The following is a 57,671-nucleotide window of genomic DNA, read 5'->3' as shown; positions in this document are numbered from 1 at the left end:
CGTCCGCGCCAAGGACATCTCACCCCCCGGGCACACCCGCCTGCCCGGCTACGTCCGGGGACATGCCGGCATCGTCGAGGTCGTCCAGCCCGCCGCCGTCTTCCCCGACACCCACGCACACTTCCTGGGCGAGCACCCTCAGCACGTCTACTCCGTACGCTTCGCATCGCACGAGCTGTGGGGCCAGGACGCCGAGCGCTTCGCCGTCACCGTGGAACTGTTCGAGGACTACCTGGAGACCAGCCAATGACGACCGCCGACGGGGCAGACCGCGGCGCGTCCGCAGCTCTGCGCACCGCAGCACTCGAACAACTGCTCACCGAACGGGGCCTGGTCGATCCCAGGGTCGTGGACGCGTTCATCGCCGATTACGAGACCAACGTGGGCCCGCGCAACGGTGCCAAGGTCATCGCCAGGGCCTGGACCGACCCCGACTATCGCGCACGGCTCCTGACCGACGGCACCGCGGCCATCAACGAGCTCGGCTTCGGGGGCCCGCAAGGCGAACACATCGTCGTCGTAGAGAACACCCCCGCCATCCACAACGTCGTGGTGTGCACCCTGTGCTCCTGCTATCCGTGGCCCGTACTGGGCCTGCCGCCGAGTTGGTACAAGGACCCCGCATACCGCGCCCGTATGGTCAAAGAACCCCGCGCCGTGCTCGCCGAGATGGGTCTCGAACTCGACGACGACGTTCAGATCACCGTCCGTGACTCCACGAGCGAGGTGCGCTGGCTGGTCCTTCCCGAGCGGCCCGCCGGCACCGAGCACCTGACAGAGCAGGAACTCGTCCCGCTGATCACCCGCGACACCATGGTCGGCGTCGCGAAGGTGGCAGCGCCGTGACCGCACCACTCGACCTCGACGGGATCGCCGCCCCGCCCCGCGCCAACGGAGAACTCCTGTTCGCCGAACCCTGGCAGAGTCGCGCTTTCGGCATGGCCGTGACCCTCCACGACGCAGGCGTCTTCACCTGGAACCGGTTCCAGGCCGCGCTCATCGCCCGCATCGGCGCATGGGAGAACGCGGCCGAACAGGACCAGCCGTGGAGCTACTACGACCACTGGCTCGCCGCGCTCGAAGACGTGCTGGACGAGCAGGGAAGCGTGTCCCGCGACGAAGTCGCCACCCGTGCCCACGCCCTGGCCCGCCTCCCGGTCGACCACGGCCGTCGTCAGCACTGAGCCTTCGCATACCCAGGCGTTTCGGCTGGGTGTGCAAGGCTCAGCCCGGGAGGTCCGCTGGGCGCCTTGCGGCCAGTGGTCGGGTGGCAGCATGAGCGGTCAGCCAGGCCGTGAGATCGGTGATGCCCAGGCGCCACGGCCGGGCGGGCACGAGCGTCGTGTCGTCGACCGAGGCGCCGTGGAAGTACGCCGCCGGCGCGGTCACGACGTCGCGGTCGTCGTGGTGCGCAGCCAGCAGCGTGCGGACCAGGTCGTCCTGGCGCAGCCGGTCCGGCCCGGCGATGTCGACGCGGCCGCCGAAGGGTTCGGTCTCGGCGACGTCGGCGAGCACGGTGGCCGCGTCCTCGGCGGCCATCGGTTGCATGAGCACCGGTGACAGGCACAGTGGACGGTGATCGTCGCAGGTGGCGGTGTTGGCGTCGATGAACTCGAAGGTCTGGGTGGCGCGCACGACGGTGTAGGGCACCAGGCCGTACCCGACGATCTTCTCCTGGGCGGCCTTGGCGCGCATGTAGCCGCTGGCGGGCATGCGGTCGGCGCCGACGACAGACAGCACCACGTGGTGGCGCACCCGCGCCGCCACGGCCGCGGACAGGATGTTGCGGGTGGAGGTGAGGAAGAAGTCCATCGCCGAGTGGGCGGCGAACGACGGCGTGTCGGTGACGTCGACGACGACGTCGGCTCGGGTGACCGTGTCGGCCAGGCCGTTGCCGGCGACGGTGTCGACGCCGGTGCTGGGCGAGGCCGGCACCACGTGGTGGCCGCGGAGTCGCAGCACCCGGGCCAGGCGGGTTCCGATCCGGCCCGTACCTCCGAAGATGACGATCTTCATTGCTTTCCTTCCCTGGTCGCGAGGGTCCGTTGAGACACGCCGCGTCAGCTCACGGCCGATGGGGCCACGGTTGCCAGCCTGTCGTCGATCGCCTGGGGCGACTGCGGCTTTCCGTAGAGGAATCCCTGGATGAGGTCGCAGCCCAGTCGCCGCACGGTGTCGGCCTGCTCTGGTGTCTCCACGCCTTCGGCGATCACGCCTAGGCCGAGCCCGCGCGCCAAACGCACGATGGCGTCGACCATCGCAGCGTCGACCGATCCGCCGTCCCCGGCGAACGCCGTGACGAACTGCCGTGCGAGTTTCAGGGTGTGCACCGGCAGCGACCGCAGGTTGGCCAGGTTCGCGTAGCCGGTGCCGAAGTCGTCGATCGCGACCCGCACCCCGAGACCTGCCAGGGTTCGGATGGTCTCGGTGACCTGCCCGGACGTCGACAGCATGCTGCTTTCGGTGATCTCCAGCTGGAGCAGGTCCGGGTCGATGCCGCAGTGCGACAGCAGCTCGGCCACGTATCCGGCGAACTCCGGATCGTCGGCCTGCGGCGGCGCGACGTTGACGCTCATCACCAGCCGGCGGCCCGGATGTCGGGCCAGCCACTGCCTGGCCTGCGCGCAGGCGGTACGCAGCACGAACCGTCCGACGTCGTTGATCAGCCCGGTCTGTTCGGCGACCGGGATGAACTCCGCCGGGCCGAGCACGCCGCGCTGCGGGTGCCGCCAGCGGACCAGAGCTTCGACGCCGTAGAGGTCTCTGCTGCCGGCCTCGACGATCGGCTGGTACTCCAGGAACAGCTCGCCGCGCTGCAGGGCCAGCCGCAGCTGGTGGGCGGTCTCGTGGCAGGCCAGGCGGTGGGCGTGCTGGTCGGCGTCGAACAGGCGGCGCTGGTCGTGGCCCGCGGCCCGGGCCAGCGCGAGCGCGGACTCGGCGGCGCTGAGCAGGGAACCGACGGCGGAACCGGCTGGCGGCGGGGTTGCCATGCCGATGCAGGCCGTGACGCTGATCTGCCGTCCGTCCAACTCCAGCGGCCGGCGTACCGCCTGCTGGATGGCCTCGGCGACCCGGGTGATGTCGGTGACGTGCGCCGACGCCGACACCAGGACGGTGAACTGGTCGCTGCCGGTGCGGGCCACCAGGCAGCCCTCGCACAGCACGGCCGACAGCCGCTGCGCGATCGTCTGCAGCAGCAGGTCCCCGGCGTCGTAGCCGTGCGTCTGGTTGATGGTGGTGAAACCGTCGAGGTCCAGGTGGCACAACCCGATCGGGCGCTGCGCCGCCGTCGCGGACATGGCGGCGTACATGGCGTGCTTGAACATGACGCGGTTGGGCAACCCGGTGAGTTGGTCGTACATGGTGTGCCGGCGTGACGGGTGCGCGGCCGTATGTCGGCCGGAGAGCCCCGGTGTGACGAGGCCGCCGCCCTCGTCCACGCCGAGGGCGGACTCAACCGTGTGGTCGATCCGCGTCGTGTAGCGAAGGGCGCGGTCGATTCCGATCTTGGGCAAGCTCATGTCAGTCACGCTCCGTTGCAGGGCCCGGCGGGCTCATCGGTGCCGTCGGCGGTCGACCGGCCTGTCCACGGTCGCCGTATCCGGGACCGGTCGCCCCGGGCAACCCCCGGGGTTTCGCCCCCGGGCCGCCGGCAGCGGTCGCGCCTTGTGCCTGCTACTGCTCGGATGGGCGTGATGTCCGGCCCAGGTGGGGCCCGGTGTGCTGTGACGTCGGCCTCAGCTCGGTACGATGGCCATAATCGCCAATTTTCAGGTGATAAAGGTCGGAAAGGGTCGTCGCATGGGCGTGTCCACGACCACCCAGGTCGAATTGAAAGGCCGCCGTCACGAGACGGCCACCATCAAGCGCGCGCTCGCCGACGCCCGCACCGGCACCAGCGCGGTGCTCGTCATCCGCGGCGAGGCAGGCATCGGCAAGACCGCCCTGCTCGACCACGCCGCGAGCCAGGCCCGCGGATTCCAGCTCGCCACCGTCTGCGGTGTCGAATCCGAGATGGAACTGCCCTACGCGGCGCTGCACCACCTGTGCGTACCACTGCTGCAGCACCTGTCCCACCTGCCCGTCCCGCAACGAGAGGCGCTGTCGGTCGCCTTCGGGTTGCAGGCCGGCGACACGCCCGACCGGTTCATGGTCGGCCTGGCCGCCCTCGGCCTGCTGGCCGGGGCCGCCGACGAGCCGCTGGCCTGGCTGATCGATGACGCCCAGTGGGTCGACGACGCGTCGCTGCAGGTGCTGGCCTTCGTGGCCCGGCGACTGAAGGCCGAAAGAGTAGCGATGCTCTTCGCGGTACGCGAGCCTGCGAACCCGCGCCCACTACCCGGCCTCGCCGACCTGCGCGTGCCGGGACTCAGTGACGCCGACGCGCGCAGCCTGCTGGCCGCCACTCTGCGCATGCCGCTGGACCCGCAGGTCCGCGACCGGGTCGTGGCCGAAGCCCACGGCAACCCGCTGGCGCTGCTGCAGATGCCCCACGCCCTGTCCGCCGCCGACCTGGCAGGCGGATTCTGGCTGCCCGAGGGCCGCTCCACCGAATCCGACCTGGAACGCTGCTTCGCCCGCGAAGTCCACACGCTGCCCGCCGACACCCAGCGGCTCCTGCTCACCGCGGCAGCCGACCCGACCGGAGACACCCAGCTGGTCTGGCGAGCCGCGCACCTGCAGGCCATCCCCGCCGCCGCGGCGGCGCCCGCCGAAGCGGTCGGACTGATCGAATTCGGTCAGCGAGCACAGTTCCGCCACCCGATCGTCCGCTCCGCGATCTACCGCAGCGCGTCGATCGCCGACCGGCGCGCCGCGCACCAGGCCCTGGCCGAGGCCACCGACCCCGATCTCGCCCCCGACCGCCGTGCCTTCCACCGCGCCCGCGCCGCCGTCCAACCCGACGAACGCATCGCCGAAGCCCTCGAACAGTCGGCCGACCGGGCCCTGCGCCGTGGCGGAGCCGCCGCGACCGCCGCCTTCCTGCGCTGGGCCACCGAGCTGACCCCCGACCCCGCCCGCCGCACCGTCCGTGCCCTGGCCGCCGCCAAGGCCGCTTTCGACCTCGGCGCCCTCGACCAGGCTCACCACCTGCTCGCCGAAGCCGAGGCCGGCCCGCTCGACGACCTGCAGCGCGCCAAACTCGAGCGGCTGCGGGCGCGGCTGGTGCACACGCAGATCCGCAGCGCTGACACCGCCCGGCGGCTGCTGAGCGCCGCGACCCGCCTGAAGCCGCTGGACACCGCCCTGGCCCGCGACACGCTGCTGGAGGCCGCCGGAGCGGCGATCTTCGCCGGACGCCTCGGCCGCGGCGCACCCGAGGTCGCCCGTGCCGCGCGTGCCTGCCCGGCCGCACCCCAGCCGAACCGGGTCACCGACATGCTGCTCGAGGCCGTCACCGGCTGGATCCTCGACGGCCACAGTGCCAGTGCCGACGCCATCCGGCACGCCCTGCAGGCCGCGCGCCGCGAGCAGTCCTCCGAACACGGCGGTGACCCGGCGGGCTGGCTGCTGCTGTCGTCGCCGCTGACCCCCGAACCACTCGCCCCCGAGGTGTGGGACGACGACGCCTGGCACGATCTGGCCACCGGGGCCACCGACCTGGCGCGGCGGGCAGGCGCGCTGTCGGTCCTGCCGCTGGCGCTGACCCACCAGGCGTGCTACCGCGTCCACGCCGGCGAACTCGACACCGCCGCCATGCTGATCGACGAAGCCGCCGCCGTCTCGCATGCGACCGGCAGCACCCCGCTGCTCTACACCTCCCTGCTCCTGCACGCCTGGCAGGCGGCCGAGCAGCAGGTTCTCGACACGATCGACCACGGCATCCAGGACGTCCTCGCCCGCGGTGAAGGACGTGCCCTGGCCATCGCCGATTACGCGAGCGCCGTCCTCTACAACGGGCTCGGCCGCTACGAAACCGCGCTGGCCGCCGCCTTGCGCGCCTGTGAGCACGAGGACATGGGCATCTTCGGTTGGGCGTTGAGCGAACTCGTCGAGGTGGCCGCCCGCGCCGGGCAGCGCGACACCGCCCAGCAGGCGCTGGAAAGGCTGACGCCTCGCACCCGCACCAGCGCGACCGCATGGGCCGCGGGCATCGAGGCCCGCTGCCGGGCCGTGCTCGCCGACGGCACGGCTGCCGACGCGCTGTTCCGGGAGTCGATCGAGCAACTCGGACACACCCGGATCAGCATCCAGTTGGCGCGTGCGCACCTGCTCTACGGCGAATGGCTGCGCCGACACCAGCGCCGGCAGGAGAGCCGGATGCAGCTGCGCACCGCTTACGAGGCGTTCACGCGGGCCGGCGCCGCCGGGTTCGCCGACCGGGCTCGCCGGGAGCTGACCGCGACCGGGGAGACCGTACGCAAGCGCAGCGTCAGCCCGCTCGCGGCGCTGACCGGCCAGGAGGCGGAGATCGCCCGGCTCGCGCGCGACGGGCACACCAACCCCGAGATCGCCGCCCAGCTGTTCATCAGCCCTCGCACCGTCGAGTGGCATCTGGGCAACGTGTTCACCAAACTCGGCGTCAGCTCCCGCCGCCACCTGCACGATGTGCTGCCGGCCGCCGAGTCGCCGGCAACCGTCTGATCCTGCGGCAGCGCGGTCGGCGATGCTCGACCTCGGCCGGTGCTACACGCCGCTGGGGACGGCGTCGGATCGTTCCTGCGCCACGACGGCGAGACCGGCTTGAGCACGAGCGCGAAGGCGTACATCATCGCTGCGCGCGGCGAGGGTGAACCAGTGGACTGCCTCGTCGGCGTCGCCTTCGGCCGAGGCGATCTCACCGAGGAGCGTGCTCAGCGTGAGTGACAGCGGTGGCAGGGCGGGCCCGGTCTGCCGCGGACCGGCTTCGAGTTGCCGAGGTGTCGTGGCTTCGCCGATGGTGCCGAGGATGTCCAGCGCCCGGACGCGGCTCGTTCCGGCACCGGCGGCGAGTTCGGAGAGTATCCGCAGCCCTTCGGCAGGTTTTCCGGCGCGGACGTACATCTCGCCCAGCAGAAGGCCGGCGTTGGCGTACACGTCGGGGTCACCGCCGCGTGAGGCGTCACGCGCCTGCGTGAGCCAGGCTTCGGCCTCGGTGTCGTGTTTCTCGGCACGGGCGAGTCGTCCCAGCAGCAACGCGGCTTCGGCTTTGGAGCTGGAGTCGCCGACGGCGACCTCGGTCAGGATCGGCCGGGCCTGCTCGGGCAGGTCGAGCCGCAGCAACACGCTGCCGAAGTAGCGGCCGCTGAGCGCTTTGGCCGCTTCGTCTGCATGCCGGTAGGCGTATTCGAGCTCGACGCGAGCGTCGTCGAGTTCACCCACGGCGAGCAGGGCGATACCGAGGTGGGTGCGGACCGTGGCGAGCAGGGCGATGTCGGCGTCGGCCGCGTCGGCGGCCGCCCGCAGGAACGGCAGGGCGTCCAGGGCGCGGTCCGCGGCGGTGAGTTCGACGCCTCGGTCGAGCAGGAGGTCGACGAGGTATTCCGAATGCGTCGCGTCGAAGCAGAGTTGGAGCGTTTCGATGGCCTTGTCGGTGTCGCCTTGAGCCAGTTGCAGCGTGGCGAGGTCTATGCCCGCGGCCCGGTCGAGGCCCGTGTCGGCAGCTCGGGGGTCTTCGACGAGGCGGACGAGATGGCGTTCGGCCTCGTCCAGGTCGTCGCGCCACATGGCCAGGGCGGCCTGGACGAAGATGGCCAGGAGGGCCACCTCGTGGTCGCCGTCGGCCGTCAGCCGGGCGAAGATCGTCTGCGCCTGCTCCTCGCGATCGTCCTCGGCGTACAGCAGCGCGAGCATGAGCTCGGCCATCGCCGCGACCTGCCGGTCCGCCGTCTGCGTGGCCTCGGTCAGCAGTGTCTCGGTCAGGCCGGCATCGTCTTCGATCTGCAGGATCGCCAGCGCGATGCGGGCCAGCCCGGAGTATTCCGGATGCGGTGAATCGATGACCTCTTGGTAGGCCGCCTTCGCGGCGTCGAGTTGGCCGTCGTTGGCGAGCAGTTCGCCGAGGATGTAGACGGCTCGGGGGGACAGTTGCTCGTGTCTGAGTTCGCCTACCTGGCGAAGCAGGTCGACGGCGTGAGCGGTGTCGCCGTGGCGGGCGTTGAGAGCGGCCAGGTCGATCATCGCGATCGGTGCCCAGTCTCGGTGGCCCGACCGGATCGCGTGTTCGTAGGCGGCACGAGCGTTGGGCAGGTCGCCGTTGGCTGCCAGCAGGTCGCCCAGGAGGTCGGCTGCGCGGGGCGACTGCTCCGGGTGTTCCGCTTCGGCGGCTTCGGACAGCAGTTCGGAGGCCCGATCGGTGTCGCCGGCCTGCCCGAGGAACCAGGCGAGGTTGACTCTGGCCAGAGCGACGGCTTCGGCGTCGTCGCTGTGGTAGGCGAGTTCCAGCAGCCGGCGGCCTTCGGCTGTCTCGTCGGCGTAGCACATCAGGGTGCCGAGGTTGGCCTGGGCGAGGGGCACGATCTCGGAGACGCCCGAGGCGAGTGACTGCTCCAGCAGGCGTCGGGCATCGTCCAGTTCACCCTTTTTGAGCAGGATCCCGCCGAGCATCGCCTGGGCCATGGGCCGCATCAGGTCGTGCTGGCGTCGTTCCACGGTGCCGCGGACGAGTTCATGGGGACGGTCGTCGGACAGGGGCTGTTCGCCGCGGTCGTGCGACAGCATGGCGCGCTGCGTCTGCGGGCTGGAGATCTTGAGGTGTGCCAGGTGCGCCCCGGCGACGGAGGCGACCGACGCGTCGTCGGTCAGCAGCGCGTCACGCAGCAACGACTCGGCGCGGGCCTCATCGCCGAGTCGGAGCAGGGTCAGCCCGAAGTCCAGGCGCGCGAGTTCGGCGACGTCGGCGACCGGCGAGGTCAGGGCCTGCTCGAACAGTGCGCTGGCCGACGGCAGATCGTCGTCGGCGAAGTCCAGCTCGGCCAGGAACAGGGTGGCCCAGGCCGCTGCGGCGGGGTCGGCCGGCCCCTGGGCGCGTACCTTCGCTGCCGCCCGGCGGGCGATCGGGCCTTCGTCTCGTGATGCTGCGGCGTAGGCGACGCCGAGCAGGTCCGACGACGTGGCCACGTCCAGGGCGTGCTGCCAGGCCTGCGGTGGGATGGGCGCGGCCTGTGCGCCGTCACCGCCGTCGACCATCGCCCGCACGTGACTGTGGACCTGGTATGCGTGCGGCCCCACGTCCTGCAGCAGCGCGGCTCCGGAGCCGGTCTGGCACGCCTCGGCCACCGCGGCAGCCCACACCGCTTCGCGGCGTTCGGATGCGGGAAGGTACGCCTCGAACAGGGTTCGCAGCGCGTGGTCGGGGACGGGCCCGCGTAGGCCGACGCGGTTCCAGTCGGCGGCGGCCCGCACCAGGGCCCACGTCGGACCGCCTTGCCGCTGCAGGGAAGCGAAGCGCCGGGCCAGTTCGTCGGCAGCGCGTTCCTGCTGCTCCAGGCGCTCGGTGAGCACGATCGGGTGAACCTGGCTGAGGACACCGCGGGCGTAGCTGCGGATGGTGCCGGCCTTGGCCTGGATGTCGCCGTAGACGTCGGCGTCCATGGTGGCCACGACCGTGACAGGCGGATCATGCGCGGCGAGTTTGCCCAGGGTCTTCACGTTGAGCCCGCCCCGCCCCAGATACTGGTTCAGTTCGTCGAGCCAGACCACGGCGGGCCCGCTGCCGTGGCCGAGCGCGAGCCGAACGACTTCGGCGAGGCTGTCGGACTCCGACAAGGGCACGATCAGGCGCGCATCACCCATGGACGCACGCAGCATCTCGATCATCGTTCGGGACTTGCCGACTCCGCTGCCGCCGACCAGCAGCACGAACTGCTGCTCTTCCAGCGCGGCCAGGATGCGGCTGTCGACTTCGGGCCGTGGCACGTACGCGGCATCAGGCCCGTGTCGTTGGACGCCGATGTCGTACATCCTGACGTCGGCCACTCGGGGCAGCCAGCCGTCAGGGCGCAGCGAGATCTGCAGCAGGCTCTCCAGCCGGTCGCGATCGTGGCCGGTCAGCGTCGGCACCACATGTCGCCGCAGCGGCGGCCAGTACCGGGCGAGCACGTCGGTGGGAATCGCGAACGCGGTCCTCCGGTCCACCCTCGCCTCGTCCTTGGTGACCGTCATGCCGATCACGCCTTCGAGGTCTTCGTCCCACACGGGACTGCCGGAGAAGCCCTCGTCGATACCCTGCCCGACGACGCTGCGGGACTGCAGGGCCAGCCACTCCGCCTCACCGGCCCCGGCGATGGTGAGCAGCGCCGGGACCGGGTCGGTCGGATGGTCCTGTGGATATCCGATCGCGACCGCGCGATGACCGGCGACCGAGTCGGCCGGACGCAGCGGAGCCGCCGCGGCACCTTCCGGCAGCTCGCCGTCCAGTGACAGGATCGCCACGTCGCCCAGCGCCGGATACGTCGGATCCTCCGGATGCCACCCGCCATCGGTGATCCGCGCCGCGATCGGGGCATGCGCGCTCGTGTACTGGAATTCGACCCAGACCGGCTCGGGTGGTTCCGCGCCGCGGATGTCGGTCACCACGTGCGCGCACGTCGCGATGTGCCGATCGGTGACGAGGAAACCCGCACCGACCACCGGCCCGTCCTCGGTGCGCCGGATGCGCACCAGCCAGCCGGGGCGCATGGGTGTCGCGGAGCCGAGCGCGGCCGGGGTCATTGCCGCGGCCGCGCGTCGCCGTTCCAGTGCAGGCGCACGACGAAGTGGCACTCCGCGGTCGACTTGGCGACCACGGCGCCGACCTCGCCGGACAGCTTGAGACCGAACTCGATCTCGTGCGACGTCGGCGCCATTCCGGCGATGGTGTCCACGAGCGTTTCCAGCGAAGGCCGCAGCGAGTCGATCGCCTGCTCGAGTCGCTGGCCGGCCTCGACGATGCCGTTGGCGTCTCGGGCCGAGACGCGCTTCATACCGGTCGGCAGGTCACCGACCTCGACGATCAGCGACGAGCCTGCGGCGGACCGGAACCGGACGAGATCTGCCACGCAGTCACCTACTGTCGAGAGTGGAGGATTCCTGAAGACTAGCGAAGACGCAGCCTTCGCGGCTGGCTGAAAGCCGACAACGTTCGACCGAGACGAAGTGCGCGGCCGCGCGCTTTCCTCGATACGCTCGGCGTCTGCCGCAACGCAATCACGAGGACGGTGGCCGTGCACGTCGGGGTGGACCTCGGTTCGCAGCCGGTGCGGACCGCGACACGCGACGCGACCGGCGCGGTCAGCACGACCAGCGGCCCGGCCCGCGCCGACACCGAGCTGTCTGTCATGGTCGCCGCCGTGCCCGACGCGTGGCTGGCCGGTGACCTGGCCGGTGCCCGGCGCGGAGAGGCCGCTCGCCGCGCGCTCGAGCATGAGTGGGCCGCACTGGTGCAGCGGACCGTCGGGCGGGCACAAGCCGCCGTCGCCGGCGCCACGACCACGCCCGATGGCCAGTACGCGGTCTGCGACATCGCTTCCACCACCGTCAGCGTCGTGATCTGCAGGCGCGAAGCCGACACCGTCACCGTGCTGGGAGCCGAGGTCGTCGACGCCACGGTCGAGGATCTGGCGGCCGTCCTCGGCCAGGCCACACCGGCCGAGCAGCGGCGGGCAGCGGTTGTGATCCCCGCCGCCGCACAGCTGTCGCGCTACCGGACGACTGTGCTGTACGGCCGTGTCGTGGCCGGTGACCTGCTGGACGGGTTCGCGCCGGTGTGCGCGGCCATCGCCGGGCTCCGCGCGACAGGTCCGGCACTCATCCTCGGCCCTCCCATCGACGGCCACGCTCTCGACGCGGTGGCCGCGCTGCTCGGCGTCCCCGCCGCGCTGGCGCTGCCTGATGACGTGGTGTGCGAAGGCGCACTGGCGATCGCCGAGGGCCGCGTCCGCGTGGCCGACACCTCACCGGCGACGCTGGCCCTGCCTGCCCACCGCGTGCTGGCCGGGCAGCTGGTCGACGAGACGATCTCGTTGGCGCAGCAGGGCCGACCGCTGGCCGGGTGGGTGCTGTCGCAGCAGGGCCCACTCACGGTGGAGGTCCGCCCCGGCGACGAACTGCCGTTGCTCTGGCGCGGGCAGCCCTTGCCGCTGTCAACCGTGCCCGCGGGCCTGTACCAGTTCGGTTTCTGGCCCTCACACCACGGACCGGGACTGCTGATACTGCGCCCGTCTCCACGCGGCGAGCCGGTGCTGGTATCCCTCGACATCACGTCCGGAGGCGCTCGATGACGGAGAAGCTGCGCGCTGAGATGACGGTGGCGCTCGCCGACGACGCGCCCGACGCGGCGCTGCGGATACTCCGGCTCGCATTCGAGTTGGCGCAGCACACCGTGGAGCGCACCGCGCGAGGAGAAGGGCCGCTGTCGGCGATCGAGGCGGTCATCGGACTCGACGCGGCCCTCAGCGGCGCAGTCCTCGCGCTTGCCCGCGTCCCGGACGTGCTCACCGAGGCGTCCGCGGGGCGCGCCGTCGACGAGTATGTCGACCAGCGTGCGGCGTCGGTCAGGGACCTCGCCGACAAGGTCGCCGCAGCGCGTGTCACCTTCGATGAGCTGCGCGAGTCCGAACAGGAACTGCGGGTCCGCGCGGGGGAGCACGCCGAGCTGCTGGAGCGCATACGCCGGCTGCGGCGGCTGGAACGGCTCGTCGGCGCCTTGGACGAGGTGAGCGGGCAGCGCGCCGTGGTCGATGAGCGACTGGCGGTGTTGGAGCAGGTGGCCGGTGCCGTCGATGAGGGCCTGACGACGGCGACGGCCGACCTGCTGCGGCTGTCGACGCAGCGCCTCGCGGTGCTGACCGAACCCGCGCGCGCGACACTGGCGCAGGCGGCTGACGCGCAGGCCCGTCTGGCCGTCCTCGAAAACGAAGTGGGAAACGCTCGCGTCGACCTCGACGCGGCCACGGCCAGACATGCCGCCCTGGCCGCCGAGCGAGACCAGACCCTGGCCGCACTACGCCTGCACGCGGAGGCCGATCGGGCGGTCGCCGCCGCACTCCTGCCGCATGCCCCGGGTGCGGAGGGCGAGTCCTTGACCCGCCTGCTGGCGATCCTGAACGAGGTGCGCGACCGGCTGGCCGAGGTGGACGCCGCGCTCGGCGGGCACCTCGGCCAGGCCGCGGCCCGGCAGCATCAGCAGGCCCAGGCCCGGGCGTGGACGCCGTGACCGGCTGCCGCGCACAGGCCCGGGGCCGTCAGCTGATCAGGAGTTCCGCCTCACGGGCCTGCGCTTCCAGGCGGGTGGCGAGGCTCGTCGCGATCTGACCCGCCAGCCGCGGCCCCTCAGCCTCGAGGAACTCGTTGGCCAGGCGCACCGCCAGCCTCTTCTCCTCGGTCGGCGCGGCCGCCCTCAGCTTCTGCACCAGCGTGGCCTCGCTGCCCAGCTGGCGCAGCGTCATCGGCAGGTTCGCCGTCTGCGCCTTCTCCAGCGCCGTCTCGCGGCCCACGACCAGGGCGATCAGTGCGGCGATGAACGCGACGGCCGCCCCGACCGGGCCCATCGCGAGCACGATCGCGCTGGTGCTGCCGATCAGCCACGCCCCGAGGATGCCGAGCACGACGGTGTTGATCGCGGTGGCCATCGTGCCGAGCGCAGCCGTGCCGGGGGTGATGTCCGGGGTGAGGTCGACGCTGGCTCCGGCGCTGGCGGCGTGCCGGGGCAGGGCCATCGCCGCCGGCGGGATTCGCCAGCGGTTGCAGATGGGCCGGGTGAGCGCCTCCAGGTCCGGCTGCAGCTCGTCCTGCCACGCGGCGATGATCGAGGCGATCTTCGGGTTGTTCGGTTTGGTGATCTCGGCCCGCATCTGGTCGGCGACCTCGGCGGCCATGTCGCGCAATGTGGTGATCCCTCCGGCGCGCCACCGTTTGAACGCCGGGATGACGTAGTTCTCTGTCATCCCCTCGGTGAGTCCGGCGCCCAGCCGCTGGGCGAGGTCGGGCAGCCGGTCGGCGACCAGGGCGCTGATCGCCTGGCCCGTCGTGAGGCTGGTGATGTCCGACCGGAATCCGCCGGCGCGGACACCGATGCGGCCCGCCAGGGCCAGCCCACGCGCGATGGCCACCTCCGGCTCCGACCCCAGCAGCACGGCGTCCGCGCCGAATACGGTCCTGGTGATGTCCTGGACGAACGTCATCCGGGAGGCGCCGCCGGTGAGCAGCACCGAGTCCGGCGGGCGGGACAGTCCGGCGGCGACGGACTCGAGGTCCTGCCGGAAGGCCTGCGGCCAGGTGCGCCCCCCGAGCTGTGCCAGCGGCGTGGACAGGATGGCGGTCATCTCCTCGACGTCGACTTCGACCTGGAAGTAGATCGGACCCGTCCGGGTCACCAGCTTGTACGTCTTGATGATCACCGAGCTGGGGTTGGCCAGGTCGGCGGGATCGATGAGGAAGAACTCCTCCTTGATCCGGCGGCAGAACACCTCCAGCCGAAGCCGCTGGAACGGGCTTTCCTGTAAAGCGTCCTCGATCTGCTCGCGCTGAGGGCTGGTGGCGATGGCGCGGGTGAGCATCGTCTGCTCGATCAATGCTGCGCCGAGCGCGGTGCCGAGGTCGCTGGGCGCCATGCGGCGGCCGACGACGCTGGTGAAGTCGGTGGTCGACGACCCGACGTCGACGATGAGCACCGACCCGGACAGCTGCCCCGCTCGGACGGGCACCTCCCCGGAGTCGCGGGCGTAGAGCAACGCGGCCCGGGATTCGGGCACGACTTCGATCATGGTGGACGGGTCGTCGAGCCCCGGTACGGCCAGCAGCCTGGCGTACTCCTTGAGCGCGTCCTTGGTCCAGCCCGACGGCGCGCCGAACACCCAGCGGCGGGCGCCGTCCTTGCGGACCGAGCCCTTCGTGGTGACGTCGTTGACGATCGCCTCGACGAACAGCCGGGTGGGCACGCTCATCGCGGGGTCGTCGAACCGTGGTGACTTGAAAGTCAGATACAGCTGGGCGACGTGGTCGTTGATGGCGCTTTCGCCGACGAGCACGCCGTTGGTCGGGTGCACGGCGACGGCGGTGATGTGCTGACGGCCTTTGCCCTGGGCACCGGTCAGCGCCAGGGCGCGGGGTGCGGCCTCCTCCCGCGCCTGGACCACGGTCAGCGCCGTTTCGCCGTGCCCCAGGTCGAACCCCACCACGAGGGTGTCCAGCGGATCGTTCATCAGAGTTCCTCTCGGGCCGGTCCGGGTGCCGCTGCCTGCGGTGTGGTGGGTTCGCGTCGAGGTGCCAGTGCTTCGCCGAACATGAAGATTCCCTGGGCGGTGCCGCCGAGCACAGCCGGACGGGTCGTCTCCGGCGTTGTCCGGTCCGGGTCGGGGTGCGGCCCGACGGCGAACAGACCGGGGTTGGTTCCGTCGAAGTCCTGGACCGTGATGCCGTGTCGGCGCAGCTTCGCCTTGAGCTCGCCGATCTTGACGTGGGCGAGGGTTTCATCGGCGCTGAACAGGTCCTGGAACATGCGCAGAAGTTCCACGTCCTCGCCCCAGGGCAGCCGTTCACTCTTCGGCGGCGGCGCGACGGCCAGCTCGAACAGGCGGTCGAGAGCGTGGAACGCGGCGGCCAGCTGGACGAAGAACGCGCGCATGTCGACGAGGTCGCGGATGTTGGCGTTGTCGTACTGGCGCGGCTTTATCGGGTTGAGTCTTTCCCGCAAGCCCTGCGTCTCACTCTGGCGCACCTCGGCGTACAGCTGCGGGACGTGGGCACGGCGCATCGCGGTGAAGACGCCGTTCACCGCACCGAGCAGATGCCGTGCCTGCTCGGCACGCGGATCGTGATCCTCGCCGAACGCTTTGCGCAGAGTCCATTCGATGAGCTCCTGGCCCTTTTGCGCCGCGAGGTGCTGGGGCAGGTGGCCCTGCGGGTCAGCGTGGGGGTACACCTCGTCCAGCCAGTTCTGAAAGATCTGTGCCATCGCCTTGGGTTGTGGCTCGCTCATCCCACCTCCAGGTTCCGTGTCTCGCATCCGTTCGCTCAGCCCGTCGTCGGCTGCCGCAGCGTCCAGGCCCGGATCAGCCCGTCGCCGCCGACGCTGATCAACCGGCCGTCGGCGTCGATGCCGACGGCACGTACCGGGCCTTCATGGCTGCCGACGAGCACGGGCTGCTCGGCCAGGCGCCGCCCCGGCCACCACGCGATCGTTCCGCGGTTGTCGCCGGCGACGACCTGGCCGACGCCGGGCACGTCGACGGCGGTGACCGCCCCGGTCAGGCCGCGCAGGGTGCCCAGGTCCTGACCGACGGTGCGCCACACGCGCACCGTGCCGTCGGCGCATCCGGCGGCGACGACCGCGCCCTGCCGGCCGAATGCCACGCTGCGGATCGGCGAGCTGGTCACCATCGCCCCGACCTGCGTGCCTGTGTGCAGGTCATGCAGCCGGAGCGTCTGGTCGTCACCGCCGACGGCGATCATGCCGTCGTCGCTGACGGCCAGTGCCGACGCGGCAAGCCGCCCGACCACGATCCGGCGAGCCACGACGGCGTCCGGATCCCACGGCGTCACCCGGACCTCGCCGTCGTCGCCGACGCTCACGACCGCTGAGGTGTGCGCGCGCACCGCCGCGACCCAGCCGGGATGCTGGGCGATCTGCCGACCGGCGGCGCGGACCACGCCGGCGGCGTCCGCGGTCACGATCGTGCGCCCCGAGCAGGCGACCGCGGTCACCCGAGCGGTGTCGGCGCCTTGGCTGTCGGCGACCTGCCGTCCCTCCGGCAACTGCCAGGCCATGACGTGCCCGGTTCCGTCACCGGCGGCGACGAGTCCGGCGGTGACGGCCGCGGCGGTGAGCCGGCGACCGGTCGTGATCGACAACGACAGGCGACGCCCTCGGCCGGTACGCACCACCCGAGACGACGGGTACCGCTCGGTGAGAACCTCGAGGGCCAGCCGTGGCACCAGCCAGTCCGCGGTGTGGCAGACCAGCAACACGCCCTGGCCGCCCTCGAAGCCGACCAAACCGGCTGCCACGGCCGCACGCAGGTCCTGCCCGGCCGTGGGGGAGACCCCGATGCCTCCGGCCAGCTGGAAGCGGCGCATGTCCTCGTCGGAGGCCAGCTGCGGGAACAGCTCCGTCCACGTCGACGCCTGTGTCCGGGTGCCCTCGGACAGGCACACCCCGTCCTGGTCGATCTCGATCATGTGCGACGCGGTGTCGTACTCGTCGCGGGTGTCGGCGGGCAGGGGCATCAGCCGCACCCGTGCGGCGCGGTGCGCTTCGCTGACCGGGCCGCCGCGCAAATGTGCCTGCAGACCGGCGAACACGCCGTCGTCGACCGGCCCGGGGTGGCCCGCCGCCCGCAGCGCCGCGTCCAGGTCGAAGTCACCGCAGGCGTCGGCGAGCTCGGCGGTGAACCGTTGTCGCGCGGCGGCCGAAGCAGGCCCGGCGCGCCAGTGGGTGCGCAGCGTCCAGCCGCAATACGGGCAGACGTCCGCCGTGCTCACCATCCGGCAGACCGGGCAGCCGGCCGCGTCGCCGTCAGCCGAGATCATCGGGCACGTCGTCGGCGAGGAACGTGAACGGGTCGTCGTCGTCGTGCAGCCGCGCCCACATCCGGGCCTCCATCCGTTCCAGCAGACGACGCACCGCGCGCGCATTGCCGAAGCCGTCGGGATGGCTGCGCTGCGCCCGCGCCAGACAGACGGTGGCCCGCGCGGCCGCCGCATCCGTCACGGTGCAACCGGCGGCCGCCGCCATGCGGCGCAATATTTCGATCAACTGCTCGACCGTGTACGCGGGAAAAGCGACCCGCTCCGTGAATCGGCTGCGCATGCCGGGATTGTCGGCGACGAACTGTTCCATGAGATCGTCGTAGCCCGCCGCGATGACGACCAGGCGGCCCCGCAGCCGTTCCATCTCGGGGACGAGCACGTCGATGACTTCGTGGCCGTAGTCCCATCCCGCGCCCCGGGACAACGTGTACGCCTCGTCGATGAACAGGACCCCGTCGACCGCACGCTGAATCGCCGCCATCGTGCGCTGCGTGGATTCGCCCACATGCTGCCCGACGAGATCCGCCCGCGTCACTTCGACGACGTGGCCCCGCCGCAGCAGCCCCAGCGATCGGAACAGGTCCCCGCACAGCCGGGCCACGGTCGTCTTGCCGGTGCCGGGAGGCCCGAGAAACAGCAGGTGCGGCGCCGGCACCCCGACAGCGCCACGGCGCTGGGAAAGCAGCAGCCGACCGATGAGTTCGGTGAAAACCTTGCGGGCCGAATCCAGGCCGACGTAGTCGTCGAACCGGGCCAGCACCAGTTCCGGCGACGGCGCGGCGGTCGGCGCGTATTCGGCGAGTTCCGCGGGGATATCGACGTCACACGTCGGCTCGGACACGTTGGCGCCGACCCGGCGGGCCCACGCGGTCTCGATGTCGTCGGCAGCCTGGCGGGCGGAACGGGCGTTGCCGAAGCCCTCGGTCTGCGCGACGTACATGCCTTCGAGCACATCACCGAGCCGGGCCTCGAACGCGCCGTCCCACGTCAGCCCGCGTTCGCGCAGCAGGCCGAGGGCGATGGCCAGCAGCTGCGACCCGGTGAAGTCCGGAAAGTCGACGACCTTGCCGAAGCGGCTGGCCAGACCTTCGTTCGCCGCCAGGAACGACGACATGCGCGTCCGGTAACCGGCGGCGATGACCAGCAGGTCGCCGCGCTCGTCCTCCATCCGGGCCACCAGTTGCGCGACGGCCTGGTCGGCGAACTCGCCCTGCTCGGTGAGGTCATAGGCCTCGTCGATGAACAGGACACCGCCCAGCGCACGGTCGATCACCTCGCTCGTACGACCCGCGGTCTGCCCGAGGTAACCCGCGACGAGGTCCTTGGACGTCGTCTGCACGAGATGGCCCTTGCGCAGCAGGCCCAGGTCCCGGAAGATCTCGCCGATCAGGCGGGCGACGGTGGTCTTGCCGGTGCCCGGATTGCCTTGGAACACCATGTGCAGCGAGGGGGCCTCGCCGCGCCGGAAGGTGCCCCGCGCGGCCCGCTGCCGTCGTGAGGCCACCAGCTCCCGCAACCCTTCGATGTGGTCCTTGACGGGCTGCAGGCCCGGCATCGCCTGCAGCCGTGCCCATGCGCCCGGGCCGTCGCCGTCGGCTGCCGCCACCCAGCCCCGGCCGGCGAGCTCCCGCACGCTCAGCGGCACCTCCTCGGCAGCCAGCACGCGCAGGCAGTGGTTCCAGTCGCGCAGCCGCATGTCGTCGGCACCGGCCATGACCCGCACCGTCTGCGCGAGCGCGGTCCAGTCGCCCACCCGCAGCCCGTCGCGCAGCCGGGAGACTTCCACCAGGCGGCGGATCTCCGCCTCCTCGGGCGGGCCGACCCGGGTGGCCGCGAGCGCGCCGTGCCGGCGCTGCGAGTCGCGCAGGAACCGCTCCAGCCGGGGCAGCCGCCGACGGGTGCCGATGACTTCGCGGATGTCGTCGAGGCTGTCCTGCCGGAACATGAGGATGCAGGCGTTGGCGCCGGACACTCGGCCGGGCTCCAGCCACTCGGCGAAGACCCCGGCGAGATCACGGTCCGATTCGAGGTAGGTGAGCTGCTCCTCCGCGTGGGTCACGACCACGGCCGTGCGCGGACTCACCCTGCGCATCGCGTGATCCACCAGCATGATCCAGTGTGGGTCGGACAGGCCTGTCGAGCGGTCTGCGGGCGGTGTGCCGGCGGGCCGGGCCGCAGCGGGCAGCACGTGATCGCCGAACGGGCCGGCCATCCCGGGCCGCATGCGGCTGCGGCGGCCCGGCTCGGCCCGCTCAGCGGGCCCGAACGCGGCGCGAGAGGCGTCGTCGCGGAAGAAGATCGGCTCACGCGCGCCGGTGAACACGACGCATTCGAAGCCTTCCGCCCGCAGCAGGTCCAGCATCGACTCCTGGATCCCGCGCAACACGAAGTCGTGCCCCGCGAACATGTCGTCCAGACCTGGGCCGTAGAGCACCAGCAGCGGATCCGCCCCGGACGCCCGCAGGCGCGGCAGGCGTTCGACGCCCGCTGCCGCGACGGCGCTCGTCACCCGCCCCGTCACGCCGTCGGCCCGGGGACCTGCGCCGGGCCGGCCGAGGCCGGCCCGGATCCAGGCAGCTCCCGCGCTGATGAGAGGGTGCCAGCAGCGCCCTGCCGCAACGCCTCCAAGTCCCGCATGCCCGGGTCGGCCCGCTGTGCCTCGGATTGCAGATCGGCCACGGGGACACCCTCATGCCGCAGCTCGGCTGCTACGGCCTGGGCCCGCTGCCGCAGCACGTAGTCGGCGGTGGCGTGGCTGTCGAAGGAGTGCAGCCGCACCACGCAACTGGCGTCGTCACCCGGAGTCGGGGTGACATCGACCACGATCTCGCTGCCGTCCGGGTGCTGGAGTTTGGCGACGTACGCACCCCGCAGGTCCTCTCCCATGTAAACGCCGTCGACGAGCGTGTACCCGGCACGGCGTTCGAGGCTGCGGGCCACCAGGTCGGCGTAGTTGACTCGGAGCTGCGACGCCAGCGCACGCAGTCCGGCACGCTGTACGACGTCGGAAAGCCGGCTCTCCAGCGCGGGCACGTCCTGATCGGCGATCCGGACCAGTTCCGCGGCTGTCATCGGATGGTGCCCGGCGCCGACCGCGGCAATCCGATCGGCAACCGTCTCGGCGAGATCACCCAGCTCACCCTGCGTCCAGTGGTCCACGTCGATCGTCGCCGAGATCGGCACGCCTTCGACGCCCGCGACTTCGACGACGTGGGTCCTGTTGTCACGGACGAGCGCTTCGACCAGGTAGAGTCCGCGCAGTGCCGAGGCCTGCGCGGCAATGCGTTCCCGCTCCAGATTTTCGATCTTGAGGCGGACGTCGCTCAGGTCGAGGTAGGCGTTCTGCGCCACGCTGATCGCCGAAGCGAAATGCCGCTGCTCCACATCGTGGACCGCCATCGCCAGCCTGGCCGACAGCCGATCGAGCTCACCGGGCAGGACCTGCTCGTGCGGCAGTGTCGTGCGGATCAGCTCACTCATCGCGGTGGCGTCGGCGAGCCAAGCTCGAGCGGCCTCCTCGGGACGCGCCGTGACCGCCGCCTGATCCTCGCGCAACCGCACGAGCTCAGCCGCGCGGCCGTCATCGGCCACGGATTCACCGCGCAACTCGTCGTTCGTGCGCTGTTCCAATTGCCTGGTGAGTGAACTGAGGTTGGCGGCGACCTCGTCGGCGGCGGCCAGCCGGGCGTCAGCGTCCTCGACAGCCGCTCGCAGCTGCTGCTGGACCTGCTCGCTGATCGCCTGATAGTACTGCGGCGCGTTGCGCCGTACGTCGCTGAGCAGTTCCGCTTGCCGCCGGACGTCGAAGAACGCCGACTCGTCCAGGACGATGCGCTTGCGGCCGCTCACCTGTCGCCCCCATTCGCGCTCAGAACCGCGCCCGCGGGTCCGCCGATCGCATCCAACGCGGACAGCAGGCCCGACGGGGGGACACCCACCATCAGTGATTCGCCCGATGAGATCCGCAGTTCGACCGAACGTGCGCTCGTCTCGAAATCGTGTTCGGCGAGCCTGTCGGACAGGTGGTGAATGCGCTGATTCGAACTTCCGCGCAGTCCGCGGCCATCGTCAAGGCCTGCCACGTATACACCGTCGATCAGCACATCGACCTCATTCAGCAACTCGGCGACACCTGGTGCGGGCATCCGTCGCAGCCGCTGGAGGGTGAATCCCGTATAGCAGATTATGTCGATGTCCCGCACACGCCGAGCATGCCGTGCCAGCTCGGCCAGCGCTTCGGCCTGAAGCATCGGCTCGCCGCCCGAGAAGGTGAGCCCGGTGACCTCCGAATCGGACAGTAGCTCCGTCGTCAGGCGGGAAGTCGTGACCTGATGGGCGATCCGCTGCGGAATCCACTCCGGAGAAACGCATCCATCGCAGTCGAACGGACAGCCCTGCACCCACACCACCGAGCGACGTCCTGGGCCGAGAGCACGCGTCCCTATGCAGGTCGCGGCAATATTGATGCTGTGGTCATCGGTCACGCGGCAATCTGACCACAGTGGTCCGCGACCGACCCACAACTACGTCGCATTGACGACGGCAGTCAGCTCCGATCCCAGCCGTCGACGGCGGGACACATCGCCGGCGTTTGCCGCGGCCTAATTGTCGTGTCGGAGACAATGCCCGTATGCGCGCCGGAGAAGTCGGCACACTTCTGTGCTGACCGGCCGCTTTAGCGTGGCGAAACAGAGGACATTGCCACCCTCATTCATCGAGCAGCATGATAGGTGTGCGAATTCCTCTGGGACTGATCATCGGCGGCGTGGCCGTCGTTGTCGCCGCCGGCGTCGGTATCGCCTCCTGCTCAGGCGGCGAGGACGACGAGAATGCGGCTGCCGCCCCGGCTTCCCCGCCGCCGGCGAAGATCCGCGTGGAACTGTTGAAGGTCATGAGCACCGCCACCGAGGATCTGGGTCACGACGAGTTCTACGTGGTCGGCGGTGCCAGCCTGCCCGAAACGCAGTTCGCGCCGGCAGCGGCGTGGGGCAATGTCGCCCCACCCGTCGACATCGCCGAAGACGGCGCCTGGCACGACTTCGACCAGGGCCGAGTATTCTTCGACGGGCCCGCCGCCGGCGTGGAAGCCGTGCATATCTCCGCCGTCGCCTACGACGAGGACAGCGACGGACGGGATTGGAGCGACACGGCACAACTGACCTCCGCCATCGGCGGCCGCCTGGCCAAGGTCAATGGCAAAGTCGGCACCGGAGGAAAGGCCGTCAGCGCCGCCGGCGACATCGCGATGATCGTCGAGGGGATCCGCAGTTTCGATGCGGATGACCAGCTCGGTCAATACGACATCGACATTCCGGTTCGCGGCCAGGAGACCGAGATTCTCACCTGGAAGATCGACCACGACGCGGGCTTCCTGGGCTCGTCCTATCATTATGAGGTCCAGCTGAAGATCACGCGCTATGTCTGACCGGTCGGCACCACTGATGGCGGCCCGTCACGACTCATTGCGCTCGCCGAGCCCGGCGTCGCCGCAATGCAGGGAATGATGATCGAGCCAGGAATTCCGAACCGGGGTCGTACGACCCCCGCAATGGCGATCAACTTCCGTCGCTACGATCTGGCGATGCGGGTTGTGGGAGTTCACGGCATCGGCAATTTCCTGCCCGGTGTTCCTGCCGTCGAAGCAGAACGACAGCACGCTCTGACCTGGTCCACAGCGCTTGACCGTCCCGCGGTGCGGATGCGGATCGCCTACTATGCGGATCTGCTGAATCGCAACCTTCCGCAGGGTGGGGGAGTCCGGCAGATGTCCGAGGCGCAAGCGGAGATGCTCCAGCATTGGGCCACTGCGCTCGGGATGCCGGCCGAGGTCGCGGCCGGGCGGCTCACCGTGCCCGTGCGGCAGATCGTCAGCTGGATGGCTGAAAGGACAGCCCTGAACGTCGATACTGTCGACTGGTTCGTCGGTCAATTCTTGACCGAGGTGCACGCCTACTTCGGGGGCGATCCAGCCTTGCGCGCAGCTTGCCGTGACCGTGTGGCCGCCACCATCGCCGCACACCGGCCACAGGTCGTCATAGCCCATTCACTCGGCTCGGTGGTGACGTTCGAAACGCTCTGCATGGATAATTCTCTTGGCGTGGACACGCTCATCACGCTCGGTTCACCGCTCGGTCTGCCCCACGTGGTCTTCGAGCGGTTGTTGCCCGACATCTGCCCGACGCCCCGCAGACCCCTCGGCGTACGAAAGTGGATCAACATTGCGGATGTGGGCGACCTCATCGCCGTCCCCGTGCAGCTTGGCGGCCGGTTCGACGTCGACGCGCATCGGGATGCCAGCATCGGCGTCTTCGACTTCCACCGGGTCCGCCGCTATCTCGCATCACCAGCCACGGCAGAAGCGATAGCGCAGGCGGGTGCCGTCCGGTGAGTACGCGTCACGCGCTCTGTGTCGGGGTGCCGCTGTTCGGGCCGCGAAGCAGGCCTGGCGAAGAGAGCCTGCCAGGCGCATGGCCGGCGATGCCGTTCGCGCCGCAACGCACCCAAGCCCTGGCCGAAGTGCTTACGCGGCTCGGCTACACCTGCCGTGTCGTCACGGAGGGTATGGCCGCCGCTGACCTCGGTGGGATCGTCGCAAAGGCCATTGACGACGCCGGTCCCGACGACGTGCTCATCGTCCACGTCCTCAGCCATGGTCATGTCACCGAAAGCGGCGCCTTGTACGTCGTCGGTGGTGACGGCGAACACCACCTGCTCACCGACGTCGATCGCTGGCTGCACGACGTGACTGACTTCTCCGACCGCAACCCGATGACACTCTTCCTGCTTGACATCTGTCACGCGGGTACTGCGGCCCGCCAGCACTGGCAACCGGTGTTCGCCGGCGGAGGCAACCGCGCATGGGTCATTGCCGCCTGCGGACCCTGGCAGAGCGCGTTCAACGGCAGGTTCACCGAAGCCATCACCCAGACATTGCAACGGCTGGCCGACGGTGACCTCGACATCGACCGCTCCTACCGCAATGTGCCGATCGGCACGGTGGCCCGTGCCGTCCGCCGGGCCGTCAACGCTCTCGCCGCCGACGCCAAAGCCATGGCACAGCAGGTCACCGCGACCCTGGTCGACATCAGCAGCGAACCGCCCGAGCTGGCGTTCTTCCCGAACCTGGCGCATACGCCACGGCTTGCCCGGCCGGCTGTCGACGCTGCTGTCATGCCGTTCCTCGACGAACTCGACGAGGCTCTGGACGCCCGGCACTTCGTCGGGAGGGCGTCAGGATCACCCACGGCCGGCGATGGTCAACACGCTGGGTACTTCAGCGGACGATCCCGCGAAATGAAGATCCTTTCCCGGTGGGTGGACGGACGCGACGACGCAGGGCTGCGGGTCCTCACCGGCAGTCCCGGGGTCGGCAAGTCCGCGATTCTCGGCATCCTCGTCTGCGCCGCACATCCCGACCTCAGCGACCACACCCGTGCGGTATGGGAACACGTCGACAAAGTGCCCTACGTGAACCGCCACCTGGCCGCCGTTCACGCCCGACAGCGCAACGTGGACCACATCGCACGGTCGATCTGCAGGCAGCTGGCCCCGACACACGAGATCGTCGGAGACGCGACCAGGGCGGCGTTGCACGCGGCAGCGGCAACGACGAACGCCCCTGTGATCATTCTCGACGCGTTGGACGAGGCCCTCGACGGCGTCGAAATCATGACGAGGCTGCTGCTTCCGCTGAGCCGACTCAAACGCGCCGATCAGGCCCCCGTACGACTACTCGTGGGCATGCGCCCGTTGCCGGAGTTCACGCCTTTGCGGGCCGCGGCAGCCGACGGTGTCCTCAACCTCGACGACGTCGACTCGAAGCAGCTCGGTCGCGACATCAGCAATTACGTCACGGCGCTGCTGCTCACCGATCGGCGCTGGGATCACGTTGAGTACGCCGGAGTGGCCCACGGGCTGGCCCGTGCGGTGGCAGAGGCGCTCGCCAAGGACGCACGCCACCGGGAGTGGGGAGCCTTCCTGGTGGCCGGCCTGTTCGCCCACCATGTGCTCACGGCATACGCCGAGCCGCTGCATGACATGAACGCGGCGCTGAAACTGGGGGCGACGGTTCCCCGGACGCTTCCCGATCTGCTCGCCCTCGACCTCGGCACACGCGCTGCCAACCCCTGGCTGAAACCGATTCTGCAGGCACTCGCACATGCCTGCGGTGATGGAATGCCGGTCGAACTCGTCCGCCGGACCGCAGCGGTGTTCAGCGAGGACGGCCAGGAACCCGACCTGTCCGCCGCGCGGGCGGCCCTTGCCGAAGTAGCCTTCTATCTGCGGCACAGTGCCGACGTCGACGGCACGACCCGCTATCGGCTGTTCCACCAGGGACTGACCGATCATCTCTACCGCGCCGCCGATGCCGCGGCCGTGTTCAACGCCCTGCTCGCCTCGCTGGAGGCACCCGACGGTGCGCGACAGTGGCAGATCGCTGAACCGTATCTGCAGCGCCACGCCACAGACCATGCCCGGGCCGCAGGAAGTTTCGAGGACCTGCTGTCCGACATCGGCTTCGTCCTATCGGCAGACCGGGCGGCGCTCGCAACCGACATGGCCCAGACCACCAACCCACGCGTACGGCAGCTCACTGCACTGCTGAGCCTCGCCGAGCATGACCCTCGCTTCGACGACCCTGCGCAACGCGCCGAGGTACTCGTCGCGGCGGCACTCGTACTGGGCGCGGGTGATCTGTTGCACGACCTTGTCCGTGCGGGTGGTCGTCACCCACGATGGACCCCGCTGTGGAGTGGCGGTGTGCAGAACCGGCCGCCGGCGAGGGCGGCCCTGGGAACGCTGGGATCGCGACCGGTGGTCGCCTGCCCCGATCAACGATCGGTGGCCGTTTACGGCCTGGACGGCCAGGACCCGGCACGCCTTTCCGTTTCGCTCGATCTGGACCGGATCAGGGCGCTGGCGATCGGATCCCCAGGAGGGCTGGATCTGCTGCTCGTCGCCGATGACCACTCGCGGCTGCATGTGTTCTCCATGCCAGACGGCACGCGCTTCGCAGCACCGATCTACGTCCTGGGCAATGTCGACGAACTCAGGTTGGAAACGCTGTTCGGACAGCCCTATGCGCTCGTCGGGCAGCAGCATGTCCCGGCGGCCCTGTGGGACCTGCGTTCCGGTAAACGGCTGGCCATCCTGCCCGGCTTCGACATGCCTCCGCCAGCCGTGCTCGTCGACGGCGCAGTCGTCACCGCTGCCGCGGACATGGCCTCGCTGGCAGAGATCACGGTCAGCGGGCTCGGCCGCACACCGGCGAGGCTGACGTCCGGAGCCGGCCCGATCGTCGCGACGACAGTGGGAGTCACCGGCAACCTGCCGTACGTGGCCTGCGGAGACTCTCAGGGAACGGTGACGGTCATCGATTTTAGCAATGTCGTTCGGGTCACGGTGCCCATGATCGGAGCGGTGCGGGAACTTACCGCAGACGATGCGGGCACGCTTCTGATCCGGACCGACAGGTCCGTGGCGGCGATCAGGGTAGAGCCCTGGTCACCGGCATCCGGCCGGGCGCGAGCAGGCCTACTCGACCCGTTCATCCTGACGGCGGCGGCCACCGACACCCAGATGACGGCCACCCCGCTGGACGAATCGGATACGGCAGAGATTCCTGCCGTCGGTGAGGAAGAGGCTGTGGCACAGGCCCGGCCACGACAGAATCGACGTTGGTTTGATCTCCTTGATATCGACGCTGAGGTGCCGCAACCAGGTGTGACAGCGGCCTGGGAAAGCAAGTCCGACCAGTCCCGCGAATGGAACTGGCCGCCCAACCACAACGTCAGGTTCGATCGGCTCGACAGTGTGACCGACGGCCAGGCCACACGCAAAAGTACAGTTTCAGCGACCCAGCATCCCAGTGCCCAAGACGAGGACGACGAAGAGCCTGCGGATGAGCCTGCGGCTCAGCAGGTTTCGGCGGAAGTCGCGGCGCAAATCGCCAGGATGTCGCTCGACGTCATGGTCATCGATGGCAGACCGCGCTTTCACATGCCGGTGTGCGTGCACCTGCTCGGTCGCCCTTACGAGCCGTTGCCGGTGAGCGAAGCCGTCGAGCTGGGCTTCAGTTCGTGTGTACTGTGCGAGCCCGCGACTGCGCTGACAGCACCGAATCGTCGAATCTGATCTGCGCGGGTCACTCGTCATGGCGACCCCACGGCACCTCGAACCCGTCCTCGAGCCCTGCCCTGGTTCGGCTCCGGTCCGTCTATGCGGTCGCCAGTAACGCTCGAAGTCGATCATCACTGGCGGGCGAACGCCCGAGCCCAAGTCGATTCATCCTGCTGCGTGTGCACGACGGCGGTTTCACCTTGGTCCGCCAGATGAGCTGAGGTGAACGGGATGAACACCGTGATCGTGGAAGGCGGACGGGCTGGAGCCGGGAAGGGGCGGGAGACGCCTTTTGCTTGAGCGCCTCCCGCTCCTTGCCTTCTCCGCTTGGCGGGACCCTAGGTGATGCTGCAGGTCGCGGTGGCCGTCTTCGTCCGGTCGCTCTCGGAGGTCGCGGTCAACCGGATCTGGGCGGTCGCCCCGGCGCCCGCGGCGCGCTTGGCGTGGACCCGCACCGGCACGGTCTGGCCGAACTTGGCCGTGACCACGGTCGCCGGCAGGGCGGTCGTCCATCCGGCGCTGGTGGTCGTCGCCGAGATCCGGTACACGTCGGCGGCGACGTACGAGGTCACGTCCATACCTGGTGTAGTTTCAGTTGGGCAGCGCCGGGTCCGGCGGGCCCCAAGCGTCGGTGACGCTCTCCTTGGTGGGGAACTTCATTTCGCCGAACTCCTGCCAGGTCGACGATTCGTCCTGCCCGGCGCTGAGGTAGAAGATGAAGTCGTACTGCCCGACCACGGCACTGCCGACGTCGGCGACCCAGGCGGCGCGGGCGTCGGTGCGCAGGTCACGCTGGCAGGAGTCGCCGCTCGGGCAGCCCGCGCCACGCTGGAAACTGTCGATGCCGTACTGGTGGCTCTTGGCGGGCATCTGGTAGACGCCGAACGCCCCGAGCTCGATCCCGAACCGGCCGCCGGAGTCCTCCATCCAGTACTCGTGGATGGTGTGCCCCCGGTTGAGCTGGCCCGGCGTGTTGAGGAAGTCCTTGTAGAACTGCGGCACCTGCGCCCGCGGCAGGTTCTGCACGGCCGTCGGGTTGCCGTAGACGGTGGAGTTCGCCGGCCGGGTGACGACGAAGGGCTGGTTCGGGTAGTCCACCAGCACCAGCGCGCCCTTGAAGGTCCGCACCGAGCCTCGCACGGCCGGGTTGGCCCAGTTCGTGCCGGGGATGGGCCGGTAGTCGTCCCAGGTCATGGTGTCGGGTTGTTCGAAGTTCTGCGGGTCGATCGGTGATGGCGCGTCCGCCGCGAACATCCGGGGCTGGGCTTGCGCCAGTTGCCACGGCTGCGTCTGCGGCCAGTGCCGCCGCTGCCACGGGTTCGGCGGCGGATCCGGCAGCGGGCTCGCCGCGACCGGCGTCACGGCAAGTCCACCCCAAGCCAGCACCAGCACCGCGGCCCATGCCGTGCCTCTTCTCCAAGCGATCATCGCACGCCCCTCAGCGGCTGGGAGTCAAGTCATGGCGATATTGACATGTATGAGTCACAGTGGCTATGTGCGCCGGGGCGACTGGCACATTTCCGTGATCGGCCCCACCGAGTTCCGGCACCGGCGAGGCGACGGCGGCACGGAAGACATACGGCCGTGACGTGGCGGTCGTGATAACTTCTGCCCATGCGCCGGACCGGCTTCGTCGACGCGGTTGACGGACTCGGCCGCCACGATCACATCTGCTGGGTGTTCGACACCCTGGAGGCGTTCCGTTCCGTTGCCGGCCGGTTCCTGGCCGATGGGCTGGCCGCCGGACAGCAGGTGATCTACCTTGCCGACGCGGCCGTCCCGACCGACCTCGACCACGTCGACGGCTTCGCCGAGGCCCGATCTCGCGGCGCGGCACGTGTGCAGGACCTGGGCATCTACGAGATCGACCGTCCCGTGGACCCGCTCGTCCAGGCGCAGGCTTACGCGCAGGCCACCGAGCAGTCCATCGCTGATGGCTACACGGGCCTGCGAGTGGCGGCCGAAGTGACCCCGCTGGTGCGCACCCCTGCCCAGCTCGCGGCATTCACCCGCTACGAGCACCTGGTCGACGCTTACATGGTCACGCGGCCGTTCGCGGCGATGTGCGGCTACGACTCCCGTCGGCTCAGCGCCGACACGCTTGCGGAACTGGCCTGTATGCATCCCCTGGCCAGCCGGGCGTCGGCGCCGCTGCGGCTGTTTCCCTCCGACCGGCCCGGCATCACGGCCGCGCTGGCCGGCGAGGTCGACCTCAACGGTCGCGAGCTGCTGGCCAAGGCGTTGCGGCGCGCTCGGCTGGAGCGGGCCGGCGGCGAGATCGCCATCGATGCCGGTGACCTGGCGTTCCTGGACCATCGAGGGCTGTTCCAGCTCGTCGAGCACATCCGTGCCCAGGGCGCCAGCACCGTGCTGCACGTGGCCGAGGACAGCCCCGTGCGCCTGCTGGCCGACACGCTCCGGCTGCCCGACGTGCGGCTGGTGATGTCATGAGATCAGGCGCGGCCGCGGGCATGGTGGGCATCGTCCACGACACGGCGTTCTACGACTCCGACGAGCAGTTCCTCGATGTCGTGCTGCCGTTCCTGCGGGATGGCGTCGCGGCCGGCGAGCCGACCGTGTCGATCTTCTCCGAGCACCGGCAGCGGCTGCTGCGCGACGCGCTGGGCCGTGACAGCGGCGTGGTGCTGATCGACGGCGACGGGCACTACTCGCGGCCCGCGGTGGCGATCCGGCGGCACCGGAAGATGATGTCCGAATACGTCTCCGCCGGAGCCACCCAGATCCGCGTCGCAGGGGACGTGCCCCACCCGGGTGTCGGGATCGCCTGGGAGTGGTGGGCGAGGTACGAGGCCGCCGCCAACGAGGTATACGACGACTTCCCGATGTTCGCGCTGTGCCCGTACGACACCCGCGTCACGCCGCCGCTGGTCGTCGACCACGTCAGACGCACCCACACCCACGTGGTGACCCCGGACGGCGGGCGGGAACCGAGCGGCGTCTTCCAGCCGCCGCGGGAGTTCCTTGCCGAGGCGGTCACCCCCGGCCACGAACCGCTGGAGGCCCTGCCGCCGGCCCTGGATCTGCGCGACCCCTCGCCCACGCGATCCCGCGCGGCGGTCGCCGCGCTGCAGCAGATCGCGGCGCTTCCTGCCGACGACCTGAACGGGCTGCTGATCAGCACCAGCGAAGCGGTCACCAACGCGCTGCTCCACGGCCGCGGACCGGTGCGGCTGCGAGCCTGGGCCGCACCCGCGAAGATCGTTGTCACCGTCACCGACACCGGGCCCGGCCCGGCCGACCCGTCGGTCGGCCTCATGCCCGGCACCGGGCCCGGGGGGCTGGGCCTGTGGCTGGCACACCAGATGTGCGACTACGTCTCCATGTGGCGCACACCCGAAGGTTTCAACATCCGCCTGACCGTCGGCTCGGCTCCGGCATAGCGGCAACCGGTACCTGCGGCAGCCTGCCTCCTGGCCTGTCACGTCCCGAAATCAGAGAGTGACTCAGATCGCGATGGCTTCCGGCGGCTGCCGTACTAGGCTGCGGGCATGATCGAGATCAAGTCGCCGTCGCCCCGGGAAGCTTTTGAGCTGCTGCTCGCGGGCAACGAGCGGTTCGTCTTCGGCAAGCCGGAGCACCCGAACCAGGACGCGGCACGCCGCGCGGAGACCGCACCCGGCCAGCGTCCGTTCGCCGTGGTGTTCGGGTGTTCCGACTCGCGGCTCGCAGCAGAGATCATTTTCGACCGCGGGCTGGGGGACCTCTTCGTGGTGCGCACGGCGGGCCACGTCCTGGGCGCCGAGGTGCTGGGCAGCATCGAGTACGGCGCGGACGTGCTCGACTGCCCCCTGGTGCTGGTCCTCGGCCACGACTCGTGCGGCGCGGTGGCCGCCGCATGCGCCGCGCTGGAGTCCGGCATGCCATCGGCCGGCTACGTCCGCGACGTCGTCGAGCGGGTGACGCCCAGCGTGCTGGCGGCCAGGGCCGCCGGCCGCACGGAGCCCGACGAGATCCTGGTCGAGCACGTCAGGCACACGGTGGATCTGCTGCTCGACCGCTCCCGGGTGCTCGCGGCACGGGTCGAAGCCGGCAAGACCGCCGTGGTGGGTCTGTGCTACCGGCTGGCCGACGGCACCGCGCAGGTGGTGGCGGCCCGCGGCATCGAGGTCACGGCCGAATCGGCACGGTGAGCTGATCGGCCGGCCGCGGGCCTGCGGCGCGGCGCAGCCGATTGGCGATCGCCAGCCCCAGCCCTTGCTCCACCGGCAGGGACGCGACGATGAGGTCGCATCCTGCCTGGTCGAGTTCGCGCAGGAAGCCGTACAGGCCGCGGGCGTAGGCAGCGGACGAGCTCGGGACCGTGATCTTGGCGTGCGCCTTCACGTCCGCCCTGGCGACCTCTGGGGGCAGGAACACTCCGACCAGGTGACCTTGCTGCTGCGCGAGCTCCGCCTCGGCGGCGACCTGCCCGGGTGCGACGAGAACGACCCGAGCCCGCGGCGCGTAGTGCGACGGGTGCTGGCCCGGCACGCGTACGGGGCTGTCCGTGGGCACGGCGACCGGGCCGTCCAGCACCGCTTCAAGGTCCTCGCGGGTCACCCCGCCGGGCCGCAGCAGTGTCACGGCGTCGCCGGTGACGCCGACGATCGTCGACTCGACACCGACCTCGCACGAACCCCCGTCGAGGACATAGTCCACGGCGTCACCGAGCTCGGCGCGGACGTGGTCGGCCGTCGTCGGACTCACCGAGCCGAAGCGGTTGGCCGACGGTGCCGCGACACCGCCGCCGAACGCCGCCAGCAGCGCCCGCGCCACGGGGTGATCCGGCACACGCAACGCCACCGTCTCCAGGCCGCCGGTCACTTCGAGCGGCACCCGGCGACCGCGCCGCAGCACCAGGGTGAGCGGCCCCGGCCAGAAGTGCTCGGCCAGGCGGCGCGCTGTGGCGGTCACGTCCTCGGCCCAGTCCGCCAGCTGCTCGGCGCTGCCGACGTGAACGATCAGCGGGTGCGACGGAGGCCGGCCCTTGGCCTGGAACACCCGCGCGACGGCAGTGGGGTTCTCCGCGTCCGCGCCGAGGCCGTACACGGTCTCGGTCGGAAGGGCCACCAGGCCGCCGGCCCGCAGCACGTCGGCCGCCCGCTCGATGTCGTCGGTTCTGACTGTCACCCTCGAATCATTCCACTGCCCTGATCTGCCCGTTTCCTGGCCCCGCCGGGAGACGGCCGCGCGACGGCGGCCACGGACCGTGCGCCGGCCTGACCGGTGACGGCGAAGGGACGCCCTCCTCCGGAGAACGCCCCTTCGGCATTGCCGACTACCCGACGTTCAGGTTGCCGTTGTCGAGCCCGACCTGGCCCGATTCGTAGAGCAGCGCGCCGCCCGTGGCCGCCGTGATGCGCACCGAGAAGGTGTCACCGTCCCGGCCGGGGTTGCCCGCGTCGGCGGCGGTGCCGCGCAGCACGGCAGGCACGCCGCCGAACTGCCCGGTGACCTCGAACACGGCCCGGTCGCCGACGACGACCAGCCATCGCACGGTGCCGGCCGTGAACGTGCGCGGACCCTCGTCGAAGCGCAGCGAGCCCCGTGGCGAGTTGCCCTGGTAGCTCAGCGACGAGGTGAGCCGTACCCGGTCGCCGTTCTGGTCGTCGCCGCGGCCGGTGCCCTGCACGCTGCCGTCAGGGTCGAACAGCACGAGTTCGGCGTCGGCGGGCGGGCCGGTGAAGTAGTCGCCGCGCACCTCGATGCGGGCGCGCCACAGGTCGGCGGGGGCGTCGAGGGTCACGGTGGCGCGGCCGGTCGCGTCGAACGTCGTGTCATACGTCTTGGTCGTGCCCGTCAGCGTCGGGGTCAGCGTGACCCGAGCCGCGAGCCTGGTGAGATCGCCGGGCCGGCCGTCGGCCTCCTCGGTCGCCTGGAGGGCCAGCTGCCCGGTCCCGGCCGGCTGGTTGAGGCTGCCGGCCACCGCGACGGTGACGTTCTCCGGCTCGACGGTCAGTGTCGCGTCGGTCGAGGCCGCCTCGTGCGGGCCGCTCTCGGGCGCGTGCACCTGCACCGGGTAGGAGCCCGGCGCCTGGTCGGCGGGCCGGCTGACGGTGGCGACGCCGTCGGCGCCGCTGGTGCCGGTCAGCGACTGTCCTGCGACGGTGAAGGTGACCTGCTTGCCGGCCACCGGGTTGTTGGTGATGCCGTCGCGTACGACGGCGGACAGGGCCGCCACGTCCGAGTAGTCCACGGTGGTGACGCCGGTGTAGCTCAGCGACAGCGGCCGCCGGACGACGTCGGCCAGGAACTGGTAGTCGGTACGGACGTCGCTGTCGGTGGTGCTGCGTCCCCGGGCGAACAGGCTGTGCGGCCCGACCCGCTCGTCGGCGGGCACGGTGACCCGGATCGTGACGGTCGCCTGCTGCTGGGCGGCCAGGGTCAGCCGCTGCGTGGTCGCCGTCCAGGTGGAGGCGACCAGTTCGGTGAAGTCGAACGTGTCGGACGTCTCGCCCGTGTTGCGGACGGTGTAGGTCAGGTCGGTGGTGCTGCCCAGCACGAGTGTCGGGCGCGGGGCGTTGCCTTGCGCGTCGGCCGGGTCGACGAGGACGCCGGGGCCGCGCACGTCGAAGTAGACCTGGTTGTAGTAGACGTTGTTCGCGGTGTCGGCGAAGAACGGTCGGCCGATGGCCCGCACCGCGACCTTGGCCGGGGTGCCGTCGGCCCAGGTCCGGTCCATGGTGCGCTGCGGGGTGCGGTTGTCGGTCGGGTCCCACGCGTCGGTGTCGTTGCCGCCGTCGCAGCTGACGGGGTTCTCGGGCACGTCCTCGTCGGTGCGGCCGTCGCCGTCGTTGTCCATGCCGTCGGCCGGGTCCTCGTCGGTGCGGCCGTCGACGTCCTCGTCGATGCAGCCCGGTGAGCGGGTGCCGTCGGGGCGCATCAGTTCGACGCCGCGGACGGTCTCCTGCGGGCTGCGGACATTGCGCTCGTCGACGCGGAAGATGACCACGCCGCTGTCGGGCACGTCCTCGTCGTAGGTGCCCGGCCGCGGGTTGCGGGTCTCGACGAGGAAGTAGTCGTCGGTGCCGCGTTCGTAGTCGTAGAGCAGGTAGGTGGTGGCGATGGACAGGTCGGAGGGGGTGTGGTAGCCGTCCCTGGTGATGACGGCGGGTTTCTGGCCGCCCAGGTGCAGCTTGGTGAACAGGTTCGGCTCGAACCACAGGTCCGCCGCGCCGCAGGTCGGCCCAGCGATGTCCCAGCTGCCCACGCCGTAGCCGTAGTGGTCGTACAGGTCGTAGAGCTGGTGCATGAGCTCGTGCGCGATCGTGATCTCGTTGGTGCCGGTGGCGCTGTCGGCGGTGCGGAACGCGATGGTCTTGCCGTCGAGCTTGCCGCCCGCGGCGACCCCGCGGGTCTGCCCGCAGTTCTCGTTGGCCGGCCCTGAGGTGAAGATCGTGGCCACGGCGAGTTCGGTGTCCTCGACCGACCCGTCCTTGTCGGTGTCGTAACGGGCGAAGTCGACGAACGGGTCGGCGAGGTCCATCATGCGGCGGCGGCGCTGGGAGGCGTCCTGCGCGATGCCCGGGCCGGACGCGCCGAGGTCGACGACGACGACGCCGTTGTCCGCGGTGCCGAACGACTCGACGGCGGGCACGAGGATGCCGAGGTCGTGCGAGATGAAGTAGTCGGCGACCGTGCCGAACTGGAAGATGGGGAAGTAGCGGTCGCGGATGTCGTTCTCGGTGACGTTCGTGGTCAGGTCGTTGAACGTCGCGTAGACCACCAGCAGCGGGATGAGCGTGTCGCCGCGGTCGTGGAACAGCGGCGCATGCGGGCTGTCCGGGTGGCTGAAGTTCGGCAGGGGAAACGGGTACGGATCGGGAGCGGCGTGGGCCGGGGTAGCCGGGACGAGCCCGGCGAGCATGAGCGCGGCGGACACGGCGGCCAGCACACGGACGCGTAGGCCGCTGGGGCGCGGCTTGGGAGCCCTGGACGGGGCAGGCTTGTCGGTCAAGACGAATCCTCCAGCACAACGGGTGACGGCGTGTGGTGGGGTGGTTCACCAAGCTCGCGTCGCCCGGCAGCACGAAAGTGCTGGCGGAGAGCGCGGGACGGGGATCTGTCGAGGTCACACCTGGCAGCAGGATATCGACTCAGCGACCGTTCGGTCGCGGAGTGTCAGGGTCACGACGGACAATGTGGACATGCGAAGCCTGATCGCTTTTCGGCCAACTGGCGGCGCTGGGCCGGCGCGCACAGCAGGCCTGTGATCAGGGCCGCCGGGCATGTCAGCACGATCCACTACACTTCCGGAACCGTCACCCGTGAACGAAGGACGCGCATGGCCCGCCCCTATGATCCCGGACCGAAGCAGTTCGTCTTCGCCGCCGACGACAGCGAAGACCACCAGGTCACCGTGGGCGACCCGCAGGAGGCCTACGAGGCGTTTGCCGCGTTCGTCCGGGAGCGGGAGTCTGCCACCTACGCCATCGAGGACGAGCCGGCGGGGCAGGCATTGGTGCTCATGCCCGGTGCGGGCGTGATCTCCCGGATCATGGTCGCGGATCCGCCTCGGCCGGAGTATCTCCGGGTCGACCGGCCCAACCGCTGCCTCACGGGCGCGATGCTGTTCTTCGAGAGGGGATATGCCGGCCTTGACCACTTCGGTCAGTGGTTGCCCGAACTCGCCGACCTCGACGCGTCACCGGAGACTCGCGGCGCCACCCGCGCCGCCACGATCACGACGGACGCGGCGGCGATCGAAGAAATCGCTCGGATCTGGGCAAACTCGGGCTACGTGGACCCGAGCGACCAGTACTACATCTTCTTCGGCTCGCACGGTCTCGACGACGACCGCGCCGAACGCGCCTTACTGCTCAAGCTGATCGAATACCTCGGTCTGGAGCGGGTCGCCGCCCCGGCGGAGGCCGCCGGGGGCGAGGTCTGGGTGCGCACCGACACCCGCCTCGATGTCGAATTCGCCCGGTGGTCGTGAACAGTGGGCGCGCGGGCTGCGACATCACCGCCGTCCCGAGGCGAGCATGTCCGGTCGGTGCCGTGAGGAAGCCTGAGCAATGAGAGACATCGTCTTCACACGCAGCAGCGGCTGGATCCCCAACGTGATCAGCGAGGACGGCGAGCTGAAGCTGATGCTCGGCGCCGGAGCCGACGCCAACCACGAGCCTCGCACGTTCACGTTCCCGATCGGGCAAGCCCATCTGGCGGTGATCCAGGAGGACCTGGGCAGGCATCTGCTGCTGTGGAGCGCGGTCCTGCCGCTGTGCGAGGCCGCCGGAACCCGGGGCCAGCTCGACGGGGACGCTGCCGTCGCGCTGCTGGACCCGATCCTGCTCGCCTCGCCCGCGGACGTCGATGCGCTCTTCGGGCGCATCCGGTGGGACCGGAGCCGGCTCATCGCCCATGGTGCCGACATCGATCTACTTGAGCGCGGTCAGGTCTGCGCGGCGATGCGCGCGGCGACCGAGACGCCAGACGAGAAACGTGCTCAGCGGTACCACGCGAACCACCGTCGTGCCAAGCGGGGAGTGGTCCTCGGGCCACTCGACGCGGCGATCCTGACGTTCACGGGCCAGTACCTGCATGGTGCGACGAAGCCGCGGCGGATGCCCGAAGCCGTCGACTCCGCACTGCTGCCCGAGGTCATGCAGGTGATCGCCACCGCGGAGCAGGCGTGCGCCGGGATGCGGATCGGGCTCGATCCGCGACGGGGAAACCGGGCCACGGACAAGCGCGACTGGGACCGGATGGCGGCGGCGGTCGACGCGGCCGTGCGCCGTGCCTACCCCGCACTCGTCGACGACGCGGTGCGGACAGTGAGCTTCCTGATGTGCTCGGAGGCCGCGGACCGCTCCAGGAGCACGCCGGTGGCAGATGACGAGGAGGCTGCCGGCGACCGCGCCGACCTCGGTGAGAGTGCGAGAAAGACGGCCCTGACGTTCACCGACGACAAGGGCGCTGAGAAGAAGTGGCGACGCGACGGTTCTCGCTCTGCCTCCGCCGAGTTCTGGGCGTTCGTCGGCGACCGCTCTGCCGGGGACAACGAGGTGTTCACCATCGAGGACGAGCAGTTGGGTGAAGGGATACAGCTGCACTTCTACGCCGACTCCATCGCCCGGATCACGACGGTGCGACACGGGCAAGCCGGGTCGGATCCGCAGTACCGGGTCGAGTACAGCCTGGTCGACGGGATCGGCGGGTACCGGGAGCTGGTGAGCGCCTTCGTCCGCGGCGGCTGCGCCGCACTCGAACAGCACGGTCCCTGGATGTCGGATGTCGCCGAGTTCGAGCTCGCGCGACGGCAGCGCGGTGCCCGGTAGTCCCACCGGGAACCGCGCCCGTACCCCGCTCGGATCTTGAAATTGGCGTGATCCGGATCACATTACGGCCTGGCTGCCGGGTGCACGTCGGACCGAGGTCCCATGTCCGGGATTGTTCGATCGTGGTGAGTTTCGACGGTTCAGCGGCTCGCTGCGCGCCTTACCGGCTGCGTGCGGCATCGAAGGTGGCCGCTGAGCTGGGTCGGTGAGCGGCGAACCGGCGGCACCCTGCCGACTTCTTTGCGACGTCAACTATTGACGGCGTTGTAACACGCGACCTATCGTTCGTCGAAACGCTTAGTCGAAGCGTTTCGACGAAGCGCTTCGACGCCGGATCGACGTGGTTTCGCCGCGGGTCAAGGGAGGTGCGCATGGCCACCATGCATGACGTCGCGCGCCAGGCCCGTGTTTCCGTCAGCACCGTCTCGTACGTGCTCACCGGCACCCGCCCGATCTCCGAGGCCACCCGGACCAGGGTGCTCGCGGCCATGGCCGAGCTCGGCTACCAGCCCAACGCGATGGCCCGCGGCCTGGCCACCCGCCGCAGCAGGATCGTCGGCCTGCTGATGCCCATGGACGATCGCGGACTGGGCGCCACCGAGACCGCGTTCGTGACCGGGGCGGCGGCTGCCGCCAGCGCCGCCGGCTACCACCTGGTGCTCTCGCCGGTCGGCGCGGCCGACCCCGACGTCCTACGCCGGCTGGCGACCCAGGGCATGTTCGACGGAGTCGTGCTGATGGAGGTGCAGGTCGAGGACGGACGCGTCGCCGCGCTCCAGGAGGCCGGCCTGCCGCTGGTGCTGATCGGCCGCACCGGCGACACCACGGGCCTGTCATACGTCGACATCGACTTCGAGCAGACCGTGCACGAGGCCGTCGACCACCTGGTCGGGCTCGGCCACCGCCGGATCGTCTACGTCAACCACTCGGCGAGCGCCATCGCGGCCGGTTACGGTCCGGCCGTGCGCACCCGTGACGCGTTCGTCGCGGCGATGGCTCGGCACCGGCTGGAACCCGTGATGATCGCCGCCGAGGACAGCGCCGCTGGTGGCAGGGCCGCGCTGAGCGCCGCCGTCGCACAGGTCCCGGACCTGACCGCCGTGCTGGCCATGAACGAGAGCGCGATCTTCGGCATCCTCGGCGAACTGGCCATCCGGCATCGCGCGGTGCCCGGCGACGTCTCGGTCGTCTCGATGGTGACCTCGCCGCAGGTGGCCGAGCTGGTGCACCCCGCGCTGACCGCGATGACCTCGCCGGGGGCGGCGCTGGGCCGGATCGCGATGGAGGCGCTGCTGCGCCAGTTGGACGGCGCCGCCGACCAGAACCACCAGCAGCTGCTGCCGTGCGTGTTGGAGATCCGAGGATCGACCGGCCCGGCCGCGCCACCCGCCGGCGAACCGACCGGCTCGGAGCCGCCGGACACATGACAGGCGACGGCCTGTCCGCGCGCTGCAACGCGAGGACAGGCAGCGGTTCGTCTTTGCGCTGCAACGCGATGACGAGCCAAAACGGCCCGCCGCCGCGCTGCAACGCGACGACGGGCCTAGGTAAGTACCGGCTAGATACTCATCAGGAGGATAGCAATGACGCGATTCCGCAAGCTGGGCGTGGCTGTCGTGACGGCGGCGCTGGCCGCCGGCACGCTGGCCGCGTGTGGCAGCGACGGCGACACCGGCGACGGCGGTGACGCCAAGACCCTGAAACTCTGGCACTACGAGAGCGCGAACAGCGCGATGGGGATCGCCTGGGACCGGGCGATCCAGATCTTCAAGGATGAGCACCCGGGCGTCGAGGTCCAGTTCGAGCGCAAGGCGTTCGAGCAGATCCAGCAGAACGCCGGCATGATCATCAACTCGTCCGAGGGCCCGGACATCATGGAGTACAACAAGGGCAACGCCACCGCGGGCCTGCTGTCCTCCCAGGGCCTGCTGACGGACCTGACCGAGGAGACCGCCAAGCGCGGCTGGGACAAAAAGCTCAGCCCCAGCCTGCAGACCACCGCCCGGTACAGCGACAAGGGCGTGATGGGCCAGGGCAACTGGTACGGCGTGCCCAACTACGGCGAGTACGTCATGGTCTACTACAACAAGGACCTGTTCGCCCAGTACAACGTCGCGGTGCCGACCACCTTCGACGAGTTCACCAAGGCGATGGACACCTTCGTCGCCAAGGGCGTCACGCCGCTGGCCGAGGCCGGCGCCGAGTACCCGGCCGGGCAGCTGTTCTACCAACTGGCGCTCGCCAAGGCCGACCGGAAGTTCGTCGACGACTACCAGCTCTACAAGAACCCGGTCGACTTCAAGGCCGACCCGCTGAAGTCCGGTGCGCAGGCCTTCGCCGACTTCGTCGCCAAGGGCTATGTCGCCAAGACGTCGGCGAGCCTCAAGGCCGAGGACATGGGCACCGCGTTCATCTCCGGCAAGGCCCCGATGATCGTCTCCGGCAGCTGGTGGTACGGCCGCTTCAAGAACGAGATCAAGTTCAACTGGGACTCGTTCCTGTTCCCTGGCAACAAGTTCCACGCCGGCTCGTCGGGCAACCTCTGGGTCGTGCCCGCCGGCAGCAAGGCCAAGGGCCTGGCGTACGACTTCATCGACATCACCCTGCGCCCGGAGATCCAGGCGCTGATCGGCAACAACGGCGGCGTGCCCGTGGCCGCCGACGCGTCGCAGATCACCGACCCGAAGAACCAGAAGCTGATCGAGAACTTCAACACGATCAGCCAGCAGGACGGCCTGGCCTTCTACCCCGACTGGCCGGTGCCCGGCTACTACGACGTGCTGGTCTCCGGGTTCCAGAGCCTGATCAACGGCTCGAAGACGCCCGACCAGGTGCTCGACGCGATCGCCAAGCCGTACGGCGAGGGCGTCAAGGAGATCACCGGTAAGTGAGACGGCGAGGGCCGGGCGCGCCTCGGCGCGCCCGGCACCCCTCCGGGAAGGATCTCCCATGGCACTCACCGAGACCCCGGCGCGCCCGCAACGGCCCGCCACCCGCCCCGAATCCGTCCCGTCGCGGCGCAAGAACCGTGACGGCGGCGCCGGGTACTGGCTCTACCTGCTGCCGGGCGCGATTCTGTTCGTGCTCGTCATCGGCGTGCCGCTGGGCGGCACCCTCTACCTGTCGCTGACCAAGTGGTCCGGTGTCGGCGACCCCACCTTCATCGGTTTCGACAACTACACCCGCCTGTTCCAGGACGAGGTGTTCTGGACGTCGTTCCAGAACACCGTCGCGATGATCGTCGCGATGGTCGTCGTGCCGACCCTGCTCGGGCTGCTGCTGGCCGCCGTGCTGTTCGACGTCATCGGCCGCCGGTTCAAGCCGCGGACCGCGGCCGCCCTGCGCGCCGCGTTCTACCTGCCGCAGGTGCTGCCGGTCGTGGTCGCCGGCATCGTCTGGGGCTGGATCCTGCGCCCGGACGGCGCGTTCAACAGCCTGCTCGACGCGATCGGGCTCGGCGCGCTGCGCCACGACTGGCTCGGCGACCCGGACACCGCGCTGCCCACCGTCATGGCCGTCATGATCTGGGTGCAGATCGGCTACCCGATCGTGGTGTTCATGGCCGCCCTGCAGCGCGTGGACCCCGAGCTGTACGAGGCCGCCGAGGTCGACGGCGCGAACTGGTTCCACCGGTTCCGGTCCATCACCCTGCCGCAGATCCGTCCGGAGACCTTCGTCGTCGCGCTGACCTGCACCATCGCCGCGCTGAAGGTGTTCGGACCGGTGTTCGCGCTGACCCGCGGCGGGCCGGAGAACGCGACCAACGTCCCCTCGTACTTCGCCTACTACACGTTCTTCAAGAAGCTCCAGGTCGGCTACGGCTCAGCCATCTCCACCGTGCTCACCCTGATCATCATCGTGGTGGCCGGGCTGTTCATCTGGCTGCAGTACCGCGGCGAGCGCCAGGACCGGGAGGTCTGACATGGCCGTCACGCTCGTAACCGACCGCGTTCCGCGCCGCAAGATCCGCGACCGGCACCACCGCGGCGTGAGCCGCTGGGTCGTGCTGGCACTGGTCACCCTGGCCGCGCTGGCGATGCTGGTGCCGTTCGTGTTCATGCTGCTCAATGCGTTCAAGTCGCCCGGTGACTACTCGTCGTCCGGTCCGCTGAGCTGGCCTACGGAGTTCTACACCAAGGGCCTCACGACGTACTGGACCGAGGTCGACTTCCCGCTGAAGTTCTGGAACTCGCTGCTGATCTCCGGCTCGGTCGCGGTGCTCGCGGTGGCCGTGTCGCTGTTCAACGCGTACGCGCTGGGCATCGGCCGGGTCAAGGGGCGGCTGTGGATCATCGGGCTGTTCCTGCTGGCCAACATGATGCCGCAGGAGGCGCTGATCTACCCGCTGTACTACGCGGCCAAGCAGATCGGCCTCTACAACACCCAGCTCTCGGTGATCATCATCTTCACGGTCATCCAGAGCGCGTTCGGCACCTACCTGCTCGCCTCGGTGCTCGGCACCTTCCCACGCTCCGTGCTCGAAGCGGCGGCGCTGGACGGCGCGGGCAAGTGGACGGTGCTGCGGCGGGTCGTGTTCCCCAACGTGCGGCCGACCCTCGCGGTACTGCTGATCTTCTTCTTCATCTGGACCTGGAACGAGTTCCTGATCCCGCTGGTCATGCTCATCGACAACAGCACGCAGACCATCCCGGTCGCGTTGGCCTCGTTGCAGGGCGACCGGCTCATGGACGCCCCGACCACCAACGCGGGCGCGCTGATCAGCCTCGTGCCGGCGGTCCTCTTCTTCATCATCTTCCAGCGCACCCTTTCGCGCGGCATCACAGCAGGAGCCGAGAAGTGAAGTTCACCGACGGATACTGGCAACTGCGACCCGGGGTCAGCGTGCTGCGCCCCGGCACCGTCGAGTCGGTCGAACTCGACGAGCGCGGTTTCACCGTCTTCGCCCCCACCGGCCAGATCACCAAACGCGGCGACACCCTCAACCGGCCGATGGTCACGGTCCGGTTCTTCTCACCCGCCGACGGCGTCATCGGCGTCACCGTCGCCCACCACCTCGGCGGACTGCCCAAGACGCCCCGGTTCGCGCTCGCCGACGGCGACGGGCACCCGGTCGCCGTCGACGTCACCGGGCTGTCCGCCACGCTCACCACCGGTGCGCTGACCGCCCGGGTCGCGCTGGTCGACGGGTGGCGGGTCGACTTCCTGCACGGCGACCGGGTGCTCACCTCGTCGACCGAGCGCAGCATCGGCCTGGTAACCGACGCCGAGGGCCGCGCCCACGTGCACGACCGGCTCGCCCTCGGCGTGGGGGAGACCGTGTACGGGCTGGGGGAGCGGTTCGGCGCGTTCGTCAAGAACGGCCAGACCGTCGACATCTGGAACGCCGACGGCGGCACCGCCAGCGAGCAGGCGTACAAGAACGTCCCGTTCTACCTCAGCAGCGCGGGCTACGGCGTCTTCGTCGACCACCCGGAGCACGTCTCGTTCGAGATCGGGTCGGAGGTCGTGTCGCAGGCCCAGTTCAGCGTCGAGGGCCAGACCCTGACCTACTACCTCGTCGACGGCCCCACCCCCAAGGACGTGCTGCGCCGCTACACCGCGCTGACCGGCCGGCCGGCCCGGGTGCCCGCCTGGTCGTACGGGCTGTGGCTGTCGACGTCGTTCACCACCTCCTACGACGAGAAGACCGTCAACGAGTTCATCGACGGCATGGCCGAGCGGGACCTGCCCCTGTCGGTGTTCCACTTCGACTGCTTCTGGATGCGCCAGTTCCACTGGGTCGACTTCATCTGGGATCCGGCGACCTTCCCCGACCCGGAGGGCATGCTGCGCCGGCTGCACGACCGCGGCCTGAAGGTGTGCGTCTGGATCAACCCGTACATCGCGCAGCGCTCCTACCTGTTCGAGGAGGGCCGCCGCCACGGCTACCTGGTCACCCGGCCGGACGGCTCGGTCTGGCAGTGGGACAAGTGGCAGGCGGGCATGGCGCTGGTCGACTTCACCAACCCCGACGCCGTCGCCTGGTACACTGGCAAGCTCAAGACCCTGCTCGACATGGGTGTGGACAGCTTCAAGACCGACTTCGGCGAGCGCATCCCGACCGACGTGGTCTGGCACGACGGCTCGGACCCGCAGCGGATGCACAACTACTACGCCCACCTGTACAACAAGGCGGTCTTCGAGCTGCTCGAAACCGAGCGCGGCGAGGGCGAGGCGGTGGTCTTCGCGCGTTCCGCGACCGCGGGCGGGCAGCAGCTGCCGGTGCACTGGGGCGGCGACTGCGAGTCGACGTTCACCGCGATGGCCGAGTCGCTGCGCGGCGGGCTGTCGCTGGCGGCGTCCGGCTTCGGTTACTGGAGCCACGACATCGGCGGGTTCGAGGGCACCCCGGACGCGGCGGTGTTCAAGCGGTGGGTCGCCTTCGGGCTGCTGTCGTCGCACTCGCGGCTGCACGGGTCCGGTTCGTACCGGGTGCCGTGGGCGTTCGACAGCGAGGCCGTGGACGTGCTGCGGCACTTCACGAAACTCAAGCTGAGCCTCATGCCGTACCTGGCCTCGGCCGCCGAGCAGGCGCACCGCGAGGGCCTGCCGATGATGCGCCCGATGGTGCTGGAGTTCCCGGACGACCCGACCGCGGCGTACCTGGACCGGCAGTACATGCTCGGACCGGACGTCCTGGTCGCGCCGGTGATGAGCGCCGACGGCGAGGTGACGTTCTACGTGCCGGCCGGCACCTGGACCCACCTGGTGACCGGCGCGCAGCTCACCGGGCCGGCCTGGGTGACCGAGAAGCACGAGTTCGACAGCGTGCCCGTGCTCGCGCGGCCCGGCGCGGTGATCGCGTTCGGCGATCGCGACGACCGCCCGGACTACGAGTGGGCCGACGGCGTGCGGCTGCGGCTGTACGCCCCGGCGGAGGGTCAGCGGACCCGGGTGCGGGTGCCGTCGCCGGGCGGCGGTTCCGGTGCCGAGTTCGACGTGCGCTTCGACGGCGGACAGGTCATCGCGGAGCTGGTCGCGGGATCGTCCTCGGGCTACCGGTGCGAGGTGAGACCGTGACGGAGCCTGCCTTCACACACGGCACGGCGACACCGGTGAGGTGACCGCCGAGCCGTCGCACGTGTCGCCGACGATGCCGCCAGCGCTCCATGCGGACTGGCGGCATCGTCGGCGGCCCTATGCGGCGCAGGTGGCGTAGGCCTCGGTGGCCCAGACGTTCGGGTTGCCCAGCTCGTCTTCGTACCCGGTCACGGTGACCCGGTTCGGTGGGACGATCTGGAAGTCGTCGATGACCGAATGCCCGCGCACGCGCCACAGGTCGCCGCCGATGTGGACGATCTGCGTGCCTGCCGGGCAGGTGACTGTCACCGTCTGCGGGTTCGCGGAGTTCTGCGGCGTGCTGGCCGAGACCTGCACCGTTCCGGGCAGCCGGCTGTCGGCGCACACGGCGGTTACCGTGCCCGTGACCGGGGTGACGGCGCCCGGAACGTTGCCGGGCTCGACACTCAGGTACGCCCGGTCGCGGTTGTCGATCTGGATGCCGGTGGCCATCGCCTTGGCCGTCGGCGAGACGGTGTATCCGCTCCCGATGATCCGCTGACCGGCGCAGTCGGCGGTGGCCCAGACCAGCGCCGGGTCGCTAACGGTGACCCGGACATAGCGGAACCCGGCCGGGGTCGGGATGCACACGCTGGTCGCGGTGATGTTCCACGTGCCGGCGTAGCCGTCGGAGTCCTCGTTGCCGATCACGACCAGAGCGCCGCGCCCGAGCACCGTGGTCGGCGTGATTTGCCGGATCGTCGCCTGGCCGGTCGCGCCGGTCAGCTGAGCCCCGCCGCCGATCGAGACGGTCCCGATCGGGCAGTGGACGACGACGGTCTTGGCCGCTGAGCTGTCGGTCGCGCTCGTCGACGTCACGTACTGGATGCCCGCGACCGCTTCGGCCGGGCTCTGTATCGCGGTAGCGCCGACGACCGCCGCCACCGCCAGAAATATCCGCAACTGCTTCATGCTCAAATGCTGGAACGTCGATGGACTCGGCACCAGTCACGCCATGGTGAGAACATCCCCGCCGTCCGGCAAGCCCGACCTTCCCGAATGGACAGGCCCGAATCCGGCGGTGACCGACAACCGCTGGCCGTCACGCACGGTCTCCACCGGAAGGGAGCCGGAGCCGCTTGTCTCACCGACCCGGCACCCTCGGCGTCAAGCCGTCAGTAGATGGCCGTGCAGGCCTCGTCGCCGTTGGCACCGTTGCGCAGGCACACCACGTGCAGGCCGCCGGCCAGGCCGAACATGTAGGTCCAGATGTGTTTGCCCCGCTCTCCGATCTTCTCGTAGTAGGTGGTCGGACCGCTGTAGTCGAGCCGTGAGTTGCGGACCAGGTTGACGCTCTGTGCCGCGGCGTCGTGATAGATCACGCCCCAGGCGGCCGAGCAGGTCTGGGAGATGACCATCCTGGCCTGCGCGCTGCCGTACGAGTCGGTGTACAGAGCTGTGCCCGCGCAGGTCCAGGAAGATCTGACCGGCGGGGAACCTGTCCGCCGCCCGGTGCGCGGCCGCCACCGCCAGGGCGCTCTTGCCCACCCCCGGCACGCCGACCACGGCACAGATCGACGGCCCCGCCGCGCCGGTCAGCCAGCTGTGCAGCATCCGCTGCACTTCGCCGCGTCCGACCAGCTCCACTTCGGGCGGCAGTTGCCGGGGAGCACCGCCGGCCGGCGACGGCCCCGGCCGGCTGGCGAGCCTGCCCCGCACCTGCAGCCAGTTCGCGATCTCCGCCGCGTCGACGTCGCAGGCGTCCAGGAACGCCCGCAGCGCGTCGACGCGCGGCAGCGCGGGCCGGGCCAGGATGTCCCACACGGTGCTCGTGGGCAGGTCGTGGCCACGGGCGCGGGCACGCCGCGACAGCGACCGGTAGCTGAGGCCGCACGCGTTGCGCAGGTCGTTGAGCAGGCGTACGAAGTCCTCGGCGGAGCCGGCGGCGGCGAGGTCATGGAGTCGGTCGGCCACGGGGCGCCTTTCCGTCGGCAACGGCAACACCCCTATGACCCGGCGACCCCGTCGCGAGGTGGGTGCCCGCCGACCACCGATGTCCGGATCGGATGGTCGCGTACATGACCCGGTCTTCGGTGGGCGCGCTCAGTGCGGCAGTGACGGTGCACGCCCCTACTGCGAACGCGGCCACGCTGTTCCGGCACCCGCGCCGGCCGTTCTCTGCCGATGCCGGTGTAATCCTGGGCGGGGCGGCGGGTCGCGACACGACCGTGGCACGCGGTCACGCGGCGCTCGGCCGGCCGAGACCGCGAACGTCTCAGCGCACGTCAGCTGCGGGGCGCGTACCTGATGACAGCGACCCCGGGACAGGCAGTTCGGGCTTATCGACCAGCCGTGGCGATCGTGGGCAGTTCCATGGTGGCGTGCAGCATCGCCAGCACCGAACTGTTGTGGTCGTGGGCTCGCGAGCTCGCGATGGCGACCCCACACGGCAGCAGCCGGCCGCAGGAGCAAAGTGTCCTGCTCGTGGGCTGGTGTTCGGCTATCAGGTACGCCGCGGCGGCGATCTGGCGGCGTGCCGACTCCACCGGTTGAATCGAACGCTCCATGCCAACCGCCTTTACGCCGCGCCCGTGGTAGGAACCCGTGGTAGCTGTTACTGGCAGCCACCGTCCGATCGACACATGGTATCGATGTCGGCGTGTCGAATCGGCTCGCTGTCTATTTCCGTCAGGTGAATGATCTGGCGGTGACCGAGTCGGTTCGATGGCCAAGCCGGCGTCGGTGAGTGGATCCCGTGTTCGGTGGTCGTCTCCGGCACGCCTGGCGGGGCAGCCCGAGACAGTCGCGCTGGGTGCGCTATTGCCGCCACCCGTTCGCCTGTGTCCGATGTCGACGATCAGCCGAGGCTGGTGGACGCTCGCACGCCGTGCGGCGTCCGGCCGGATCCGGCGCTGGTCCTGACCGGACGGGCGGCACCAGCATCGACGGCCGAGCGATCCGGAGTGGGTCGGTGGCGACCGGGCGCACCGCGCATCGGCAACACGCTGTGCGTGGCGGTGGCTGCGCGTGGACGAGCGCGCCGCGTCGTCCCGCACCGCCCGGCGGTCCACCGACCGCCGACCCGTCGCACACCAGCCGCGGCCAGACGGTCGCGTTCACCCCCCACGCAGAGGAGACCAGCATGCCCATGACCCGCACCGGGGGGAGACCCCCGGTCCGACGCGCGTTGACGGTCATCGCGGCCGTCACGATGGCTCTGGCGGGCCAGATGGTCGGCGCCGGCGGCGCCCACGCCGCGAGCAGCACGGCCGGGGTCTATACCGGCATCGACAGCTACCCGACGCGGCAGTTGCCGACCTCCTGCATCACCACGGCGCAGCCTGGCACGGTCTACCTGCACGACATGGTGCTCGCCGGCGCCGGCGGCCGTCACCTCGGCTACACGAATTGCGCGGACGACTCCACCTCCTACCATAGGGAGAGCCGTGCATGGGACTGGGGGATGAACGCCGGCAATGCTTTCGAAGCGGCTCGGGTGAACGAGGTGCTGACCTGGTTGCTGGCCACCGACGAGCGTGGCAATCCGCACGCCAACGCCCGCCGGCTGGGCATCGGTGAGATCATCTGGAACAGGCGCATCATCACCCTGTGGTCCACCACCGGCAACAAGAACTGGGTGACCTACACCGGGTCCAATCCGCACACCGATCACGTCCACTTCTCCATGTCGTGGGCGGGTGCCCGCAAGGAGACCAGCTTCTTCCGCTCGCGCGGCGCCGTGCCGGTGTTCGCGCTGTCGGACTCGCTGAGCGCGAGCACCGCCACGCTTGCCGCCTTCTCCTACGGGTTCGGCGCCGCCGAGGTGATCGCGGGGGACTGGGACGGCTATCTCGGCGATGGCATCGGCCTGTACGATCCCACGACCTGGACGTTCTACCTGCGCAACTGCCCGTGCGCCGGCGGCCTCGCCGACGTGGTGGTGCGCCTGGGCAACTTCGGCGACAAGCCGATCGCGGGGGACTGGGATGGTGACGGGCGCGACGACATCGGCGTCTACCGTCCCAGCAGCGGCACGTTCTACTTCCACATGCTCGACGGGGATGCCGCGCCGGCGCCCATCGCCTACGGCAACGCCGGCGATCTGCCGATCATCGGGGACTGGAACGGCGACGGCCGCGACGACATCGGCGTCTACCGTCCCGGCAACGCCACCTTCTACAAGATCACGGGTGGCGCGGTGCCCTTCGGCAACCCCGGTGACATCCCGATCGTGGGCGACTGGACCACCGACCGCATCGCCGAGATCGGCGTCTACCGTCCGTCGACCAGCACGTTCTACTTCCTTACCGAGTCCGACACCCAGCAGCCGGTGACCCGCGTGCGGCCGTACGGCGACCCGGGCGCCATCCCGGTCATCGGCGACTGGAACGGCAACGGGCAGGACACCCAGGGCGTCATCATGCTCGGGTAGGTGCGCTGAGCCGGAACCGCGCTCGCGTGCCCACCCGGCGCCTGTCGCCGGGTGGGCACCTCGCACTCGGGACGCTCAAGCGGACACGGTCTCCCAGCGGAAGCCGTCGAGGTCGACGAAGCCGCCGGTGTCGCTGCCGACGGTGATGCGGTGCGAGCCGGAGCCCTCGGGTGACACGCCGGAGTCCTTGGCGGCGAACTTGCGGCTGTAGAGCGCCATCTTGATGGTCGAGGTGCCGAACTCGACGTACTTGCTGCCGAAGCTCTTGGCCACCGGCAGGCCGCGGTCGGCGTAGAACTGCTTGGTCGCCTTGACGTTGTCGACCCCGAGCAGCAGCACGAGATCGTCGACCTGCCGCGTGGCGGGGCCGGAGTTCTTCTTCTCCGCCGACGCGAGCTTCCAGATGGTGCCGAACGGGTCCTGGAGGGTGCCGCCGTAGCCCCAGAAGCTCTTGCTCGCCGGCTTGAGCGCGGTCGCCCCGGCGGCCAGGGCTGTGGCGAAGAAGCTGTCCACGTCGCAGGGCTGGGGCACGACCAGCGAGATCGCGTAGCCGCGGAACCCGGCCGTCGGTTCGTCGCCGGCCCGCACGCGGATGCGTTCGCCCAGTCCGAAGGCCGCGGTGTAGAACGCGTCGGCCGCGGCCGGGTCGGTGACTTCGAGGATGAGGTGGTTGATGGAGGTCATGGCGTGCTCCTTCGGGTGGCTGTCGTGGTGTCTGAGCACAGCTTCGCCTCCAGACCGGCCTGCCCACATCCGTGGCGACCACGGAAGCCACCACGGAGCGCCACGCAGAGCAGGCCCTCGGCAGGTCAAGATCACCGAGTAGGGATGGGGAGAAGCCCCGACGGTGTGGTGACCGTCACCGACCGATCGGCCGGAAACCCGGCGTGGGCGGCGAACTCCGGCCGGGTCCGGCGCATCGGGATGAGGTCGGGCGGGCTCCGCTCGCCGCCGCCACGCATACAGGAGCTGATCATGACTTTCGCCACCGCGGTCACGCAGGGCACCCACGAGGTGGAGATCGACGGGACACGGCAGGTGTACCACGTCGCCGGAACCGGGCCAGTCTGCCTGGCGCACTCCGGCGGACCCGGCATGAGCTGGCAATACCTGCGCATGCCGGCGTTGGAGGCGCATCTGACGATGGTGTACCTGGAACCGGTCGGCACCGGGACGTCCGGCCGCCTCACCGATCGGCGCGACTACCGCATCGATACGTATGCGCGTTTCGTGCACGGCGTGCTCGACCATCTCGGGGTGGCCCAGGCGTACCTGCTCGGGCATTCGCACGGCGGGTTCGTCGCACAGCGGTACGCGCTGGCCCACCCGGACCGGGTCGCCGGCCTCATCCTGTACGCCACGTCCCCGGCCACCGGTCCCGAGTTCTGGAACGACGCGATGGACAACCTCCGGCGGCTGCCCGAACGGCTGCCGCACCGGCCGCAGGCGGCGGCGATCCCCGCCGTGTTCCCGCAGGCCCTGGCCGCCACCGACGACCAGACGTTCACGGAACTCATGCGTCAGGTGTTGCCGGCCTACTTCGCCGACTACTGGGCTCAGGAGAGCGAGCTCGCGCCGGCCTTCGCCGGGTTCCGCGCCTGGATCGATCCGTCCGGCGGCGTCGAGCCTGCCCCGTTCGACGTGCGTCACGAACTGGGCTCGCTGCATGTGCCGGCGCTGATCATCAGCGGCGACCAGGACTTCATCTGCGGCAGCCGCTGGGGCAGGCTGCTGCACGAGGCCATGCCGACCTCGCAGCTGCTCGTCCTGGACTGCGGGCACATGGCCCACCTGGAGCGGCCGGAATCGTTCCGCCGCGCGGTCGTCGAGTTCGTCGATCGGCAGCAGTCGGCGGTGGCATGACCGCCGGCTCGCGGTGCGGGTCGATCTTCCCGATCCGCCCCGCGAGCCGTGTGATTCGTCACCATACGCGGCATCTGTTCGGCGTCGGCTTCGCCCGGACGTACGGTCGCGAGCGGGGCCGGCGAGCCGGCCGCGACCGGTGCCGATGATCGGGAGCTTGGCGTGTTCGCAGACTCTGACAGCGACGAGCAGCTGGTCCGTGCCGCGTGGGCAGGGGACTCGTCGGGCCTTGCGGTGCTGCTGGCGCGGCACCGGGCGGGCATGCTCGCGGTTGCGTTGGGCGTGCTCGGGTACGGGCCCGACGCCGAGGATGCGGTCCAGGACGCGATGCTGACGGCGCTGTCCCGGATCGGCCAGCTGCGCGACCCGGCGGCGGTCGGCCCCTGGCTGCGAACCATCGTGCGTAACAACTGCCGGATGCGGACGCGCCCCACTCGGCCGATACCCCTGCCGGACATCGCCTCGCTGCCGCTTGCCGCGGACGGGCCGACGCCGGACGAACTGGTGGAACAGCGGGCTCAGCGGGACTGGATCTGGCACGCGCTGGCCGGGCTGTCCGAGCCAGTCCGGCTGGTCACGCTGCTGCGCTACTTCAGTGACGTGAACTCCTACGAACAGATCGCCGCGCTGTGCGGCGTGCCGGTCGGCACCGTGCGCAGCCGGTTGAACCAGGGCCGGACCCGGCTCGCCGACCTGCTACGCGCGACCGCGGAGCTGGCCCACGACGATGCCGGCGCGCAGGCCGAAGCACGGCGACGGGAAGCCGAACAGACCCTGGTGGCCGCGGAGCGGGGCGAGTTCGAGCACGTCGTACGGAGTGCGTGGTGGCCGGACTTGGAGGTGGTTACCCCCAACGGTCGCTTCAGCCGAGGCCCAGGCGTGCTCCTGGCGGGAATGGACCTCGACCTGACCGACGGGGTGCGCCAGCGGATCAGGAACGTGCTGGTCAGCGGAGACGTGCTGATTTGGGAAGCTGACCTGATCAGCCCGCCCGACGACCCGGAGCACTGTCCGCCGGCGGTGGTCTGGGCGCATCGGCTCCGTGATCAGCGGGTCAGCCGGATTCGGCTGTTCCATCCGCGCCCCAGCGTGGCGGCGGTCTGACCGTGCAGGGTGCGGTGGCCGCCACCCGGCCGCCGCTGGTTCGGGCGGTGGCCGGGTGGCACCACGGCCAGGCTCTGGCCGGACCGCTTCACCAGGCTGCCGCGATGCAGCGCTTGAGGGCGAATGGCCGGCAGACCGTCATGGATGGTCGCCTGCTGCTCTCGGCGAGGGTTCGCCGATCGCCGTGCGTCAGGCGTAGATGAACCAGTAGCCCGCGGGGTAGCTGCTGCCACTCGGGTACCAGACGCACTGGAGTGGGCCGGTCCAGCCGTAGTTCTGGATGCCGTAGTTGCCGATCCGGACACACTCCGAGTAGTCGTAGACGACGCCGCGAAGGCTGGGTGTCGCGTGTGCGGGCGTGGCTCCGACGAACACGGTGGCGCCGACGAGGACCGTCGCGGCGATCGCCATCTTGACTCTGCGCATCTTCCCTCCATCGATGAAGCGGATGGCCAAAGCGTAGATGGACAGGCGTCGATCTGTCCTGCCCGTCTCGGCAGGTGGGCCGGCCGCCTTGTCGAACGGACCCACGCCTACCGGTCACCCATGCGGAAGACCTCGCCCAGCCGCCGGGAGGTGCTGGTCGCCGCGGGAGCGGCCTTCCGGGTGCGGTGGCCGCCACGGTCCCACACGGGCTGACCCGACGGCATCCGGTCCCGCTGGGACATCGGGAACCGACACGAGACAGCGCATCGATGACTACGCTGAGTGGTTAGTCATGTGCTTCTGGTGGTGCAGGCGACCGGTGGGGCGGCGATGATAAGGGTCTACGGGGCTCCGTGGTGTCCGGACTGCCGCCGCGTCAAGAAGTTCCTGACCGAGCATCGTGCCCGCTACGACTGGGTCGACGTCGACCAGGACACCGAAGCCCGCGCCGAGGTGCAGCGGCTGCAGGACGGCGGCCAGACCATCCCCACGGTCGTCTTCGACGACGGCGCGATGATGGTGAACCCGTCAAACCATACGATCGCGGCGAAGCTGGATTTGAACCTTCGCGCCGAGCGCGAGGCCTACGACCTGGCGATCATCGGCGGCGGGCCCGCAGGCCTGGCCGCGGCCATCTATGCCGCCCGCGAGGGCATCGACACCGTCGTCGTCGACAAGGGGGCCCTGGGCGGTCAGGCCGGAGCCACCCAGCAGATCGACAACTACCCCGGATTCCCCGACGGCGTGGGCGGCGCGGACCTCGCCGCCCGGTTCGTCGCGCAGAGCCGCCGCTACGGCGTCGAGCTGCTGTCGGCCGTCGAGGTGGAGCAGTTGGCGCTCGACGGCCAGGACGTGACGGTCGCCTTGAGCAGCGGCCAGCAGCTGTGCGCCGGCGCGGTGATCGTGGCGACGGGCTCCTCGTACCGCAGGCTCGGGCTGCCCGGTGAGGACGACCTCATCGGCGCGGGGGTCCATTACTGCGCCACTTGCGACGGGCCGTTCTACCACGGTGCCGCCGAACTGCTGGTCGTCGGGGGAGGCAACTCCGGGCTGGAGGAGGCGCTGTTCCTTTCGCAGTTCGCCGACCGGGTCCGCATCGTCGAGCATTCGTCGATGCTCAAGGGTTCGACGCTGCTGCAGACCAAGATCGCCGAGCACCCCGAGTTCACGGTGCATACCAACACCCAGATCACCGGGTTGACCGCGAAGGCCGGGAAGCTCTACGAGGTGACCGCCCTCGACGCGGTCACGGGCGAGCAGTTGACCTGGCGTCCGGACGCCGCTTTCGTCTACATCGGCATGGACCCCAACTCGGCCTTCCTGCGGCAGTCCCTGCACCTGGACAAGTGGGGTTTCGTCACCACCGACGACAAGCTCGCCGCGAGCATGCCCGGCGTCTACGCCGCCGGGGACGTGCGGGCCGGGTCGACCAAACAGCTCGGCGCCGCGGTCGGTGAGGGGATCACCGCACTGATCCACGCGCGCCAGTACCTGCAGCGGCGCGGCATGACCCGGAGCTTGTCGGTCAACGCTTGACGGGCCCGTCGCCCGGATTCCGGCCGGACGGGCGGGTCGAGGCGGAGCCGGGCCCGGTTGGCCGGCTCCGCCTGCTCGCCTGAAGCGTTCTCAGACCTGGTTCTGCCCGCCGTCGACGAACACGTCGGCGCCGGTCATGAAGCTGCTCGCCGACGAGGCCAGGAACACCACGACGTTGCCCACCTCCTCGGGACGGCCCATGCGGCCGAGCGGAAGTGTGCTGACCAACTCGGCCTTGAGCGCCTCCGCGGCGGCGTCGTTCGGGGCGAGGCCGGTGATGCCGGGCGTCTCGATCGGTCCGGGACTGATCGCGTTGACCCTGACCTTGCGGTCGGCGAGTTCGGCGGCCCAGGTGCGTGCCAGGGCCCGTACCGCGGCCTTGGAAGCGCCGTAGACGCCGAAGGCCTTGCCGCCTCGGGTGGCCGCCGTCGACGCGTTCAAGATGATGGAGGCGTCCTCGTTGAGCAGCGGCAGTGCCTTCTGGACCGTGAACAGCAGTGCCTTGACGTTGAGCCCGAACGTGTCGTCGAAGTGCTTCTCGGTCACCTGCTCCAACGTGGCGAACTCACCGCCGCCCGCGTTGGCGAAGACGATGTCAAGGCCGTTGCCCCGGGCCCGGACGGCTTCGTACAGCCGGTCGAGGTCGTCGGACCTGGTGACGTCGCCGACCACCCCTGTCGCGTTGGCGCCGATGTCGGCCACGGCCGCGTCCACCTGCTCCTTACGGCGGCCGACCAGGAAGACGTGTGCACCCTCCTCTGCGAGCCGCTTCGCCGCGCCCAACCCGATTCCGGTCGTTCCGCCGGTGACGACGGCGGTCTTGCCTTCAAGCTGCTTGCTCATCGTGTTCTCCGTCTGCTGTGTTCGACTTGATGATCTTGTGATGGGCCGGGACGATCTCGGCGAAGCGAGAGCCCGCGGTGGACGGGTCGGCACTGTCCCCACGGTCAACCCTGTACCGCGATGGCGGTGTCCGTGACCGGGATGTCGAGATCGCCGAGGGTCGTCTTGAGTCGCGCAAGGGGCTGGATTCTCATCAGGCTCCGATCAGAGTTGCTTACCAACTGGTCAACAACGGATCTGAACTGCGCATTCTCTTAATGGCCACGTGTACATTAGGGCGTATGTCACAGCAGAACGCGCCCGCTGAGGGCGACGGCGCGCCCCGGCGAAGGCACCGCCGAGATCCTGAGGGCAACCGGGACCTGATCCTGCGAGCAGCACAGGCGGCGTTCGCCGAGTGCGGATACACCCGCGCGACGGTGCGCGACATCGCACAGCGCGCCGGGGTCACCCACGGCCTGGTGATGCGCCAGTTCGGCTCCAAGGAGCAACTGTTCCTGGCGGCCGTGCCCGGCACCCGCGACGTCGGCCTCGTCGTCGACGGCGACCCGCAGACCCTGCCGGAGCGGGTCGCCGCCGCCTACGTCGACCGGTTGGAGCACGACTCCGCCGGCGACCCCGTCGTCGCCGTACTCCGCAGCGCGGCATCCAACGAACGGGCCGCAGTCGATCTCTACAGCGCGATGCTGGACCGTACCGCCGCCGCCTACAAGCAGGTGGTCACCGGCGACGACGCCGACGTGCGGGTCGACCTGCTCGCCGCGGTGCTGATCGGCGTCACCTTCAGCCGGTACATCATCGGGGTGGGGCCGGTGGCGCAGATGAGCCCGCAGCACCTGCAGGAACATCTGGCCCGCCTGGTGCGCAGCGCTCTGTTCGGCTGAGCCCGGACCCACCGCAAACCACCGTGGTGACCGGCCGCGGCCGGAAACGTTCGGGGTCTCTCAGCTCATGGCAGGAAGAGTCCCGAGGAACCCGCGGATGTAGCCGGTGATCGCGTCGAGGTGGGTTTCGAGCGCGAAGTGTCCCGCGTCCAGCAGGTGGATGTCGGCATGGGGCAGGTCGCGCTGGAACGCGCGGGCGCCGTCGGGGCCGAAGATGGCGTCGTTGGCGCCCCAGACCGCCAGCAGCGGCACCTGGCTGGTGCGGAAGTACTCCTGCAGCTTGGGGTATCCGTCGATGTTGGTCGGGTAGTCGTGGAAGAGCTTCAGCTGGATCAGGTCGTTGCCAGGGCGGTCGAGCAGCGTCTGGTCGTGCAGCCAGTTGTCGGGGCTGACCAGGCTGGGGTCGGCCGCGCCGTTGAGGTACTGCCAGCGGGTGGCGTCCAGGGTCAGGACCTTACGCGCGCCGGGCTCGGTTTCGGCGCTGGGATTTGCCGCGTAGGCGAACAGGTCCTTCCAGAAGGGCTCGACGAAACCCTCCATGTAGGCGTTGCCGCTCTGGGTGACGATCGCGGTGACCTTGTCCGGGGTGCGCATCGCCAGGCGCCAGCCGATGGGAGCGCCGTAGTCGTGCACGTACATCGCGAACGTGTCGACGCCGATGTGGTCGAGCAGGCCGGCGGTCAGCGCGCCCAGGGCGTCGAACGTGTAGTCGAACTCCGTGACCGAGGGCTGCGCCGACTGGCCGTAGCCGAGGTGGTCGGGCGCGATGACGTGATAGCGGTCCGCGAGCGCGGGGATCAGCCGGCGGAACATGTGTGAACTGGTCGGGAATCCGTGCAGCAGCACCAGCGTCGGCGCGTCGGCCGGGCCGGCCTCGCGGTAGAAGAGCTGCTGTCCGTCGATGGTCGCCGTCAGATGCCGTACAGGAACCATGATCTGCTCCGAACGCCTCGCAGGAGATGACGAACCCGTGGCTGCCCACCGGCTGATGGTGGGTGCTGCGATGCGACGTCGATGTCCGATAAGTTCCGGATTCGTTCCACCATCGTATAGCGGAGGTGCCCGCGGGGACGCGGTCACCGCGTAGCGGACAAAAGCGCCGACACCGGATTCCAGGCCCTGACCCACCCGCGAGGACCTCACCCCACGCGGCATACGTGCGTCCGGCCTGGGAACTGGTGTACCGCCGACCAGATGGTCAGAGCGGGCGCACCATGAAGGTTGTGGCCGAAGATCGTCGGCCGCCAAAGATGTGCGAGGAGGACGCTGTGCCGACGAAGATCACCTTGATCATCGATAATCCTGCGAACACGGAGGACTTCGAGCGTACCTATGCCGAGGTGAAGGCGGCCGCGAAGAAGTTCCCCAAGCTGCAGCGACTCGAGTCCGCAAAGGTGTGGCCGAAGGAGGACGGCTCCGCCATTCCCGCCTACCGGACGCTCGACCTCTACTTCGACAGCTACGACGACGCTTCCGCAGCAGTCGCGACACCTGTAGCCGCCGATGTCTTCGGTGCACTCGCGCAGGCCAAAGCCACATTCACCGGGCTGTTCGCGGACATCGAGCAGGCATGACGTCCATCCGCCGGCCTGATGCCTGATACGACCGCCGAGGTCGGCAAGTTGCTCTCCAGGTCGGCGACGGCGGCGCGGCTCGTCCGCTTCTAGTGTGCTGCGCCGGAAATCCGTTGTAGATATCTGGCGAGGGAGTCGAGGATTTCCTCGGCAGACTTTCTCCATACGAATGGCTGCGGGTTGG

The 57,671-nt window shown here is 69.9% G+C and carries 46 protein-coding genes and 1 pseudogene (1 of these 47 running past the window's edge); 25 read left to right on the top strand and 22 right to left on the bottom strand.

From position 1 onward, the window contains the following. The 3 genes in view from nthB to AB0B66_RS34045 are tightly spaced (each overlapping or abutting the next) and all read left to right on the top strand, a layout consistent with a single transcriptional unit that may run on beyond the window. Positions 1 to 250, top strand: the final stretch of a protein-coding gene (nthB, locus tag AB0B66_RS34055) for a nitrile hydratase subunit beta (RefSeq protein ID WP_360537780.1). It extends 416 nt beyond the left edge of the window; 250 of the gene's 666 nt are visible here — the last part of the coding sequence; the start codon falls outside the window, past its left edge; it ends in the stop codon at positions 248 to 250. Next, positions 247 to 846 (top strand): nitrile hydratase subunit alpha, encoded by a 600-nt coding sequence (gene nthA, locus AB0B66_RS34050; protein ID WP_360537778.1) that lies wholly within the window; start codon positions 247 to 249, stop codon positions 844 to 846. The genes nthB and nthA overlap by 4 nt, the downstream gene beginning before the upstream one ends. Next, entirely contained in the window at positions 843 to 1,184 is a 342-nt protein-coding gene (locus AB0B66_RS34045) for a nitrile hydratase accessory protein (RefSeq protein ID WP_360537776.1), read from the top strand. The genes nthA and AB0B66_RS34045 overlap by 4 nt, the downstream gene beginning before the upstream one ends. A gap of 40 nt (positions 1,185 to 1,224) precedes the next feature. Here AB0B66_RS34045 and AB0B66_RS34040 read toward each other — a convergent pair whose 3' ends face one another. Next, positions 1,225 to 2,016: an SDR family oxidoreductase gene (locus AB0B66_RS34040; protein ID WP_360537774.1), complete on the bottom strand. Its 792-nt coding sequence runs from the start codon at positions 2,014 to 2,016 to the stop codon at positions 1,225 to 1,227. 44 nt (positions 2,017 to 2,060) lie between these two features. Next, positions 2,061 to 3,521 (bottom strand): bifunctional diguanylate cyclase/phosphodiesterase, encoded by a 1,461-nt coding sequence (locus AB0B66_RS34035; RefSeq protein ID WP_360537772.1) that lies wholly within the window; start codon positions 3,519 to 3,521, stop codon positions 2,061 to 2,063. 280 nt (positions 3,522 to 3,801) lie between these two features. On the opposite strand from AB0B66_RS34035, the gene AB0B66_RS34030 reads away from it, so the two are divergent. Continuing rightward, positions 3,802 to 6,585, top strand: coding sequence for an AAA family ATPase (locus tag AB0B66_RS34030; RefSeq protein ID WP_360537770.1), 2,784 nt, complete (start codon positions 3,802 to 3,804; stop codon positions 6,583 to 6,585). 42 nt (positions 6,586 to 6,627) lie between these two features. Here the strand turns inward: AB0B66_RS34030 and AB0B66_RS34025 are convergent, their stop codons facing one another. After that, positions 6,628 to 10,632, bottom strand: a complete 4,005-nt coding sequence (locus AB0B66_RS34025; RefSeq protein WP_360537768.1) for a tetratricopeptide repeat protein — start codon at positions 10,630 to 10,632, stop codon at positions 6,628 to 6,630. Further along, positions 10,629 to 10,958: a CU044_2847 family protein gene (locus tag AB0B66_RS34020; protein ID WP_360537766.1), complete on the bottom strand. Its 330-nt coding sequence runs from the start codon at positions 10,956 to 10,958 to the stop codon at positions 10,629 to 10,631. Before AB0B66_RS34020 ends, AB0B66_RS34025 begins: the two co-directional genes overlap by 4 nt. A gap of 165 nt (positions 10,959 to 11,123) precedes the next feature. On the opposite strand from AB0B66_RS34020, the gene AB0B66_RS34015 reads away from it, so the two are divergent. After that, the gene (locus tag AB0B66_RS34015; RefSeq protein WP_360537764.1) at positions 11,124 to 12,179 is read left to right on the top strand and encodes a hypothetical protein; all 1,056 of its coding nucleotides are present in this window, start codon (positions 11,124 to 11,126) and stop codon (positions 12,177 to 12,179) included. Then, positions 12,176 to 13,114, top strand: coding sequence for a hypothetical protein (locus AB0B66_RS34010; protein WP_360537762.1), 939 nt, complete (start codon positions 12,176 to 12,178; stop codon positions 13,112 to 13,114). The genes AB0B66_RS34015 and AB0B66_RS34010 overlap by 4 nt, the downstream gene beginning before the upstream one ends. 28 nt (positions 13,115 to 13,142) lie before the next feature. On the opposite strand, the gene AB0B66_RS34005 is transcribed toward AB0B66_RS34010, so the two are convergent. Genes AB0B66_RS34005 through AB0B66_RS33980 form a run of 6 tightly spaced genes read right to left on the bottom strand, consistent with a single transcriptional unit; the run spans position 13,143 to position 21,911 of the window. After that, on the bottom strand, positions 13,143 to 15,101 hold the full coding sequence (locus tag AB0B66_RS34005) for a hypothetical protein (protein ID WP_360537760.1): 1,959 nt from the start codon (positions 15,099 to 15,101) through the stop codon (positions 13,143 to 13,145). Further along, positions 15,101 to 15,877, bottom strand: coding sequence for a hypothetical protein (locus tag AB0B66_RS34000; protein ID WP_360537758.1), 777 nt, complete (start codon positions 15,875 to 15,877; stop codon positions 15,101 to 15,103). Before AB0B66_RS34000 ends, AB0B66_RS34005 begins: the two co-directional genes overlap by 1 nt. Before the next feature lie 35 nt (positions 15,878 to 15,912). After that, on the bottom strand, positions 15,913 to 17,427 hold the full coding sequence (locus tag AB0B66_RS33995; RefSeq protein WP_360537756.1) for a hypothetical protein: 1,515 nt from the start codon (positions 17,425 to 17,427) through the stop codon (positions 15,913 to 15,915). Further along, complete coding sequence (locus AB0B66_RS33990) at positions 17,414 to 19,936, bottom strand: AAA family ATPase (protein ID WP_360537754.1); 2,523 nt, start codon at positions 19,934 to 19,936, stop codon at positions 17,414 to 17,416. The genes AB0B66_RS33995 and AB0B66_RS33990 overlap by 14 nt, the downstream gene beginning before the upstream one ends. Before the next feature lie 8 nt (positions 19,937 to 19,944). Beyond that, on the bottom strand, positions 19,945 to 21,276 hold the full coding sequence (locus AB0B66_RS33985; RefSeq protein WP_360537752.1) for a hypothetical protein: 1,332 nt from the start codon (positions 21,274 to 21,276) through the stop codon (positions 19,945 to 19,947). After that, positions 21,273 to 21,911: a 4Fe-4S single cluster domain-containing protein gene (locus AB0B66_RS33980; protein ID WP_360537750.1), complete on the bottom strand. Its 639-nt coding sequence runs from the start codon at positions 21,909 to 21,911 to the stop codon at positions 21,273 to 21,275. Before AB0B66_RS33980 ends, AB0B66_RS33985 begins: the two co-directional genes overlap by 4 nt. Positions 21,912 to 22,159: 248 nt before the next feature. On the opposite strand from AB0B66_RS33980, the gene AB0B66_RS33975 reads away from it, so the two are divergent. From AB0B66_RS33975 to AB0B66_RS33965, 3 genes are all read left to right on the top strand, one after another. After that, positions 22,160 to 22,852 (top strand): hypothetical protein, encoded by a 693-nt coding sequence (locus tag AB0B66_RS33975; RefSeq protein WP_360537748.1) that lies wholly within the window; start codon positions 22,160 to 22,162, stop codon positions 22,850 to 22,852. A 123-nt stretch (positions 22,853 to 22,975) separates the two neighbouring features. Next, positions 22,976 to 23,815 carry a hypothetical protein gene (locus AB0B66_RS33970; protein ID WP_360537746.1) on the top strand — a complete coding sequence of 280 codons (840 nt, stop codon included), beginning with the start codon at positions 22,976 to 22,978 and terminating at the stop codon, positions 23,813 to 23,815. Beyond that, entirely contained in the window at positions 23,812 to 27,561 is a 3,750-nt protein-coding gene (locus tag AB0B66_RS33965) for a hypothetical protein (RefSeq protein ID WP_360537744.1), read from the top strand. The genes AB0B66_RS33970 and AB0B66_RS33965 overlap by 4 nt, the downstream gene beginning before the upstream one ends. Before the next feature lie 323 nt (positions 27,562 to 27,884). Here the strand turns inward: AB0B66_RS33965 and AB0B66_RS33960 are convergent, their stop codons facing one another. Further along, a complete protein-coding gene (locus AB0B66_RS33960) occupies positions 27,885 to 28,118 on the bottom strand; it encodes a hypothetical protein (RefSeq protein ID WP_360537742.1) in 234 nt (77 codons plus the stop codon). Between the two features lie 19 nt (positions 28,119 to 28,137). After that, positions 28,138 to 28,974, bottom strand: coding sequence for a hypothetical protein (locus AB0B66_RS33955; RefSeq protein ID WP_360537740.1), 837 nt, complete (start codon positions 28,972 to 28,974; stop codon positions 28,138 to 28,140). A 186-nt stretch (positions 28,975 to 29,160) separates the two neighbouring features. Here AB0B66_RS33955 and AB0B66_RS33950 point away from each other — a divergent pair, with 186 nt between their 5' ends. The 3 genes from AB0B66_RS33950 to AB0B66_RS33940 all read left to right on the top strand — a co-directional run bounded on the left by AB0B66_RS33950 (position 29,161) and on the right by AB0B66_RS33940 (position 31,697). After that, positions 29,161 to 29,997, top strand: a complete 837-nt coding sequence (locus AB0B66_RS33950) for an MEDS domain-containing protein (protein WP_360537738.1) — start codon at positions 29,161 to 29,163, stop codon at positions 29,995 to 29,997. Beyond that, complete coding sequence (locus AB0B66_RS33945; protein ID WP_360537736.1) at positions 29,994 to 30,947, top strand: sensor histidine kinase; 954 nt, start codon at positions 29,994 to 29,996, stop codon at positions 30,945 to 30,947. Before AB0B66_RS33950 ends, AB0B66_RS33945 begins: the two co-directional genes overlap by 4 nt. A gap of 108 nt (positions 30,948 to 31,055) precedes the next feature. Further along, on the top strand, positions 31,056 to 31,697 hold the full coding sequence (locus AB0B66_RS33940; RefSeq protein WP_360537734.1) for a carbonic anhydrase: 642 nt from the start codon (positions 31,056 to 31,058) through the stop codon (positions 31,695 to 31,697). Here the strand turns inward: AB0B66_RS33940 and AB0B66_RS33935 are convergent. Next, the gene (locus AB0B66_RS33935) at positions 31,675 to 32,676 is read right to left on the bottom strand and encodes an L-threonylcarbamoyladenylate synthase (RefSeq protein ID WP_360537732.1); all 1,002 of its coding nucleotides are present in this window, start codon (positions 32,674 to 32,676) and stop codon (positions 31,675 to 31,677) included. The genes AB0B66_RS33940 and AB0B66_RS33935 overlap by 23 nt on opposite strands. A gap of 148 nt (positions 32,677 to 32,824) precedes the next feature. Then, complete coding sequence (locus AB0B66_RS33930) at positions 32,825 to 35,503, bottom strand: Ig-like domain-containing protein (protein ID WP_360537730.1); 2,679 nt, start codon at positions 35,501 to 35,503, stop codon at positions 32,825 to 32,827. Positions 35,504 to 35,755: 252 nt separating this feature from the next. Between AB0B66_RS33930 and AB0B66_RS33925 the strand changes: the two genes are divergently transcribed. From AB0B66_RS33925 to yicI, 7 genes are all read left to right on the top strand, one after another. Beyond that, a complete protein-coding gene (locus AB0B66_RS33925) occupies positions 35,756 to 36,484 on the top strand; it encodes a DUF6357 family protein (protein ID WP_360537728.1) in 729 nt (242 codons plus the stop codon). Positions 36,485 to 36,563: 79 nt separating this feature from the next. Further along, positions 36,564 to 37,826: a DUF6357 family protein gene (locus AB0B66_RS33920; RefSeq protein WP_360537726.1), complete on the top strand. Its 1,263-nt coding sequence runs from the start codon at positions 36,564 to 36,566 to the stop codon at positions 37,824 to 37,826. 371 nt (positions 37,827 to 38,197) lie between these two features. After that, positions 38,198 to 39,253 (top strand): LacI family DNA-binding transcriptional regulator, encoded by a 1,056-nt coding sequence (locus AB0B66_RS33915; protein ID WP_360537724.1) that lies wholly within the window; start codon positions 38,198 to 38,200, stop codon positions 39,251 to 39,253. A gap of 156 nt (positions 39,254 to 39,409) precedes the next feature. After that, positions 39,410 to 40,717 (top strand): extracellular solute-binding protein, encoded by a 1,308-nt coding sequence (locus tag AB0B66_RS33910; RefSeq protein ID WP_360537722.1) that lies wholly within the window; start codon positions 39,410 to 39,412, stop codon positions 40,715 to 40,717. A gap of 58 nt (positions 40,718 to 40,775) precedes the next feature. Continuing rightward, entirely contained in the window at positions 40,776 to 41,747 is a 972-nt protein-coding gene (locus AB0B66_RS33905) for a sugar ABC transporter permease (RefSeq protein WP_360537720.1), read from the top strand. A 1-nt stretch (position 41,748) separates the two neighbouring features. Beyond that, entirely contained in the window at positions 41,749 to 42,627 is an 879-nt protein-coding gene (locus AB0B66_RS33900) for a carbohydrate ABC transporter permease (protein WP_360537718.1), read from the top strand. After that, on the top strand, positions 42,624 to 44,846 hold the full coding sequence (gene yicI / locus AB0B66_RS33895; protein WP_360537716.1) for an alpha-xylosidase: 2,223 nt from the start codon (positions 42,624 to 42,626) through the stop codon (positions 44,844 to 44,846). The genes AB0B66_RS33900 and yicI overlap by 4 nt, the downstream gene beginning before the upstream one ends. A 117-nt stretch (positions 44,847 to 44,963) precedes the next feature. Here the strand turns inward: yicI and AB0B66_RS33890 are convergent, their stop codons facing one another. The 4 genes and pseudogenes from AB0B66_RS33890 to AB0B66_RS33875 all read right to left on the bottom strand — a co-directional run bounded on the left by AB0B66_RS33890 (position 44,964) and on the right by AB0B66_RS33875 (position 47,392). Then, the gene (locus tag AB0B66_RS33890; protein ID WP_360537714.1) at positions 44,964 to 45,797 is read right to left on the bottom strand and encodes a hypothetical protein; all 834 of its coding nucleotides are present in this window, start codon (positions 45,795 to 45,797) and stop codon (positions 44,964 to 44,966) included. Between the two features lie 203 nt (positions 45,798 to 46,000). Next, positions 46,001 to 46,243 (bottom strand): hypothetical protein, encoded by a 243-nt coding sequence (locus AB0B66_RS33885; RefSeq protein ID WP_360537827.1) that lies wholly within the window; start codon positions 46,241 to 46,243, stop codon positions 46,001 to 46,003. Positions 46,244 to 46,565: 322 nt separating this feature from the next. After that, positions 46,566 to 46,799 (bottom strand): annotated as a pseudogene (locus AB0B66_RS33880) (helix-turn-helix domain-containing protein); the annotation flags it as partial. Positions 46,800 to 47,164: 365 nt separating this feature from the next. Next, complete coding sequence (locus tag AB0B66_RS33875; RefSeq protein ID WP_360537712.1) at positions 47,165 to 47,392, bottom strand: hypothetical protein; 228 nt, start codon at positions 47,390 to 47,392, stop codon at positions 47,165 to 47,167. 575 nt (positions 47,393 to 47,967) lie between these two features. Here AB0B66_RS33875 and AB0B66_RS33870 point away from each other — a divergent pair. Then, positions 47,968 to 49,257, top strand: a complete 1,290-nt coding sequence (locus AB0B66_RS33870; RefSeq protein ID WP_360537710.1) for a hypothetical protein — start codon at positions 47,968 to 47,970, stop codon at positions 49,255 to 49,257. A 75-nt stretch (positions 49,258 to 49,332) separates the two neighbouring features. On the opposite strand, the gene AB0B66_RS33865 is transcribed toward AB0B66_RS33870, so the two are convergent. Continuing rightward, on the bottom strand, positions 49,333 to 49,941 hold the full coding sequence (locus AB0B66_RS33865) for a glyoxalase (protein ID WP_360537708.1): 609 nt from the start codon (positions 49,939 to 49,941) through the stop codon (positions 49,333 to 49,335). Between the two features lie 291 nt (positions 49,942 to 50,232). Here AB0B66_RS33865 and AB0B66_RS33860 point away from each other — a divergent pair, with 291 nt between their 5' ends. Together AB0B66_RS33860 and AB0B66_RS33855 are read left to right on the top strand one after the other, a co-directional pair. Beyond that, positions 50,233 to 51,120, top strand: a complete 888-nt coding sequence (locus AB0B66_RS33860; RefSeq protein WP_360537706.1) for an alpha/beta hydrolase — start codon at positions 50,233 to 50,235, stop codon at positions 51,118 to 51,120. A 162-nt stretch (positions 51,121 to 51,282) separates the two neighbouring features. Further along, positions 51,283 to 52,224 carry an RNA polymerase sigma factor gene (locus AB0B66_RS33855; protein ID WP_360537704.1) on the top strand — a complete coding sequence of 314 codons (942 nt, stop codon included), beginning with the start codon at positions 51,283 to 51,285 and terminating at the stop codon, positions 52,222 to 52,224. Positions 52,225 to 52,413: 189 nt separating this feature from the next. On the opposite strand, the gene AB0B66_RS33850 is transcribed toward AB0B66_RS33855, so the two are convergent. Then, the gene (locus tag AB0B66_RS33850; RefSeq protein ID WP_360537702.1) at positions 52,414 to 52,650 is read right to left on the bottom strand and encodes a hypothetical protein; all 237 of its coding nucleotides are present in this window, start codon (positions 52,648 to 52,650) and stop codon (positions 52,414 to 52,416) included. A 294-nt stretch (positions 52,651 to 52,944) separates the two neighbouring features. On the opposite strand from AB0B66_RS33850, the gene AB0B66_RS33845 reads away from it, so the two are divergent. After that, a complete protein-coding gene (locus tag AB0B66_RS33845; protein ID WP_360537700.1) occupies positions 52,945 to 54,186 on the top strand; it encodes an FAD-dependent oxidoreductase in 1,242 nt (413 codons plus the stop codon). Positions 54,187 to 54,276: 90 nt separating this feature from the next. Here the strand turns inward: AB0B66_RS33845 and AB0B66_RS33840 are convergent, their stop codons facing one another. After that, positions 54,277 to 55,029 carry an SDR family oxidoreductase gene (locus AB0B66_RS33840; RefSeq protein ID WP_360537698.1) on the bottom strand — a complete coding sequence of 251 codons (753 nt, stop codon included), beginning with the start codon at positions 55,027 to 55,029 and terminating at the stop codon, positions 54,277 to 54,279. A 281-nt stretch (positions 55,030 to 55,310) separates the two neighbouring features. Between AB0B66_RS33840 and AB0B66_RS33835 the strand changes: the two genes are divergently transcribed. After that, positions 55,311 to 55,913: a TetR family transcriptional regulator gene (locus AB0B66_RS33835; protein WP_360537696.1), complete on the top strand. Its 603-nt coding sequence runs from the start codon at positions 55,311 to 55,313 to the stop codon at positions 55,911 to 55,913. 60 nt (positions 55,914 to 55,973) lie between these two features. Here AB0B66_RS33835 and AB0B66_RS33830 read toward each other — a convergent pair whose 3' ends face one another. Further along, complete coding sequence (locus AB0B66_RS33830; protein WP_360537694.1) at positions 55,974 to 56,846, bottom strand: alpha/beta hydrolase; 873 nt, start codon at positions 56,844 to 56,846, stop codon at positions 55,974 to 55,976. A gap of 335 nt (positions 56,847 to 57,181) precedes the next feature. Here AB0B66_RS33830 and AB0B66_RS33825 point away from each other — a divergent pair, with 335 nt between their 5' ends. Beyond that, positions 57,182 to 57,487, top strand: coding sequence for a hypothetical protein (locus AB0B66_RS33825; protein WP_360537692.1), 306 nt, complete (start codon positions 57,182 to 57,184; stop codon positions 57,485 to 57,487). Positions 57,488 to 57,671: the final 184 nt, after the last annotated feature.

It is taken from the genome of Catellatospora sp. NPDC049111 (assembly GCF_040648615.1).
Lineage (GTDB): Bacteria > Actinomycetota > Actinomycetes > Mycobacteriales > Micromonosporaceae > Catellatospora > Catellatospora aurea.
This window is presented reverse-complemented; position numbering and strand designations above follow the sequence as displayed.

Excerpts from the sequence above, each read along its gene's own strand:
- AB0B66_RS34025 (WP_360537768.1), bottom strand. The coding sequence starts at position 10,632 with ATGACCCCGGCCGCGCTCGGCTCCGCGACACCCATGCGCCCCGGCTGG.
- AB0B66_RS33840 (WP_360537698.1), bottom strand. The coding sequence starts at position 55,029 with ATGAGCAAGCAGCTTGAAGGCAAGACCGCCGTCGTCACCGGCGGAACG.
- AB0B66_RS33945 (WP_360537736.1), top strand. The coding sequence starts at position 29,994 with ATGAGATCAGGCGCGGCCGCGGGCATGGTGGGCATCGTCCACGACACG.
- AB0B66_RS33950 (WP_360537738.1), top strand. The coding sequence starts at position 29,161 with ATGCGCCGGACCGGCTTCGTCGACGCGGTTGACGGACTCGGCCGCCAC.
- AB0B66_RS34030 (WP_360537770.1), top strand. The coding sequence starts at position 3,802 with ATGGGCGTGTCCACGACCACCCAGGTCGAATTGAAAGGCCGCCGTCAC.
- AB0B66_RS34010 (WP_360537762.1), top strand. The coding sequence starts at position 12,176 with ATGACGGAGAAGCTGCGCGCTGAGATGACGGTGGCGCTCGCCGACGAC.
- AB0B66_RS33835 (WP_360537696.1), top strand. The coding sequence starts at position 55,311 with ATGTCACAGCAGAACGCGCCCGCTGAGGGCGACGGCGCGCCCCGGCGA.
- AB0B66_RS33875 (WP_360537712.1), bottom strand. The coding sequence starts at position 47,392 with ATGGAGCGTTCGATTCAACCGGTGGAGTCGGCACGCCGCCAGATCGCC.
- AB0B66_RS33995 (WP_360537756.1), bottom strand. The coding sequence starts at position 17,427 with ATGATCTCGGCTGACGGCGACGCGGCCGGCTGCCCGGTCTGCCGGATG.
- nthA (WP_360537778.1), top strand. The coding sequence starts at position 247 with ATGACGACCGCCGACGGGGCAGACCGCGGCGCGTCCGCAGCTCTGCGC.
- AB0B66_RS33865 (WP_360537708.1), bottom strand. The coding sequence starts at position 49,941 with ATGACCTCCATCAACCACCTCATCCTCGAAGTCACCGACCCGGCCGCG.
- AB0B66_RS33955 (WP_360537740.1), bottom strand. The coding sequence starts at position 28,974 with ATGATCGCTTGGAGAAGAGGCACGGCATGGGCCGCGGTGCTGGTGCTG.
- AB0B66_RS33830 (WP_360537694.1), bottom strand. The coding sequence starts at position 56,846 with ATGGTTCCTGTACGGCATCTGACGGCGACCATCGACGGACAGCAGCTC.
- AB0B66_RS33920 (WP_360537726.1), top strand. The coding sequence starts at position 36,564 with ATGAGAGACATCGTCTTCACACGCAGCAGCGGCTGGATCCCCAACGTG.
- AB0B66_RS33850 (WP_360537702.1), bottom strand. The coding sequence starts at position 52,650 with ATGCGCAGAGTCAAGATGGCGATCGCCGCGACGGTCCTCGTCGGCGCC.
- AB0B66_RS33885 (WP_360537827.1), bottom strand. The coding sequence starts at position 46,243 with ATGGTCATCTCCCAGACCTGCTCGGCCGCCTGGGGCGTGATCTATCAC.
- AB0B66_RS33905 (WP_360537720.1), top strand. The coding sequence starts at position 40,776 with ATGGCACTCACCGAGACCCCGGCGCGCCCGCAACGGCCCGCCACCCGC.
- AB0B66_RS34005 (WP_360537760.1), bottom strand. The coding sequence starts at position 15,101 with ATGAACGATCCGCTGGACACCCTCGTGGTGGGGTTCGACCTGGGGCAC.
- AB0B66_RS33860 (WP_360537706.1), top strand. The coding sequence starts at position 50,233 with ATGACTTTCGCCACCGCGGTCACGCAGGGCACCCACGAGGTGGAGATC.
- AB0B66_RS33900 (WP_360537718.1), top strand. The coding sequence starts at position 41,749 with ATGGCCGTCACGCTCGTAACCGACCGCGTTCCGCGCCGCAAGATCCGC.
- AB0B66_RS33970 (WP_360537746.1), top strand. The coding sequence starts at position 22,976 with ATGGCGATCAACTTCCGTCGCTACGATCTGGCGATGCGGGTTGTGGGA.
- AB0B66_RS34040 (WP_360537774.1), bottom strand. The coding sequence starts at position 2,016 with ATGAAGATCGTCATCTTCGGAGGTACGGGCCGGATCGGAACCCGCCTG.
- AB0B66_RS33915 (WP_360537724.1), top strand. The coding sequence starts at position 38,198 with ATGGCCACCATGCATGACGTCGCGCGCCAGGCCCGTGTTTCCGTCAGC.
- AB0B66_RS33910 (WP_360537722.1), top strand. The coding sequence starts at position 39,410 with ATGACGCGATTCCGCAAGCTGGGCGTGGCTGTCGTGACGGCGGCGCTG.
- AB0B66_RS33870 (WP_360537710.1), top strand. The coding sequence starts at position 47,968 with ATGCCCATGACCCGCACCGGGGGGAGACCCCCGGTCCGACGCGCGTTG.
- AB0B66_RS33890 (WP_360537714.1), bottom strand. The coding sequence starts at position 45,797 with ATGAAGCAGTTGCGGATATTTCTGGCGGTGGCGGCGGTCGTCGGCGCT.
- AB0B66_RS34000 (WP_360537758.1), bottom strand. The coding sequence starts at position 15,877 with ATGAGCGAGCCACAACCCAAGGCGATGGCACAGATCTTTCAGAACTGG.
- AB0B66_RS33940 (WP_360537734.1), top strand. The coding sequence starts at position 31,056 with ATGATCGAGATCAAGTCGCCGTCGCCCCGGGAAGCTTTTGAGCTGCTG.
- AB0B66_RS34035 (WP_360537772.1), bottom strand. The coding sequence starts at position 3,521 with ATGAGCTTGCCCAAGATCGGAATCGACCGCGCCCTTCGCTACACGACG.